Origin of the sequence: Acetobacterium fimetarium (assembly GCF_014284475.1) — a bacterium.
Taxonomy (GTDB): Bacteria; Bacillota; Clostridia; order Eubacteriales; family Eubacteriaceae; genus Acetobacterium; species Acetobacterium fimetarium.
The window spans coordinates 1-45,411 of sequence record NZ_WJBC01000022.1; the positions used below are offsets into that span (position 1 = coordinate 1).

General features: G+C 45.3%; 49 protein-coding genes. 29 read left to right on the forward strand and 20 right to left on the reverse strand.

Annotation, left to right across the window (positions count from 1 at the left end; all coding sequences use genetic code 11):
* Positions 1–179 precede the first annotated feature (179 nt).
* From rlmD to GH808_RS12365, 7 genes are all read left to right on the forward strand, one after another.
* The gene (gene rlmD, locus GH808_RS12345) at positions 180–1,532 is read left to right on the forward strand and encodes a 23S rRNA (uracil(1939)-C(5))-methyltransferase RlmD (RefSeq protein WP_186843097.1); all 1,353 of its coding nucleotides are present in this window, start codon (positions 180–182) and stop codon (positions 1,530–1,532) included.
* A 43-nt stretch (positions 1,533–1,575) separates the two neighbouring features.
* A complete protein-coding gene (locus GH808_RS15440) occupies positions 1,576–1,809 on the forward strand; it encodes a virulence RhuM family protein (RefSeq protein WP_243166209.1) in 234 nt (77 codons plus the stop codon).
* Positions 1,793–2,275: a RhuM family protein gene (gene rhuM, locus GH808_RS12350; protein ID WP_243166210.1), complete on the forward strand. Its 483-nt coding sequence runs from the start codon at positions 1,793–1,795 to the stop codon at positions 2,273–2,275. Before GH808_RS15440 ends, rhuM begins: the two co-directional genes overlap by 17 nt.
* Before the next feature lie 97 nt (positions 2,276–2,372).
* Positions 2,373–2,636, forward strand: a complete 264-nt coding sequence (locus tag GH808_RS12355) for a DUF6429 family protein (protein ID WP_186843098.1) — start codon at positions 2,373–2,375, stop codon at positions 2,634–2,636.
* A gap of 91 nt (positions 2,637–2,727) precedes the next feature.
* Complete coding sequence (locus GH808_RS12360) at positions 2,728–2,883, forward strand: hypothetical protein (RefSeq protein WP_186843099.1); 156 nt, start codon at positions 2,728–2,730, stop codon at positions 2,881–2,883.
* A 72-nt stretch (positions 2,884–2,955) separates the two neighbouring features.
* The gene (locus GH808_RS15570) at positions 2,956–3,078 is read left to right on the forward strand and encodes a hypothetical protein (protein WP_279289685.1); all 123 of its coding nucleotides are present in this window, start codon (positions 2,956–2,958) and stop codon (positions 3,076–3,078) included.
* 45 nt (positions 3,079–3,123) lie between these two features.
* On the forward strand, positions 3,124–3,393 hold the full coding sequence (locus GH808_RS12365) for a hypothetical protein (RefSeq protein WP_186843100.1): 270 nt from the start codon (positions 3,124–3,126) through the stop codon (positions 3,391–3,393).
* On the opposite strand, the gene GH808_RS12370 is transcribed toward GH808_RS12365, so the two are convergent.
* Positions 3,390–3,881, reverse strand: coding sequence for a cysteine hydrolase family protein (locus tag GH808_RS12370; RefSeq protein WP_186843101.1), 492 nt, complete (start codon positions 3,879–3,881; stop codon positions 3,390–3,392). The two genes, GH808_RS12365 and GH808_RS12370, sit on opposite strands and share 4 nt — an antisense overlap.
* A gap of 120 nt (positions 3,882–4,001) precedes the next feature.
* Here GH808_RS12370 and GH808_RS12375 point away from each other — a divergent pair, with 120 nt between their 5' ends.
* On the forward strand, positions 4,002–4,934 hold the full coding sequence (locus GH808_RS12375) for a helix-turn-helix transcriptional regulator (RefSeq protein WP_186843102.1): 933 nt from the start codon (positions 4,002–4,004) through the stop codon (positions 4,932–4,934).
* Positions 4,935–4,969: 35 nt separating this feature from the next.
* Positions 4,970–5,140, forward strand: coding sequence for a hypothetical protein (locus tag GH808_RS12380; RefSeq protein ID WP_243166211.1), 171 nt, complete (start codon positions 4,970–4,972; stop codon positions 5,138–5,140).
* A 64-nt stretch (positions 5,141–5,204) separates the two neighbouring features.
* Here the strand turns inward: GH808_RS12380 and GH808_RS12385 are convergent, their stop codons facing one another.
* The 5 genes from GH808_RS12385 to GH808_RS12405 form a co-directional block, all read right to left on the reverse strand.
* Positions 5,205–5,462, reverse strand: a complete 258-nt coding sequence (locus GH808_RS12385; RefSeq protein ID WP_243166212.1) for a hypothetical protein — start codon at positions 5,460–5,462, stop codon at positions 5,205–5,207.
* Positions 5,463–5,692: 230 nt separating this feature from the next.
* Entirely contained in the window at positions 5,693–7,690 is a 1,998-nt protein-coding gene (locus tag GH808_RS12390) for an ABC transporter permease (protein WP_186843104.1), read from the reverse strand.
* A complete protein-coding gene (locus GH808_RS12395; RefSeq protein ID WP_186843105.1) occupies positions 7,687–8,370 on the reverse strand; it encodes an ABC transporter ATP-binding protein in 684 nt (227 codons plus the stop codon). Before GH808_RS12395 ends, GH808_RS12390 begins: the two co-directional genes overlap by 4 nt.
* A gap of 91 nt (positions 8,371–8,461) precedes the next feature.
* Complete coding sequence (locus GH808_RS12400) at positions 8,462–9,286, reverse strand: sensor histidine kinase (protein ID WP_186843106.1); 825 nt, start codon at positions 9,284–9,286, stop codon at positions 8,462–8,464.
* Entirely contained in the window at positions 9,276–9,944 is a 669-nt protein-coding gene (locus GH808_RS12405) for a response regulator transcription factor (protein WP_311135788.1), read from the reverse strand. Before GH808_RS12405 ends, GH808_RS12400 begins: the two co-directional genes overlap by 11 nt.
* A 438-nt stretch (positions 9,945–10,382) precedes the next feature.
* Here GH808_RS12405 and GH808_RS12410 point away from each other — a divergent pair, with 438 nt between their 5' ends.
* The 3 genes from GH808_RS12410 to GH808_RS12420 all read left to right on the forward strand — a co-directional run bounded on the left by GH808_RS12410 (position 10,383) and on the right by GH808_RS12420 (position 15,777).
* Positions 10,383–11,846, forward strand: coding sequence for a protein adenylyltransferase SelO (locus GH808_RS12410; protein WP_186843107.1), 1,464 nt, complete (start codon positions 10,383–10,385; stop codon positions 11,844–11,846).
* 265 nt (positions 11,847–12,111) lie between these two features.
* Positions 12,112–15,183, forward strand: coding sequence for an EAL domain-containing protein (locus tag GH808_RS12415; RefSeq protein ID WP_186843108.1), 3,072 nt, complete (start codon positions 12,112–12,114; stop codon positions 15,181–15,183).
* A 27-nt stretch (positions 15,184–15,210) separates the two neighbouring features.
* A complete protein-coding gene (locus GH808_RS12420) occupies positions 15,211–15,777 on the forward strand; it encodes a TetR/AcrR family transcriptional regulator (RefSeq protein ID WP_186843109.1) in 567 nt (188 codons plus the stop codon).
* A gap of 82 nt (positions 15,778–15,859) precedes the next feature.
* Here GH808_RS12420 and GH808_RS12425 read toward each other — a convergent pair whose 3' ends face one another.
* Positions 15,860–17,392 (reverse strand): IS3 family transposase, encoded by a 1,533-nt coding sequence (locus GH808_RS12425; protein ID WP_186843110.1) that lies wholly within the window; start codon positions 17,390–17,392, stop codon positions 15,860–15,862.
* Between the two features lie 307 nt (positions 17,393–17,699).
* Here GH808_RS12425 and GH808_RS12430 point away from each other — a divergent pair, with 307 nt between their 5' ends.
* The 11 genes from GH808_RS12430 to GH808_RS12480 all read left to right on the forward strand — a co-directional run bounded on the left by GH808_RS12430 (position 17,700) and on the right by GH808_RS12480 (position 25,725).
* Entirely contained in the window at positions 17,700–19,490 is a 1,791-nt protein-coding gene (locus tag GH808_RS12430; RefSeq protein ID WP_420797530.1) for an oleate hydratase, read from the forward strand.
* A gap of 233 nt (positions 19,491–19,723) precedes the next feature.
* On the forward strand, positions 19,724–19,867 hold the full coding sequence (locus GH808_RS12435; RefSeq protein ID WP_186843112.1) for a hypothetical protein: 144 nt from the start codon (positions 19,724–19,726) through the stop codon (positions 19,865–19,867).
* 353 nt (positions 19,868–20,220) lie between these two features.
* Positions 20,221–20,634 carry a DUF1810 domain-containing protein gene (locus GH808_RS12440; RefSeq protein WP_186843113.1) on the forward strand — a complete coding sequence of 138 codons (414 nt, stop codon included), beginning with the start codon at positions 20,221–20,223 and terminating at the stop codon, positions 20,632–20,634.
* Positions 20,635–20,923: 289 nt separating this feature from the next.
* Positions 20,924–21,628, forward strand: coding sequence for a lantibiotic protection ABC transporter ATP-binding protein (locus GH808_RS12445; RefSeq protein ID WP_186843114.1), 705 nt, complete (start codon positions 20,924–20,926; stop codon positions 21,626–21,628).
* Positions 21,621–22,280 (forward strand): lantibiotic immunity ABC transporter MutE/EpiE family permease subunit, encoded by a 660-nt coding sequence (locus tag GH808_RS12450; protein WP_186843115.1) that lies wholly within the window; start codon positions 21,621–21,623, stop codon positions 22,278–22,280. The genes GH808_RS12445 and GH808_RS12450 overlap by 8 nt, the downstream gene beginning before the upstream one ends.
* Positions 22,281–22,312: 32 nt before the next feature.
* Positions 22,313–23,074 carry an REP-associated tyrosine transposase gene (locus GH808_RS12455; RefSeq protein ID WP_186843116.1) on the forward strand — a complete coding sequence of 254 codons (762 nt, stop codon included), beginning with the start codon at positions 22,313–22,315 and terminating at the stop codon, positions 23,072–23,074.
* Between the two features lie 69 nt (positions 23,075–23,143).
* The gene (locus tag GH808_RS12460; RefSeq protein ID WP_186843140.1) at positions 23,144–23,896 is read left to right on the forward strand and encodes a GNAT family N-acetyltransferase; all 753 of its coding nucleotides are present in this window, start codon (positions 23,144–23,146) and stop codon (positions 23,894–23,896) included.
* Positions 23,897–23,899: 3 nt separating this feature from the next.
* The gene (locus GH808_RS12465) at positions 23,900–24,439 is read left to right on the forward strand and encodes a GNAT family N-acetyltransferase (protein ID WP_186843117.1); all 540 of its coding nucleotides are present in this window, start codon (positions 23,900–23,902) and stop codon (positions 24,437–24,439) included.
* Positions 24,440–24,501: 62 nt separating this feature from the next.
* A complete protein-coding gene (locus GH808_RS12470; protein ID WP_186843118.1) occupies positions 24,502–24,969 on the forward strand; it encodes a GNAT family N-acetyltransferase in 468 nt (155 codons plus the stop codon).
* Positions 24,970–25,028: 59 nt separating this feature from the next.
* A complete protein-coding gene (locus GH808_RS12475; RefSeq protein ID WP_186843119.1) occupies positions 25,029–25,442 on the forward strand; it encodes an SAM-dependent methyltransferase in 414 nt (137 codons plus the stop codon).
* Positions 25,443–25,473: 31 nt separating this feature from the next.
* The gene (locus GH808_RS12480; protein ID WP_186843120.1) at positions 25,474–25,725 is read left to right on the forward strand and encodes a hypothetical protein; all 252 of its coding nucleotides are present in this window, start codon (positions 25,474–25,476) and stop codon (positions 25,723–25,725) included.
* A gap of 40 nt (positions 25,726–25,765) precedes the next feature.
* Here GH808_RS12480 and GH808_RS12485 read toward each other — a convergent pair whose 3' ends face one another.
* The 8 genes from GH808_RS12485 to GH808_RS12520 form a co-directional block, all read right to left on the reverse strand.
* Entirely contained in the window at positions 25,766–26,359 is a 594-nt protein-coding gene (locus GH808_RS12485) for a uracil-DNA glycosylase family protein (protein ID WP_186843121.1), read from the reverse strand.
* A 91-nt stretch (positions 26,360–26,450) separates the two neighbouring features.
* Entirely contained in the window at positions 26,451–27,386 is a 936-nt protein-coding gene (locus GH808_RS12490) for an alpha/beta fold hydrolase (RefSeq protein WP_186843122.1), read from the reverse strand.
* 5 nt (positions 27,387–27,391) lie between these two features.
* Entirely contained in the window at positions 27,392–28,066 is a 675-nt protein-coding gene (locus GH808_RS12495) for a TetR/AcrR family transcriptional regulator (protein ID WP_186843123.1), read from the reverse strand.
* Positions 28,067–28,317: 251 nt separating this feature from the next.
* Positions 28,318–30,912, reverse strand: a complete 2,595-nt coding sequence (locus tag GH808_RS12500; RefSeq protein WP_186843124.1) for an ABC transporter permease — start codon at positions 30,910–30,912, stop codon at positions 28,318–28,320.
* Positions 30,909–31,592, reverse strand: coding sequence for an ABC transporter ATP-binding protein (locus GH808_RS12505; RefSeq protein ID WP_186843125.1), 684 nt, complete (start codon positions 31,590–31,592; stop codon positions 30,909–30,911). Before GH808_RS12505 ends, GH808_RS12500 begins: the two co-directional genes overlap by 4 nt.
* Before the next feature lie 82 nt (positions 31,593–31,674).
* The gene (locus GH808_RS12510; RefSeq protein WP_186843126.1) at positions 31,675–32,682 is read right to left on the reverse strand and encodes a sensor histidine kinase; all 1,008 of its coding nucleotides are present in this window, start codon (positions 32,680–32,682) and stop codon (positions 31,675–31,677) included.
* Complete coding sequence (locus GH808_RS12515) at positions 32,669–33,355, reverse strand: response regulator transcription factor (RefSeq protein ID WP_186843127.1); 687 nt, start codon at positions 33,353–33,355, stop codon at positions 32,669–32,671. Before GH808_RS12515 ends, GH808_RS12510 begins: the two co-directional genes overlap by 14 nt.
* 110 nt (positions 33,356–33,465) lie before the next feature.
* Complete coding sequence (locus GH808_RS12520; RefSeq protein WP_186843128.1) at positions 33,466–34,023, reverse strand: flavodoxin family protein; 558 nt, start codon at positions 34,021–34,023, stop codon at positions 33,466–33,468.
* A gap of 119 nt (positions 34,024–34,142) precedes the next feature.
* Between GH808_RS12520 and GH808_RS12525 the strand changes: the two genes are divergently transcribed.
* From GH808_RS12525 to GH808_RS15575, 4 genes are all read left to right on the forward strand, one after another.
* On the forward strand, positions 34,143–34,973 hold the full coding sequence (locus tag GH808_RS12525) for a helix-turn-helix transcriptional regulator (protein ID WP_186843129.1): 831 nt from the start codon (positions 34,143–34,145) through the stop codon (positions 34,971–34,973).
* Positions 34,974–35,298: 325 nt separating this feature from the next.
* Complete coding sequence (locus GH808_RS12530) at positions 35,299–36,852, forward strand: ASKHA domain-containing protein (RefSeq protein WP_186843130.1); 1,554 nt, start codon at positions 35,299–35,301, stop codon at positions 36,850–36,852.
* A 179-nt stretch (positions 36,853–37,031) separates the two neighbouring features.
* The gene (locus GH808_RS12535) at positions 37,032–37,889 is read left to right on the forward strand and encodes an AraC family transcriptional regulator (RefSeq protein WP_186843131.1); all 858 of its coding nucleotides are present in this window, start codon (positions 37,032–37,034) and stop codon (positions 37,887–37,889) included.
* Between the two features lie 231 nt (positions 37,890–38,120).
* Positions 38,121–38,252: a hypothetical protein gene (locus tag GH808_RS15575; protein ID WP_279289686.1), complete on the forward strand. Its 132-nt coding sequence runs from the start codon at positions 38,121–38,123 to the stop codon at positions 38,250–38,252.
* On the opposite strand, the gene GH808_RS12540 is transcribed toward GH808_RS15575, so the two are convergent.
* The gene (locus tag GH808_RS12540; RefSeq protein WP_186843132.1) at positions 38,249–39,907 is read right to left on the reverse strand and encodes an ABC transporter ATP-binding protein; all 1,659 of its coding nucleotides are present in this window, start codon (positions 39,905–39,907) and stop codon (positions 38,249–38,251) included. The genes GH808_RS15575 and GH808_RS12540 overlap by 4 nt on opposite strands.
* Positions 39,900–41,660, reverse strand: coding sequence for an ABC transporter ATP-binding protein (locus GH808_RS12545; RefSeq protein WP_186843133.1), 1,761 nt, complete (start codon positions 41,658–41,660; stop codon positions 39,900–39,902). The genes GH808_RS12540 and GH808_RS12545 overlap by 8 nt, the downstream gene beginning before the upstream one ends.
* 342 nt (positions 41,661–42,002) lie before the next feature.
* On the opposite strand from GH808_RS12545, the gene GH808_RS12550 reads away from it, so the two are divergent.
* The gene (locus tag GH808_RS12550) at positions 42,003–42,398 is read left to right on the forward strand and encodes a hypothetical protein (RefSeq protein ID WP_420797529.1); all 396 of its coding nucleotides are present in this window, start codon (positions 42,003–42,005) and stop codon (positions 42,396–42,398) included.
* 113 nt (positions 42,399–42,511) lie between these two features.
* Here the strand turns inward: GH808_RS12550 and GH808_RS12555 are convergent, their stop codons facing one another.
* Together GH808_RS12555 and GH808_RS12560 are read right to left on the reverse strand one after the other, a co-directional pair.
* On the reverse strand, positions 42,512–42,712 hold the full coding sequence (locus GH808_RS12555) for a type II toxin-antitoxin system antitoxin (protein WP_186843135.1): 201 nt from the start codon (positions 42,710–42,712) through the stop codon (positions 42,512–42,514).
* Positions 42,713–42,716: 4 nt separating this feature from the next.
* Entirely contained in the window at positions 42,717–43,697 is a 981-nt protein-coding gene (locus GH808_RS12560) for an SPFH domain-containing protein (protein ID WP_186843136.1), read from the reverse strand.
* 512 nt (positions 43,698–44,209) lie between these two features.
* Between GH808_RS12560 and GH808_RS12565 the strand changes: the two genes are divergently transcribed.
* Complete coding sequence (locus tag GH808_RS12565; RefSeq protein ID WP_186843137.1) at positions 44,210–44,944, forward strand: methionine biosynthesis protein MetW; 735 nt, start codon at positions 44,210–44,212, stop codon at positions 44,942–44,944.
* Between the two features lie 101 nt (positions 44,945–45,045).
* Here the strand turns inward: GH808_RS12565 and GH808_RS12570 are convergent, their stop codons facing one another.
* The gene (locus tag GH808_RS12570; RefSeq protein ID WP_186843138.1) at positions 45,046–45,282 is read right to left on the reverse strand and encodes a hypothetical protein; all 237 of its coding nucleotides are present in this window, start codon (positions 45,280–45,282) and stop codon (positions 45,046–45,048) included.
* Between the last annotated feature and the right edge of the window lie 129 nt (positions 45,283–45,411).

Below are 45,411 nucleotides of genomic sequence, written 5' to 3' on the forward strand. Positions count from 1 at the left end.
ATATACAATCGCTTCTTAATTGCATTGTATATGTGTACCGATGGCTAGTCGGGATTTTAAGACTGCGGAGTGTTATATCAAATGTTAGTAGTGTGACAAGTCGCACGAGGACAGATACCGTGAAACAGTAAATTTCTGGATTTAGACACATTTGTCTATATTTACAGTAGCAGAGTTGAATGAAAAAGAATGAAGTTGCAGAATTAAAGATAGAAGGGATTAGTTTTCCCGGCAAATCATGGGGAATGCACGGCGAAAAAAAAGTCGTCATGAAAAACGGCCTGCTAGGTCAGCGGGTGCTGGTGAACATTGCCAAAAAACGCAAGAAATTTGAAGGCCGGATCCTGGAAGTACTGGAAAAAGCCCCCAACGAAATTGACGCCGCCTGCGATGTGTTTGCCAAATGCGGCGGCTGTACCTACCAGAACCTGCCCTATGACGAACAGCTCAAGCTCAAAGAAAGCTATGTCTTAAACCTGCTGGAGCAGGCCGGGATAGCGGGCTTTACCTATGAGGGGATTGTCCCCAGTCCCGAGGTTTTTGGTTACCGCAACAAGATGGAGTATTCCTTCGGCGATAACGAGAAAGACGGTCCCCTGATGCTGGGGCTTCATGAACAGGGCAGCTTCTATAATATCGTCAAAACCGATGGCTGCCAGATTACCGACGAGGATTTCAATACGATTCAAACGGCGGTGCTGGAATTTTTTGCCCAAACCGGAGACAGTTATTTTCATAAACGCAGTCATGAAGGATTTTTGCGCCATCTGGTAGTGCGCAAGGGCAAACACACCGGCGATCTGCTGATTAATTTGGCGACGACCACCCAGGGAACTCTGGACGAAGTGGCCTTTGTCAAAGGCCTGTTGGATCTCAAACTGAAAGGCCAGATCCGGGGAATTCTCCATACCCAAAACGATGGCGTCGCCGATGTGGTCAAGGCTGAAATCGCCAAAACACTGTATGGCGAAGACAAAATTGAAGACCAGATTTTGGGGCTGACCTTTGAAATTACCAGCTTTTCCTTTTTTCAGACCAATACCTTAGGGGCGGAAAAGCTCTACTCCGTCGTCCGGGATTTTGTCGGCCGGGAACAGAATGAAGTGATTTATGACCTGTACTGCGGTACCGGCACCATTGCTCAGGTGCTGGCTCCCGTTTCTAAAAAAGTGGTCGGGATTGAGCTGGTCGCCGAAGCAGTCGAAGCGGCCAAAGTCAATGCCACCAAGAACGGCCTGGACAACTGCCAGTTTATCGCCGGCGATGTGATGGTGGAGGTGGCCAACCTCCATGATCCGGCCGATGTGATCATTCTGGATCCGCCCCGGGACGGCATCCACCCCAAAGCGATCTTTAAGATTCTGGATTTCAAACCAAAAACCTTTGTGTATGTGTCCTGCAAGGCGACATCGCTGGCTCGGGATCTGCCGTTTTTTGTGGCAGCCGGGTATGCGATTAAGAAGGTAAAGTGCGTGGATATGTTTCCGCATACCGGGCACGTGGAGACGGTCGTGTTGATGACGAGGGTTTAGAGATTAAAATGTGCTGGAATTAACTTTGAAAAAGGGGAAAGCGATGGAGAGCAAAAATGAATTGCTAATTTACCAGACAGAAGATGGAAAAACCAAGATTGAGGTAAGACTAGAAAATGAGACTGTATGGATGACACAGAAGTTGATTGCTGAGCTTTATCAAAAAGGTGTTAATACCATCAATGAACATATAAAAAACATTTACGCAGAAGGGGAATTAGAAGAAAATCGAACTATTCGGGAAAACCGAATAGTTCAAGTTGAAGGATATAGCTAAGACCTTCTTTGCAACAGTACAGAATAAGCTTCACTTTGCTATTCACGGTCATACTGCGGCTGAGTTGATAGAGCTAAGATCAGATGCATCAAAGGATAATATGGGGCTTACCACTTGGAAAGGTGTAAAGGTTCGCAAAGCCGATGTAACTGTTGCTGAAAATTATTTAACAGAGAAAGAACTTAAAGCATTGAATCGGATTGTGACCATGTATTTGGATTATGCAGAAGATCAGGCAGAAAGAAGAAATCCAATGTACATGAAGGACTGGGAAGAAAAACTGAATGCCTTCTTGAAGTTTAATGACAGAGAGATTCTTACCGATGCAGGAACGGTATCACATGAAGTGGGGAAAGAGCTTGCCCTAAAAGAATATGAGAAATTCAATCAGCGTCGATTAGAAAAACCTGAAAAAGATGATTTTGATGTGTATTTAGAAGAACAGGAATGGATAGATAAAAAGTAAATAATGGGAGTGCTTTCAGTAATGAATATGACAGGTGAAACGCCCCCCCTTGTCGGGACAAATTAATAAAAGGACATGGGTAAAGGAGAAATTTGAGATGAATAAGACAAATCCTAAGAAAGCGGTTAAAGAATTGACAATGATGTTGATGTATCTGACAAGATTCAATGAAAGTGACCGCTTTGGCACGAATCCGGATATAACCTGGAAAGGCTATGATTTTAATGTTATCAATGAGTTAGACGAAGAAGATTATATAAGGCAGGGAAGTCATCGGTCCAAATCGGTAGCAATCACTGAAGAGGGGATTAAATTATCGCAAAGCTTATTGAACAAATATAATATTTCGGATTGGGAGTAGCATGATAAACCGAACGTCCCCCAAGTCATAAGTTTCTGGACAGGATAGGTTAGCGGCAACAAGATACACAATGTAAAGAGGTGCGAACTATATGACAGAATTAAATGTAAAAAATTATTTTAAATTCATGGAAGAAGTGGAAAAATTCTTTTATGAGCAATTAAGCCAGTCAACTGCGAAGCATTATAAGCAGATAGCAGAACATTTTTTTGAATGGCTACTAGGCACCTGTGAAAAAATTGCATGACGCGGGGACGTTTCGATCGTCATGCCCATCAACCTGTGATATGCTGAAAAAATCTCAGGAAGTAATAACGGCATGGCAAGACAAGCCCGGGTTAAAAGCACAACCGGAATTTACCATGTGATGATGAAGGGTCTGGATGGGCGTAATATTTTCTGGATGATGCCGATGCTCGATCTTTATGGAAAAACTGGATAATAAAGCGAGGGAAACCGGAGGGGTTCAATTGTATGCCTTTGTCTGATGGATAACCACGTTCATCTGCTGCTCAAAGAAGGGGAAGAACTGGGCACCAGCATCAAACGGATTACTGTTGGCAATGTGCAATTGCATAATATAAAATACGGTCGAACTGACCACTTGTTTCAGAATCGTTTTAACAGTGAAGCAGTGGAAGCAGAACAGTATCTGATGACGGTGGAGCTAGCTATTGAAGCGATTCCTATGACGGGAAAAACGTCCCCTCGTCATATGACGGGAAAAACGTCCCCTCGTCATATGGAAAGAGCTTAAATTAATAGGTCATTTAAACAAATAATTTTACTGCCTTTACTTTCATAATAACGTAGCATTTCATCAATTTTCCTCTTATCATAACTGGTAACGCAATCTGATAGGACATTAACGCCATAATTTGCTTTGCGTAAGTTGTAACAGGTTGATTTAAAACAAGCAACAGCATCTGCTCCTGCGATATAGAAATCACATATTTCATTTTTACCAATAAAGTCTGTAAATTCTTCACAGCTTAATGCGTTTCCTTTGTATTTTGTAAAAACATTTTTTGATGCTATTTTCAAGTCTGAAGCTAATTCTGACCCATGTGTATTGGGTTTAAAAGTCCTCGTGCCGGCTGACAAATTTTCATGCCTGATATAAATAACATGAATATTAGTATTGACTGCCCAATCAATAGCTTTATTGATATTGCCAATAACATCCTTGTAATTCTTTGTGATGTCATTTTGAATATCGATTATTACTAAGGCTTTTTTCTGCATCGTGTTTCCTCCTGATGGATAGATTGATTTGTTTACTCTTTTATTATACCTTGCAATTGTTGACAACAGTATGGCAATAATCTATAATAATATCAAGAAATTTTGGAAGGTGGCTATCCGATGAAAGTTGACAGGCTTATTAGCATTATTATGATACTCCTTGATAAAAAGCGTATCGGCGCCCAGGAGTTAGCAGAGTTGTTTGAAGTTTCACCCCGCACAATCTACCGCGACATCGACACGATCAACATGGCAGGTATTCCTGTTCGATCAATATCGGGAGTGGGCGGCGGCTTTGAAATCATGCAGAATTACAAGATTGATCGAAAGGTTTTTTCGACTGCCGACCTTTCCGCTATCTTGATGGGGCTTTCCAGTCTTTCCAACATGATACGAGGTGATGAACTGATAAACGCCCTTGCGAAAGTCAAGAGTTTTATCCCCGCCGACAGAGTGAAAGATATTGAATTAAAAGCAAATCAAATAGTTGTTGATTTAAGTCCGTGGATGGGCAACAGGAACATACAACCCTATTTAGAAATTATCAAAACAGCTTTACAGGAAAGCAAGCTGCTTTCGTTTGAATATGCAGACCGCTACGGAAATAAAACCGTACGAACAGCCGAGCCGTATCAGCTTGTGTTGAAAAGCAGTCATTGGTATTGGCAAGGGTATTGCCATAAAAGAAATGATTTTCGCTTATTTAGACTATCCCGCACATCAAACCTACAAATACAAGAGGAATTTTTCACGCCGCGAGATTATCAAAAACCGCAGTTGGATTTTACTGATATTTTAGCAACGATGCAAACAAAAATCAAAATTCGTATTCATAAATCTGTCATGGACAGGGTACTTGATTTTTGCACTTATGAACAATTTTCGCCAGACGGTGATGAGCATTTCATTGTGAGTATTCCTTTCATAGAGAACGAATACCATTACAATATTCTTTTCAGTTTTGGGGATAAATGCGAGTGTTTAGAGCCGTTACATATCCGCACAGAAATGAAGCGTAGAATACATGATATAGCTACCATATACGAAAGATAACATGACATAGTTCTTCAGCTCAGCATTGTATCGGTTTGGCTTTTTATGGGGCACTGGCAGTCGCTTACGATCAGCTCGGGACAGCGGCAAACTGGGAAGAAATTGAACAATGCGCCGCCGAAGAATGTGGTCGGATCGAAGCCGCTTTGCGCATGATGGCAGTGGAAAATGAACCGAACCCGGCGAAAATCAACTGGAACTGTTAAACCGGACAGAAAAGTGCAGATTGGCCATTCAGGTTCGATGCTTTTTTTAGATCATCCGGCATCGTTATACTTTCTTTTTACTATCGTCTATAATTTCGATTTCTAAATAATCAAACCAAATGGGCTCAATAAACTGGTCTTCGCGAAAAGATGTTTTGGAAATCTGGTTAAGTTCTTTTGTGTTTTTGTCAAACCACATTGGTTTTTCCAAATCAAAGTCATAGCAGATCGTCTCTAAAGCAGCTTGGATTTTATCATTTATATTCAAGGATTTGTTATCAATTTCGACAACTTTTTCTACCCGAAATTTATTGTTTTTCATGAGTTTTCCCCAAATTCGAACCATGTTTTTTACCTCTCGATCATCAATGTGTTATTACATCCGGATAACATTTTATAAATGCCAGTAAAATGGACATATGTTGAGTATAAGGGGTGGCGAGGGAAATGTAAAGAAAATTGGACTTTTCATTCTGACTACAGGACATACTGTTTTTCGGGAAACCGGAATTAGCATCCAAAATACTGGCATCATTAGATATGTCCGATGATTTATTTCCCGCTTTCCGACCGGATTGTTTCAATGATATTCTGCTTTTCCAGCCGATGGGCGGCATAGCGGGTAGTGCTCCAGGTGACCAGAAATACGGCGAGCACACACAGCACGATGGCAAGCCACGGCAACGCATACGGAATGGGAAACATCGATCGAATCGGTAAATTTATAAAAATGCTCACGATAATCCCAACGGGCAGGCCGTATATGAGTGCTTTCATCGAACATAAAACGCTCTCGAGGTTCAGCATCTGCTTCAATCCTGCCGTTGTCATGCCCACGCTCTGTAAAACGGCAAATTCACGGGAGCGCATCCGTACATTGGTGGACATGGTACTGATCACATTGGTAAACCCGATTAGCATGAGAAGTACGACAAAGCTGTACATAAAGATTGAGGCTAGAACAATGGCGATGTTCATAACCTTCATGTAGTCGTCCACTTGATAGACCCGTGTATTAAAGCCGGACTCCATATAAGAGGCATCCGTATTTTCAGGGAATGTCTGTGCCATCACGTCGTTTGCGTACGTGATAAAACCCGGCACATCCGAGGGGGCGGAATACCAAGAGTAGCCACGAACCTCGGCCTGCGGCACAATCAAACGAACCGGATTCGTGTTGGGGTAAAAAAGCTCCTTAGGCATTTCGGCCTGCGTCAAGACGCCCTGTATCGACATTTCAGAGCTGCTTCCATCCGCTTTCACAAGCGTAAGGGCTTTCATTTTAGGCGAAAACGGCACCAGGTCAACCTTTGTTCCGTTGTCGTTATAGCTGTAGTGGTTGAGCAAAATGGTGGAGCCGAGAGGGGCACCGGCCTTTTCACAAAGTGCGGCATAATGCGTATCATCCAAAACGATGATCTCTACAGGAAGTTCCGGTTTGTTCTGCTGGTCAGAAGCTTCTAATACGCTCTGCATCGGTGCAGAAATAAGTTCTTCTGGCAAAACAGTTTCATAGGTGTCAAAATCGTTTCCGATACCGAAGATCTTTGTGTGGTCGAATTCTTCCAGCTTTTGAGCAATGTTGTTCCCCAGTTCACTACTGATGGGATGGATATAAACAGTTTCCTCCTTACCGGTCGCTTCGTTGATACGATTGTCGTAAGCAGAGGTGTACTCTGTCAAAACGGTTTGATCAATATCGAGCCGGATATAGGCTTGGATGGCGTTTGCCTGACCGCTCAGTTCTCCGAGGCTGATAAACAATATGACACCGGCGGCCAGCGCAATCACTGTCGAACGAAAATTTCGGCGGTTGCGTTTGATGTTTTTGGCGGCCAGCGTTCCCTCAATGCCAAAAAGCCGTTCGACCAAAGGACTGGTGCGTACCTGTTTACGGTCAATTTTTACTTCTCCGGTGCCGCGGATACAATCTATGGCGGAAGCTTTCGCCGCCTTATGTGCCGGCAGCCATGCGGAAAGCAGCACTGTCAAAAAGCAAACCGCCGCCGACAGCAGCAGGGCTTTCCAGGATACTACAAACGAAAGCGACAGCGTAATCTCGTTTATCATGATGTGAACCAAACTGTTCAGATCATCCAGGAAATGATTTGCGACACCGATTCCAACAAAGGTCAGGAGCAATCCCGCAAGGATGCCCAGCGGAATGCCGATTGCTGAAAGCAGGATACTTTCGTACATAACGGTGTCTATAATTTGTTTTTTGGTGGCACCAACGCATTTTAAAACGCCAAACTGCGTCACGCGCTCACCGGCGCTGACACGGAAAACATTGGAGATCACGATGATCGCCAGGGAAAGGATGATTAGGCCAAAAATAATTGCCGGAATAAACAGCAGAGCCACATAGCTGTTGCCGTATTCGCCATAATTCACGCCTAAAAAGCTAACCAGCATGGCATTGCCGCTGGCCACAAAACTGCATACGGCGGTAATCAGCGCGGTGGCAAGGGTGATGGCGATCAAGGCACCGATGGTGCGGGAACGATTGATTTTCAGCTGGCTGTATGCCAGCTTTGCCGTGATTCTCATGCCTTCATCACCTCGTCCGAAAGAATTTGACCGTCACCGAGGGTGATGATTCGGTCTGCCTGCAAGGCTATTTTTTCATCATGGGTAATGACCAGCAGCGTCTGATTGCTGCGCTTGTTCGCAAGCTTCAAAAGGTCAATAATCTCGCGGCTTGCTTTGCTGTCCAGATTGCCCGTAGGCTCATCGGCAAGAATAAAAGCCGGGTCGTTAATCAGGGCTCTGCCCACCGACACTCGCTGCTGCTGGCCCCCGGATAATTCGCTGGGCAGATGCATTGCGCGCTCCGAAAGGCCAATCGTTTCGAGAATCAAAGAAAGCTTATCCGGATCCGGCTTGCGGTGATCCAGCAGGCGCGGCAGCATAATGTTTTCCGCTGTCGTCAGGGTGGGGATCAGGTTGTAGAACTGATAGATCATCCCGATGTTTCGGCGCCGGAAGATCGCAAGTTCGCTTTCATTCAGGTTGTAGATTTCGTTGCCGTCGATTTTCACGCTTCCGGAGGTGGGATGGTCAATTCCGCCGATCAAATTCATGAGCGTGGATTTGCCCGAACCGGATGCCCCAATGATTGCAACAAATTCTCCCTTGTTCATGCTGAAACTTACATGATCCAAGGCGGTCACGCTGGTGTCGCCCTTGCCGTATGTTTTTGTAAGGCTGTTGATCTCTAATATTGCCATTTTTGTGTCCTCCTGTAATTTTCATACCCACATTGTAGCAGACAAAAGTGACTGCAGCGTGACTACGGGACATTTTAAAATGACAATCTATTCACTTAAAAAACTTTATGGTGAAGGTGGCACCGGTTTCCTTGCCGCCGTCGTCAATTTCAATATCTCCGTTTTGACCGCGCACAATGGAAAGCGCAAGCGGCAGCCCAATGCCATACCCGTTCTCACTTTGGGAATAGTCAAACCGCTTAAAAAGGGCGGGATACTTCTGTTTCGAGATTCCTTTGCCACAGTCCGTCACGGAAATCCATCGGTAAATGGGATTGATACCGCTGTTCACGGTGATCTTACTGTTCAACGGCGAATATTCCGAGGCGTTTTTTAGCAGGTTTGTCAGAGCCTCCGCGGTCCAGCGGCTATCGCAAAACAGAGTGGTATCATTGACCAGTTCGACTGTTTGGTTTTTCACATCGAGCAAGACTTCCAATGGTTGTTTAGCTTTCTTTAACAGGTCGCCTGCCGAAATTTCCGCCATCGTAAATTCGACTGCGCCGGAATCCAGTCGCGCCATTTTCAGTAGTGTTGCAACAAGCCATTCCATGCGGGTGAGGCTAATTTTGATATTGGCGATAAATTCCTCCTGCTTATCGGCAGGTGCATTTTTTAGTAAATCTACCATAATCAGCATGGACGTAAGGGGTGTTTTCAACTGGTGCGAAATATCGGCAAGATAGTCCGCCAGTAAATCGCGATCACGCTGTGCCGTGTTCCGCTGTTCGTTGTTGATGCGCACAAGGGTGCTGATGTCGTTTTTCAAGATGCTCCATAGGCCCTCACGGTTGTCTCGAAAATCGACTTCTTTTCCATCGATGGCTTTGCGAATATTGTCCGATAATTCTGTGATCTCCTGCTTTTTAATCAGCACGATACCCAACCCCCCTGACTGTTTCGATGGAAACGGCGTCTCCCAGCTTTTGGCGCAACCGCTTAATGTAGACAGTCAGCGTGTTGTCCTCGACGAAATTACCACCATTGTCCCAGATGCTTTCCAAAATCTGCGTCCGCGTAAGAAGCTGCGATTTATTTGCAGCAAAGGTCAAAAGCAAGCGATATTCCAGCGCAGTCAACTCGACCGGCACCGTTCCGATAAACACTTTTCCGGCCGCTGTGTCAATGTTTGCTTTTCCAAGGGTCACCAACTGCGATTGATTTGCCCCGGAGCCGCTATTGAGGGTTCTTTTCACCCGGGCCAGCAGCTCACGCAGCCGGAAAGGTTTTGTGATATAATCCGCAGCTCCGTTTTCAAAGGCCTGCACAATTTTGTTTTCGTCGTCCACAATGGTCAGAAAAATAATTGCCGTATTGGTATTTTTTAGCTTTTGACTAATCTCGAAGCCTGTTCCGTCCGGCAATTGCAGATCCAGTATTGCTAATTCAAATCGCTCTGTTTCAATCGCGCGGCAGGCGGTATTGACATCCTTGCAGTGGAACGGTGCATACTGCTCCTGTTCCAAAGCATAAACCAGCCCCGACGCAATCATCAGATCGTCTTCAACCAATAAAATTCGTTGTATCGGAATCACCTTCTTTCTGTCTTTCTGCTTGTTACCTCATACCGCTAGGAGATGAGGACACGCTGAAAAATTATACTATAGTAATGAAAGTATATCATACTCAAGAATGATGATATAGCACAATGTTTAAGAGATCTTTCTGTTTTCATGAATGCAAATACCCTGCCAAAATTTGAAATAGAACCGTTGCTATGGGTATGACAGTATCATTTTTTGGCAGTGTTTAGGTCTAAAATTGGTTGTTTAATGCGGCTATGCCTGTTCTTCAAATTGCCGCGCATTGCCTGTAGGTTGTTGCTATGTCATGGGTACGACATAAGCTGTTTCGTTTGTCATGCCATCACAAATGTGGTAGACTGAAAAAAACAACACGAGGCGAAATCAGAATTAGCATGACATTTCAGGGCGCTTGGGGCCTTGAGTGAAACGAAAGGAATGGTTATAACGATGGAAAAAAATGATAGCGGTTGGAATTTGGAAAATAGTTATGCAAAATTGCCGGGATTATTCTATACCCCGCTTAAATTAGAGACGGTCAGCGATCCGAAACTGGTTATTTTGAATCAGCTTTTAGCAGAAAATCTTGGTTTGGATGCTGAGGCGCTGAGGAGTCAGGCCGGGATCGATATCTTAGCCGGTCAGGCTTTACCGGCTAATGCCAAACCCATCGCCCAGGCTTATGCCGGTCATCAATTTGGCTATTTCACGATGCTTGGTGATGGCCGGGCGATGCTGATTGGCGAACAGCTCACCCCAGCTGGCGAGCGCTTTGATATCCAACTCAAAGGATCAGGGAAAACGCCTTATTCCCGCAGTGGCGATGGTAAGGCGGCGCTGGGCCCGATGCTGAGAGAATATCTGATCAGTGAAGCAATGCATTATCTGGGCATTCCGACTTCACGCAGTTTGGCAGTGGTGACAACCGGTGATCCGGTCTATCGTGAAAAAATCCTCCCCGGGGCGGTTTTAACCCGGGTGGCAGCCAGTCATATTCGGGTCGGAACCTTCGAATATGCCGCGCAGTGGGGCACCACCGCCGATGTTAAGGCTCTGGCCGATTATACCATTAACCGCCATTTCCCCGGGCTTTTATCGGAACCAAATCCTTATCTGGGTTTACTGGATGCCGTCATCAAAGCCCAGGCGGCGCTGATTGCCAAATGGCAGCTGGTTGGCTTTATTCACGGGGTTATGAATACTGATAATGTGGCCATCAGTGGCGAAACCATCGATTATGGGCCCTGTGCTTTTATGGATCACTATGATCCGACCACGGTATTCAGTTCCATTGATCTGCAGGGACGGTATGCCTATCGCAATCAACCCAATATTGGCTTATGGAATCTGGCCCGCCTGGCCGAAACGCTGATTCCTTTAGTCGATGACAATCAGCAACAGGCGCTTAAATTAGTCGAAGACTCATTGCGCAACTTTCCGTCATTATACCAGGCCGACTGGCTCCAGGGAATGCGCTTAAAACTGGGCATTGCCGATCAAGAACCAGAAGACGAGCGGTTGATCGCCGACTTATTGGGGTTAATGAAGCAGTATCAGGCCGATTACACCAATACCTTTGTTGATTTAACCCTTGACCGAACCCAGTCATCCGAATTATATGAAAGTGATGCCTTTAAAGATTGGCTGGACAGGTGGCAAGCTCGTCGGGAAAGACAGGAGCAAACCGATCACGACAGCAAGCAGCTCATGAAACAGGCGAATCCGGTGGTCATCCCCAGAAATCATCAGGTTGAAAAAGTCTTGCAGGCGGCGACCGATCAGGATGATCTTAAGCCCCTGCAGCAGTTAGTAGCAGTGCTGCAAGCACCATATGATTACAATGCGCTTAATCAGGAATTTATGACCCCACCGGAACCGTCAAATAGTCCTTATAAGACCTATTGCGGGACGTAATATTTTAATTGAGAAGCTAATATAATGAAAGCAAGGGCCTGGCGAAGGATATATTTCTACGGCAGGCCTTTTCGATGAGCTTAAGATTTCTGATTTTGCTAAAAATGGCAAACGTTTCTGAAGTCGCCAAAAATTTACTGTCAAGAAACATCCTTTTTAGTCGATGTTTAGAAATGGACATTAACCTGGCCAAAGCCAATCTGCATTGGGATGACGGGCATGGTTATAACAAGAGAAGAAAGGTTAGCTTCATCAGGGAGGGCTTATGGATCAGGCATTATCAATTTCATTTATTTATTTTCCGACAACCGCATTTTGTTTTTTTACGGGACTTTTGGTCCTGGGTAATGATCACCGCTCCCGGCTGTTGCAGATTTTCTTCATCAGTTGCCTGAGTCTGGCGCTCTGGTCTTTTACCATGGGCTTGTCGATCGCCGCTCCGGATTTGAGTACCTGTATGTTCTGGCGCCGCCTGGGAGCCTTTGGCTGGGGGCCTTATTTTGCATTGATACTGCACCTCTTTATTTTAATGACCAATAACGGCCACTGGCTGAAGCGAAAATTCAGTCTGTTGCTGTTGTATCTGCCGGCTATTTATTCGGTTCTGGTCTACGGGGTTTTGACAGATTTGGCCGAGTCTACCTTTGATCTCGTTCAGACTCCGATGGGCTGGATCAATATTGCCGGCAGTACCTTCTGGGATTATCTATACACCGCCTATTATTTAAGCTACTCGCTGTTGGCCATCGTGATTGTCTATCGTTGGGGCCGTCAGGCCGTCCGTCAGGAAGATCGCAAATCAGCGCAAATCCTGATCCCTGCCTTTGTGGGGGTATTGTTGCTGGGTTCACTGACTGAGATAGTGCTCAATAATTTGCTCGAGGTAAAAGTCCTGCAATTGGCGCCAATTCTAATGACCATTCCAATCGGCTTGAGTTTTTACTGCCTCAAACGCTATGGGTTCATGAAACCTATTCAGAACGAGGGTCTTAGCGATGCCCAGGGAAACATCAGTGTTGCCACCAGGATGCGGCTTTACCAGTATCTGGCCCTGGGTTTTTTCTTCAGCGGATTTGTCAGCTTTGTGATGACCTATTTTACGGGCCGAAAATCCCTCGAAGAGATTTTTGTGTTTGGCGGTTTCTTATTTCTATGCGGCGTGCTGCTTTTGAGTTTTCAATACCTGAAACTGACAAGCAATGTCCGGGACTGGTTGTCGGGAGGGGTGATGGGGAGCGCCATTTTGGTGACTAATCTTAGCTATTCTACAGCTGATCCGTTGACGGGTTGGATGCTGCCGGTGGCCCTGATTCTGATCACGGTTCTATTTGGGCAGAAACGCCTCCTGGCCTCAGTCGGAGTAGCGACGTTAATAAGTCTGGTGGTGGTGGCTGTCCGGGCGACGACAGTGGTTGTTTATTTTAACTGGGTCGATCACCTGATTCGGTTGATCGTCCTGGCAGTGGTGTTGTTTTTTGCTTTCTATATCAATCGGACCTTCAATCGGGTGATCCAGGAAAATCAGGAAAAAACCGGACAACAAAAACTGCTGTCGGAGATTAACGCCCTGTTTCTGAAAGTCAGCGAACAGAACGTCGAAAAGAAAATGGAAACCATGCTAGGCCTTTGTGGCGACCAGTTTGCAGCCCAGCATGTGCTGTTGTTGATCGTGCATGAAGATGGCCCCCATGAAGGCTATCAATGGTTTTTAGAGCCACAGCGGGAAGCGCTGTTAAAACCGCTAGTCTACCGGTATTTTGAATTGATGCCAGTATCAGAATTGTTTGCCATGATGCCCGAGCAATTTCGAGTGATCAAAAATTTGCCGTCGTCGGAGTCTGCTGGTACCGCCGCCTTGCCCACACAATGGGGGATCACCGCTCAGATGATTCAACCCCTGGGCGACGCCCAAGAGGGCTTTCGGGGCTTTTTGTGGTTCGCCCGATTTGACCGGGAAGCGGTTTGGAAAAATGACTATCAGGAATTTATGACCATTCTCAATCACAGCATCATAGAAATTGACAGAAAACTGATGGTTGAAAAAGCAATCACTTACCAGGCTAATTACGATGGTATCACCGGGTTGATGAATCGTGCCTATTTTACTGATCGTCTCAATCAGGCGGTGTCAGCCGATCTTGACATTGCGGTGATATTCATCGATGTGGATGGCTTTAAAACCATCAATGATACCTTTGGTCATGATGTCGGTGATCAGATCCTGATGGTGATTGGCCAGCGCATTACCAATGTCCTTGACAAAGCGGATTTTTCAGCGCGCTTCGGTGGCGATGAATTTGCAGTCGCGGTTCATCAAGGAAAGCGTCTTACGACGACTATTGACAAAATTCAGCAGGAGTTTCTGGAGCCAATCCGACTTAATAGTCGGAAATTATTTTTGACCTTAAGTATTGGCATTGCCCAGGCGCCGGAGGATGGGGAACGGGCTGAAGAATTGATGAAACACGCTGATCTGGCGATGTATCATGCCAAAGAAAACGGAAAAAACAAGGCGGTATTCTGTTCATCGGAACTGAAAGCCGCCCAAAATCGCGAAACGGCTCTGTCCAATGATCTTTACCAGGCCATCGAACAGGGACAGTTGAGTCTCCACTATCAACCGCAGGTGGATGGCCGCACAGGTGAAATTGTTGGTCTTGAGGCGCTGGCTCGTTGGGACCATCCTCAATTGGGGCTGATATCACCAGGTGTTTTTATCCCGATTGCCGAAAAAAACGGTCTGATTAATGAACTGGGAGACTGGGTACTGCGGGAAGCCTGTCGCCAGAACAAGGCCTGGGAAATGATGGGACTGGGTCCGATGCGGATATCGGTGAATTTTTCGATGGTTCAGTTTATGGCGGCGGGGATTGTCCCGCGGATTGCTGCGGTAATTCAGGAATTTGATCTGAAACCCAAAACGCTGGTAGTTGAAATAACGGAAAGTATCAACGTTTATGATTTTACCCAGATTGACCAGACCGTTCAGGACTTAAAAAAGCTGGGTGTTGCCATTTCGATTGATGATTTTGGGACTGAGTACTCATCGCTGGATCGGCTGAAAAATTTACCGGTGGATGAGATTAAGATCGACAAACGCTTTATCGATGGGCTGCCCAAAGATGTCAGCAGTATCGGTATTATCCGGGCGATTATTGCCCTGGCCGAGATTTTTGATCTGGAACTGGTGGCCGAAGGGGTTGAGACAGAAGAACAGCTTGAATTCCTGCTGGCGGCAGGTTGTCGGGTCATTCAGGGTTATTATTTTTATCCGCCGCTTTCGGCGGAAGCGGTGGGGGACCTGCTAAGAACGATACATGAACAAAGAAGAGTTTAAAAAATTACAGAACAGAAGGGACCGATTATGTCACATTCTACAAAAGCAGATTTGGAAGCGTCTTTAAAAAAACTATTACTCATAAAACCATTTGACAAGATTACAATTAGTGATCTGGCAACGGATTGCGGAATTAGCCGAATGACATTCTACTACCATTTTAAAGACATCTACGATTTAGTAGAATGGAGCTGTGAAGAAGATGGAAAAAGAGCTTTGCAGGGGAAAAAAACATATCAAACCTGGCAGGAAGGTCTGCTGCAGCTGTTTGAAGCAGTTTTAGAGAACAAACCCTTTATTTTGAATGTTTATCGCTCGGTGAGCAGAGAGCAAATAGAAAATTATTTATATCAGTTGACCTATGGACTTCTGGAAGAGGTGGTTAAAGAACAGGCCCGGGATAGGTCAATTACCGAGGCAGAGATGAATTTTATCGCCGAGTTCTACAAATACGGTTTTGTGGGAATGATGCTGGATTGGATTAAAAAAGGTATGAGCGAGGATCCGAATGCCATTGTTGACAAAATGAGCACAACCCTCAGCGGCAATATTGCCAATTCAATTCAAAATTTCGCAGTCAAACATCATGAATAAGTATCTTTTTATCAAAACAGGCAGAGTGATCAATTTTTTATCATTCTGCCTGTGGGGATGCGGATGTTTTCTTGGACTTCTCTCATGCTGCAAATCCTAAACTGCGACGATAAAGGATTGGACTCATACCGCCAAGTGACATCTTAATTCTCGAATGATTATACCATTTTAGATAATCATCCAACTCATTCATAAAGGTTTCAATTGTAATACCTTTCCATGATCGGCCATAAAACATTTCATTTTTTAAACGACCGAAAAAACCTTCACAAGCGGAATTGTCGGGGGAACATCCTTTTTTTGACATCGATCTTATCAATTCTGCGTTTTCCATTGCTGAAATCCAGCCATCCCAGCGGTAATGACAGCCTCTATCCGAATGTACTACGGGATGTTCTTTTTTTGACAAAACGGCTATGGCATCAGCAAGCATGGTATTGACCAGCTCTGCATTTGGGCTGGTTCCGATCGTCCAGCTGACAACCATTCCGTCGAAACAGTCTATGATCGGAGAGAGATAGACTTTCCCCGCAGGAATATGAAATTCTGTGATGTCAGTAAGCCATTTTTTGTTTGGCGATTCCGCATGAAAATCCCGTGCAATCACGTTTTCTACCGCTGGAGTAATTTCACCTCTATAGGAATTGTATTTTCGCTTTTTCTTTACGGAAACGATGATCTGTTCTTCCTTCATGATTCGACGTATAACTTTTTCTGAGATAACCTGCCCCATATTTATGATTGCAGAATAAATTCGCCGATAACCGTAACATTTCCTGTTTGTGTCAAAAACTGATTTTACAGTCTTTCGCAGGTCGCTGTATTTTTCTGGTTGTTCCCGGACTTTTTTTTGATAAAAATAGCTGCTTTTCGGTATGCCTGTCATTTTAAGAAGTTCGTTCAAGGGGTATTTTATTCTTAGGGCATCAATCAATTCAGTTTTTTCACAATTAGTCATTTTTTGCAGATTGATGCCCTGGTCTTTTTTTATTATTTCAGCTGCCTTATTGAGGATATCTATCTCTAGCTGTTTTTTATGGATTTCCTTCTTCAGTGCTTCAACCTCCGTCAAAAGGTCATCCCTGTCATCAGAAAGTTTTGTTTGATTGGAATGATTCATTGTAATTAACGTCTCCTGTCCAAGCAGTTCATTTTTCCATTTATACAGGCTGCAGCGGCTTACTGCATGCTTATTCGCAACAGCTTCAGCTGTATCTTCTCGTACACACAATTCGATGACGGCCTCATTTTTCTGCTTTTGAGATAATTGTAACATGCCACTGCGTTTAATACGAACTTTTCGTTCATTTGGCGCGAGTTCATCGATCCACTTTGTAAGTGTTTCTCGCGTCGGATATCCAAGTGCTCTTATCGTTCGGGAAAGACTGCGACCATGTTCGAGATAATAATCCACTGCAATTTTCATCTGGTCTCTTGAATATTTTTTGCACCTGTCTTCGTTTTTAGTTATTACACCCAACTGAACATATTCTTCATACCATTGTTTAAGTGCGTTCCGACTCGGATATCCCAATTCCCGGATCGTATCTGCCATACATTGATCATATTTTATATAAAGTTCTACTGCTTCAATTCGTTCTTTATATGAATACATGGTTTATCTCCTTTTTTAAGTCCAGGTTATTGTCCGCACCCCCTGTTTTGTAAATTGATAAGTCATTAAAAAAGCCTTACCATAAAGAAAAAACCTATTAGCGTTGAAGCGTGATGAAAGGCAGGATCATTTAATGGCAAATAAAAAAGTGAAAGTCGGATTGGCAACAGTGGCAGTGGCTGGCGCCGGGGCCACCGCAATGGTGGTAAAAAACAAGCTGAAAAAAAATAATGAGAAAAAGCAAATACCCCAGGATTCCAATTACCGGAACACCGAACGTGGGAAACATCAAAAAAACAGCAAGGGGATCTATTATACCAATGGTAATTACGAAGCTTTTGCAACCCCCAGAAAACCAGAAGGAGTCGATGACAAAAACGCCTACATTGTCGGTAGTGGCTTAGCGGCACTGGCAACGGCTTGTTTTCTGGTTCGGGATGGACAAATGCCGGGCTCGCACATTCATATTCTGGAGGCGATGGATGTCGCCGGTGGGGCCTGTGATGGAATTGAAGATCCGACCAGAGGATATGTGATGCGGGGCGGCCGGGAAATGGAAAACCATTTCGAGTGTCTGTGGGACTTGTTTCGCAGTATTCCGTCCCTTGAAATCCCGGGCGCCTCAGTTTTGGATGAATTTTATTGGTTAAACAAAGAAGATCCCAATTATTCATTGTGTCGTGCCACTAGAAATCAGGGCGTTGATGCCCAGACAGATGGGAAATTTAACTTAAGTCAGAAGGGCTGTATGGAAATCATGAAACTCTTCATGACAAAGGATGAAGATTTATATGACAAAACCATTGAGGATGTATTTGATGAAGAGGTGTTCGATTCCACGTTCTGGCTTTATTGGCGAACGATGTTTGCCTTTGAGAACTGGCACAGTGCGCTGGAGATGAAACTGTATTTTCAACGATTTATTCATCACATTGGTGGATTGCCGGATTTTAGCGCTTTGAAATTCACAAAATTTAACCAATATGAATCATTAATTCTACCGATGCAGAAGTATCTGGAAGCAGCCGGTGTAAAATTTGAATTTAATACCGAAGTAACCAATGTCATCTTTGAGATCGCTGAAAATAAAAAGGTCGCCAAAGCAATTGAATATAACGTAAACGGAGTTGAGAAAGGGCTGGTGCTGACAGAAAATGATCTGGTATTTGTGACAAACGGAAGCTGTACCGAAGGAACAATTTACGGCGACCAGAATCATGCGCCAAACGGGGATGCCGAAGTGAGAACCAGTGGCAGCTGGAGCTTGTGGAAAAACATCGCCCAGCAGGATCCGGCATTTGGACATCCGGAAAAGTTCTGCTCTGATATCAAGAAAACAAATTGGGAATCAGCAACGATCACAACCTTAGATGATAAAATAATGCCATATCTCACAAATATTTGTAAAAGAGATCCGAAAAGTGGAAAAGTCGTAACCGGTGGGATTGTCAGCTGTGTGGATTCGTCATGGCTGCTCAGCTGGACCATTAACAGACAGGGGCAGTTTAAGGAACAGGATAAAGACAAAGTGTGTGTATGGGTCTATGGCCTATTCTCAGATGTACCGGGAGATTATGTAAAAAAACCAATGAAAGATTGTACCGGCAAAGAAATTACCAAAGAATGGTTGTATCATTTGGGTGTACCGGTCAATCAAATTGATGAACTGGCTGAAAACAGTGCCATCGGTGTACCAACCATGATGCCTTATATTACCGCCTTTTTCATGCCACGAACCAAAGGGGACCGACCCGATGTCATTCCGGATGGCTGCGTTAATTTTGCTTTTCTGGGTCAGTTTGCCGAAACTCCCAGAGATACCGTCTTTACAACCGAGTATTCAGTCAGAACCGCAATGGAATCGGTTTATGGGCTGCTTGGTGTTGACAGAGGTGTGCCGGAAGTGTGGGGGAGTGTCTACGATATCAGAGAGCTGCTTGATAGCAGTGTAAAACTGATGGATGGAAAATCACCATTGGAAATTGAACTGCCAGGCCCTCTGAATCTGATAAAAAAACCAATCATTCATTTTACAAAAGGAACCGTGATTGAAAAAATACTAAAAGACCATGATGTTTTAAAAGATGAGATGCTTTAAGTTCCTGCAAGAATAAAAATTAAAAGATGGTATAAAAAAAGAAAAATAGTCGGGAAAGACCCTGTGACGTGAAGGCGCAGGGTCTTTATTAAGTTAGGGATGACAAAGGTAGCCGGAGGCAGACGTTTTTATTTATTGTCAAATGACAATAAGTAAAAAAACAGATATTTGTATGAGCTGTTTTATGGTAAAATCATCGCAGTGAATAAAGAACAAGAAGCTGGCCTGAAGAGGTGCACCTTTTTTGTCAAGTTGGCGTTAATGATGCCTATTCTTATCTGGACTTCTACCCGGCCCAGCAGGCGGACGGAACGATTTCGGCCCCGGTACTGTTTAAGAATATTCAGCGCACCTGGGCGATGGGCAATATTACCTGAACACCGGCACCTGGGTTGATCATAATACCGATTCTCCCGAGGCCGCCCGCACCTTTGCGGTGATTACCACCGGCAAAAAAGATACCACCGCCCTTTACAGCTATGGCGAAGATGGCACGATTAAGGATGTTAGTGCCTTATTCAGCAAGAAAGCCGAATAAGGGCGGCGGGAGCCGCAATATGATTTAAATTAAAGAATTACCCGGTTAGCAAGAAAAAGGGCCTGATCTTTGCATCGCAATGCGCAAGGATCAGGTCACTTTTATTTGAGAAGCCAATGGTAAATACGTTAGGATATGTTATGATAAAATCAGCTTAAAAGTTGGCAAATTAAAAGAAGGAGTGGAAGACTGATGGACACTGTTGAACGTTTTATCAAAGCCCAGGAAGAAAGCTATGGGCAGGCACTAGAGGAAATAAAAAATGGCCACAAGCGCAGCCATTGGATGTGGTATGTTTTTCCCCAGCTTAAAGGATTGGGCCGGAGTGAAACCGCACGGTATTACGGCATCGCCAATCGGACCGAAGCTGAGGCCTATCTGGCCGATCCACTGCTGGGTTCGCGTTTGCTGGAGATTTCCGGAGAATTGTTAAAGCTTGAGTCTTGTGATGCCAGGGAGGTATTTGGCCGGCCCGATGATGTGAAGCTCAAATCGTCAATGACCCTGTTTTATCTGGTTGATGGTAATCCGATCTTTAAAGCGGTTCTGGATAAATTTTTTGCTGGTGAGCTGGATGAAGTTACCGCTGATCAACTTGACAAGTGAGCATAGCAGTATCAAAAATATGTGTCATTTAGGTTTTATTGATGGGCGTAACCTCAGTTTTATAGCTCTCTTTTCAAATAAATCATTAACACATTTATCGCGACACGCAATTAAACAGTTCCTGATATTACATAGATGAAAAAAAGACACGATAAAGGAAACGGCGACTTTGTCATGCCTGCTTGATATGCGAATTGGTTTATAAGCAAATCAAATTAATAGTTCAGTCTTTATACTTTCTTTATAACTGTCGCTTAGCCTAGTTATATCAAGAGAAAAGAGGCTATTTATGGAAGAACTATTGATTACAAAGGATTTGTGCAAAAACTACCGGCATCAGAAAGCGAACGACAGGATTTCAATCACGGTCAGAAAAAACAGTATTTACGGTCTGCTCGGTCCGAATGGCGCGGGGAAATCGACCTTACTCAAAATAATAACCGGCATGATACAGCCATCGTCAGGGGAGATTTTTTTTGACGGCAGGAAATGGGAACGAAAAGATCTGCTGAAGATCGGTGCCTTGATTGAAGAACCACCGGTTTATGAGAATTTAACCGCCGTTGAAAACCTGAAGGTCAGGGCCCTCTTATACAATTTGCCAAACAGCAGGATTGAAGAGGTGCTTAAACTTGTCGGACTGACAAATACCGGCAAGAAAAAAGCCGGACAATTTTCAATGGGGATGAAACAACGGCTGGGAATTGCGCTGGCGCTTTTAAATAATCCGACACTTTTAATTCTGGATGAGCCCACAAACGGCCTTGATCCGATTGGGGTACAGGATTTAAGAAAACTGATTTTATCATTTCCCCGAAAAGGCATAACGGTGATTCTGTCAAGCCATCTCTTATCGGAGGTGGAACAAATTGCTGATGATATTGGCATCATTGCCAATGGCAAACTCTGGTATCAAGAGGCGGTTCATGCCCATGAAAACCTGGAGAGTCTGTTTATGGATGTGGTCAGAAAGTCGGTGACTGCCAATGATTAATTGTCTGAAATCCGAATGGTTAAAACAAAAACACCGGTTTTCGTTAAAACTCGTCTGGATCAGTCCGCTTGTTCCCCTTGTCCTGGCGCTTATTCTGATGGGGGGGCGTTATTTTTTTGAAGCCGCTTTCAACTGGTGGTATACACTGCTGCTGCCGGGCACCCTGGCGATGATGGTCGCCTTTACTGTCGCAGCCGAAAAAAGACATAACCGGCACGGCCTTTTTGCTGTTTATATCAATAAAAAAGATTTATGGTTGGCGCAGCTTTTTATGAATACCCTTCAGCTGCTGCTGCTTAATCTGATTTTTTGTATTGATCTGATCCTATTGGGCGCACTTTTGGGCATTACGGTTCCCTTTAGCAAGGCGCTGATCGGGAGTCTGGTGTTATTTGTAAGCCTGGCCTGGCAAATCCCCTTCTTTTTATTTATCAGCGAGAAGATGGGCACTTTTTTTACGATTATGCTTAGTTTAATTGGCAACATGGGTTTTGGGATCTTCTTTTCGCCAACAAAACTTTGGATGGTTCCTTTTGCCATTCCTGCTAGACTGATGTGTCCGATCAAACGACATAGGGACGTTTCGTTTGTCATGCCTTTTAATCCGAAACGACATAGGGACGTTTCGTTTGTCATGCCTTTTAATCCGTGATATACTAAAAAAAACGGGAGGTGAAATTAAAAATGGCAAGACAAGCGCGAAAAAAAAGCACTACCGGCATTTACCATGTGATGCTGAAAGGTCTGGATGGGCGTAACATTTTTCTGGATGATGCGGATCGATCAGTCTTTATGGAAAAGCTGAATAAGGCCAGAGAAACCGGCGGTTTTCAGTTGTATGCCTATTGTCTGATGGATAACCACGTTCATCTGCTGCTCAAAGAAGGAGAAGACCTGGGCACCAGCATCAAACGGATTACCGTTGGCTATGTGCAATTGCACAACAACAAATACGGTCGAACCGGCCATCTCTTTCAGAATCGTTTTAATAGTGAAGCCGTCGAAGATGACCAATATCTGATGATGGTGATTCGGTATATTCACCGCAATCCCTTAAAAGCCGGTATGGTTTCTCGACTGAAGGAATATTCATGGAGCAGTTATCAACAAATTATTCAGGCTTATCAGGGAAACTCGTCGATCATCGATATGGGGATCATCAAAGAGTATTTTCCGACCGCAGCAGATTTTATTCGATTTTCTGAGGAAGAAAACGAGGATGAATGTCTGGAAATAAACCTGAAAACCAGGTGCAGTGATGAACAGCTTACTGTCCTGCTGAGTAAAAATCCCGAATACCGGAATCTGGGGGAACTGTCGGTTGACAAGCGAAATCAGCTGATCCGTCAGATTCAGCAGGAAACTGGCGGCAGCATCCGTCAATTGAGTCGAGTGTTGGGGCTGGGCAAGATGATGGTGGAGCTGGCGTTGAAGAGAAGAGCATGACGAACAAAACGTCCCCAAGTCATATCGAGTTTGTGGATTGGATAACAAGGCGAAAGGAGGCCTGACTGGATAATGGAGGAGTTTATCAACTTAACGGCAGATAATATAGATGACGAGCATTTGTGTTGTATCATTAGGAGCATGAAGCCTCATCCCGGTGTTGAAGCCAAAAGAAAATGGCTTGCAGAACGATTAAGGGAAGGTCATGTATTCAGAAAATTGAATGCTAAAGGCTGCTGTTTTATTGAATATGCGCCATTGGAAACAGCGTGGGTTCCGGTCATCGGTGACAATTTTTATTATATATATTGTCTGTGGGTTTCTGGAGACTTCAAGGGTAAAGGCTACGGAAAATCCCTGATGGAGTATTGCATTCAAGACGCAAAAGCAAAAGGAATGTCAGGTGTTTGTATGCTTGGCGCAAAAAAGCAGAAGAACTGGATTTCCAATCAGGCCTTTGCAAAAAAATACGGATTTGAGTCAATTGATGCAACAGTAGATGGCTATGAATTGTTGGCTTTTTCGTTTGATGGAAAAATACCGCAGTTTACTGATAAAGCGAGACAACAGCAGATAGAGAATCAGGAGCTGACGATTTTTTACAGTATGCAGTGCCCTTTTATTGTGCAGAAGATTGAAGAAATAAAACAGTACTGTGATGATAACAAGGTTGCAGCATCAATGAGACCCGTTGATTCTTTAGAAAAGGCAAAAGACCTGCCATGCGTTTTTAATAACTGGGGTTCATTTTATAAAGGTAAATTTGAAACAGTGAATTTATTGGATAAGACGGCACTCGGAAAAATATTGAAAAGGAAGTAGAAAATGGAATTTCAAACAGAAAGATTAATACTTCGACCGTGGGAAGAAGCGGACGCAGAAAGTTTATATAAATATGCCCAAGATCCGTTAGTTGGGCCAATTGCCGGGTGGCCAATACACACAAGTGTTGAGAACAGTCGTGAGATTATCAAGAGTGTTTTGTCGGCACCTGAAACCTATGCGGTATGCCTTAAGAATGACAATATAGCCATTGGCAGTATAGGGCTGATTCCACCGATGCAGTCGCATACAAATGCATCTGATAATGAAATTGAAGTCGGTTATTGGATTGGCGTTCCATTCTGGGGAAAAGGTTATATCCCGGAAGCTGTATGCAGATTACAAAAGTATGCCTTTGAAGAATTAGGGTGTACAGCAATGTGGTGCGGATACTATGAAGGTAATGAGAAATCAAAGCGGGCACAGGAAAAGTGTGGTTTTATATATCATCATACAGAAAAAGATAAACCTTGTCCGTTGATGGGAGATGTGAGAACAGAGCATTTTACTTATCTGACAAAGGAGCAGTGGATGGCAAAATGAGTAAATACGACGTTGTCAGGCGGGAAACAATCTACCTGGTTGACAAACGAAAGGAGAAAAATATGAAAATCATAAAAGCTGGAAAAGCAGATCTTGAGAATATTTTAGCACTTCAGTATTTAGCATACCAGAGCGAAGCCAGACTGTTAAATAATTATGAAATTCAACCATTGACCCAAAAACTGGAAGAGGTATTTAGGGAGTTTGAAAAAGGAACGTTCTATCAGGCCGTGAATGAAAAGAATAAACTGATTGGATCGGTCAGAGGTTTTGTTGACAAAGATACGCTCTATATTGGCAAACTGATTGTACATCCGGATTATCAGGGAAATGGTATTGGCACAGCATTGCTGAAAGAAATTGAAAAAGACAACTTCGGACTGCGGCAAGAACTGTTTACCAGTGATAAAAGCCTCAAAAATTTAAAACTTTATGAACGCACCGGTTTTGTTCAATTTAAAACCAAACCGCTGACAGACGATCTGAATCTGGTATTTATGGAGAAACAACCGAGACCGCTCGGTCAATAGTCTACATGTCATGCAGGTTGTTTTGTGCCTTAAGTGAAGTGAAGGGAATGATTATAATAATGGATAACTATCAGCGGACAGAAAAGTATGATAAGTGTTTTCTATCACAAAATTTTATGGGTCCAAACGCAATCCTTATGATTGACGAGATCACCCAAAGTGTTGAACTCACGAAGGAAATGCGTGTTTTAGATCTGGGCTGCGGCATGGGGTTAACATCGATTTTTCTGGCTAAAGAATACGGTGTACAAACATTTGCAGTTGATTTATGGATTACGGCTACCGATAACTATAAGCGTTTTCTGCAGATGGGTGTAGATGACTTTTCGATTATGGAAATGGACTGTACCGACACAGCGTGGAGTGATTGGCTTGCTGCCGATAATCCAATTGCAAAGCAGGATATAGATATGATAAAAGCTGACAATGGCAAGTATCTGAATCTTATCTCGATAACAGGAAAAAGAAAATAGCTGTGACACAGGTCCCGAAACGTCCCCTTTTATGGAAAAGCTGAATAAGGCCAGAGAAACCGGCGGTTTTCAGTCTTATGCCTATTGTCTGATGGATAACCACGTTCATCTGCTGATCAAAGAAGGGGAAGCGTTGGGTATCAGTATCAAACAGAAAACGAGAAAGATGCTAAGTGACTGGAAAGTGCATGACAAACGAAATATTGGCCATTCAGGTTCGATACCTTTTTTAGATAAAGGAGAGATTTATGATGAACAAGACAAACCCAGAGAACGTAATTAAAGAATTGACAATATACCCGCGTCATACAGTTCCCAGGACGTTATTTAATGATGCGAGCCATTGCGGCAATATCCTCAGAAGCCATTGCAAACTTTGACTTCTCGATTAGAATATTTTTGCCCGTCATAATATAAGATGGCATCACCCGAATATCCCCATAATAGATTTCGCTATTTCGGAGTTTGTAGGTTGCAACAGCCGGAACGACATTTTTCCTGGTTGCCTTCTTTGTTAACATGTTAAATGCTTTTTTGGCAACGTCGCCCATGAGCATAATTACTTTGACATTGGGAAACAATGCAAGCTCTTTTTCCAAGTAGGGTAAGCTATTCTCAATACTGCTTTTTTCAATCGTGTAATTTGATTTAGGTGTTTTGACGGCGTTGGTAATATAGACACCCATATGTAAGATGTCTTGTATATCATTGACTTGTAATCCGGATTTTTGAAAAAGCGGTATCGTTGTTGTTAAATAATCCGCATCAAGCTGACCGTAGAAATCTTGAGAGGGGTCGGCCGGAACGACCTCGTTTATCATGATTGCCTTGATTTTCAAGGGGTCAAGCGCTAAATCATTTAACTGGATGTTTTTTGCAATTCCAAGTGCTTTTTCTAATTCTGCTCTGATATTCATTTTTTATACTCCTTAGTAACGATTTAATGGCGGCTTTGTATTTTTCTGTTTGAACATATGAGCTTTTTTGAATAAGAACGTGGAGATTTGTTTATTGGTGTGTTTTATCGAGAAACGCTTTTACCGCCGCATTTGTCTGTTCAGGTCGTTCAAGAGGCAGTATATGCCCTGCGTTCTGAATGACTTCCAACTCGGCTTTTGTTCCACTGTCGATAACCAGTTTTACCGCTCTGTCAATCTCAAACTGCTTCACCAGAACACTGTCCGCTCCTCTTAGCCACAGAGTCGGACATTTAATCAACGGAAGCCTATCAAGAAGGGTCCACTTTAATCTGAAAGGTCCGATGCAGCTCAACTGCCAGTCGTCCATGTCATTTTCTCCATATTTATATTTACCCTTTATCTCATCCTCGAGAATTGAAGTCAACCGATCCGGATCCGTTGGTTTTGAACCGCCCACATAAATAGATTCCAGCAATTTTCTCATTGCCGCATGGTCTTTCTTAATATATTTCCGGTTGAGCATCTTAAGCATGCCCGGTATCTTTATGTAAAGCCATACTATAAGCTGTGAATCGACCTTTTCGCTCAATCCGCCTGGCTCGAACAGAACCAGTGATTTGACCTTGTCCGGATGTAGAGATGCATATTCGATGCTGAGGCTGCCACCCATGGAAAGTCCGACAAGATTGAAGTTTTCAAGTCCCAACTGGTTAAATGTATGGTGAAGAATATCCATCAGTCTGGTGCGATCCAGATAACCTTCCCACGGCCTTGATTTTCCGTGTCGCGGCGAATCCAGTGCGAATACGTGATAATCCCTGCTTAAAAATGGAAACAGCTGATCCCAGATAAACCTTGATTCATCGTACATTGCACCATGCAACAGCACGACTATAGGTCTGCTCTTTTCGCCCGCTTCATAGACTGACATTGGCCCGCCACAGACATTTAGATTATGATGCTTCAACCCCGAAACATTCTCAATACCGTTCGATATTTTTCTCGTTTCAATCGTATCATTCATTCTGTTTACCAGCCTTTCTGTTCTTTGCAATCACAGCTTCTGTTACTACCTTTAAGAAGTATCTCCAGAATGTCAATCCATGACTCAAAGCCTTTTTCAAGTTCGTCTGGATCAATCTCATCTTTAAATAGTTTTTCTTCCAGATATCCCTGAGAAACCCAGAGGATCAGTTGCTTTGCGATTGTCGGGGAAATATCAGCTCTTAAGCCCTTATAAACATCAATACCGTCCGTTATGGGATTATGTCCTGATTTTATTTCACTCGTATTAAAGCGTGGCTTTCGATAATTTTCAAGCTCCATTCGGACGTGTTCCTTGACAAAGCAATCGTTATCGAAGGCTGCTGTATAAGAGAACTTGTAAATCCACGGATATTCTTTGAATAGGGAAAGTCGGGTCTTCGCGTTTCGCCGCATCAACGAAAACATATCAGAGTCGCTCCCTTCCTCGGCGTAGGAAATTTCGTCCGCTTCGATAATGCTGTCTGATGCTAGTCTGAAAATTTTCATATAGAGATTTTCTTTATTGGAGACATACTTGAACAGCACGCTTTTCGATATTCCGGCCGCCTCAGCGATATCCTTCATGGATGCTTTTTTATAACCGTGTTTTGCGAATATTTCGCAGGCAGCGTTGATGATTTTATTCTGTTTTTCCTTTTCTAGTTTTTCAAATGTCATATTAATCCTAATTCCTTTAAATAGAATGCTATAATAGCCATGACCGATTCGGTCACGGTTATTATAGCATTGCTCATCCTAATTGTAAATATTTATTGTATAATGTTTACAATTAGGATGAGCAATTTTGAAAAAGAAAAACGGCAGTTTTGATTGTTATTTCAAAACCGCCGCATGGCCACATTTTGGTCTCAAAACATCATTTACTTAGATATTTTTTGATTTTATATCAAGTCAATATCGGTTTTTAATCAAGTCATATCATCCCGCAGTGCGTCAATAATATTTTCTTTTTTGATCTTGCTAATAGCATACAGCATTGTAATGAACACCACAAAGAGCACGCTGAATACGCTGATTGCCATACTGCCCCAAGGGAACACAAAATCGATATTGTCGGTTCCGCCGAGAACCATTCCTTTGTAGATCAACCAGGAAGTGATTGCCGCGATGGGAAGTCCGAAGAGTAACGCCCTCAGGCCATAAAAGGCACACTCAAAATTCATCATCTTCTGGAAATCGCGGTCGGACATCCCCACCGAACGGAGCATCGCAAGCTCTCGTCGACGCAGTTTGATATTGGTGGAAATCGTGTTGAACACATTGGCCACTGCAATCAGCGAAATCATAATGATAAACGTATAAGCAAACACATTGGCAATGAAGATGTAATTGCGGCTCTCATCGAGCATTTTATAGGTATTGTAGAGGTTGTAATCGGCGGTAATTCCGGCACCCTGAATCATCGTTTCCATTTCAGCCGTCGACTGGGTGGGATTCGTTGAGCGAAAGGTCAAACCCTTAACAGCCACATTCATATTAGAATCGGGGTCAGGGATTTCAAATTGCTCTTTGAGCGAATAGGGAGCCATCACCCGAAAAAAGAACAAATCCTCCGATCCGGAGTTTCCCGGGATAGGGAGGGTATCTGGTGGTACGATCTCGACAAAGGTGAGGCTGACATTTTTGCCCGGTTCCGTCGTTGGTTCTCCATTTGTTGCGGGAGCAAAGGTAAAATCAATGGCAGAACGCGCAAACAGATCCCGAAGCTGGTCAACCTCCGCCATCTGATTGGCCCGGTCTGGCATTTTGGCAACGGCGATCATTTTCGCATTTGGCCCGGTATAGTCCGCGACCGGTAAGCCCAAGCTACTTAGCATATTCAGATAGGTGTTGTCATCAAGAAACTGGATATCCATAGGCAGATTAACCGTTTTGTCCGGCGCAGGTGAACCCGCGGTTACCCAGTAATCGTTGGAAAGATCGCTGGCTTTGGCAGCGCATGAATACGTCATCAGCGTTTGATACGAGCTTTCGTAAACACCGTCGGCAGTTTTTAGTTTGTCGTAAAGCGACAACATTTCGCTATCGTCCATGTCCTGGGTGGCAAAACCGATGTCATAGGTCGTAAACGCGACTGAACGCTCCGCCGCCTGTTTCATATCTGTTACAAAAGCACTGGCCGAGATAAACAGCACAACGCTTAATACAAGTGATAGCACAATGCTACGATAGCCTTTCTTGTTGCGCTTAAAATTTTTAAGCGCCAGGGTTCCCTCCAAACCGTAAAGTCGCAGGGCCAGTTTTGATGTTTTCACGGCTTGGGATTCTACCTTGATCTCGTTGGTCTGGCGAATACTCTCCATCACGGGTGTGTTTGCAGCTTTCCTGGCCGGGATATAGGCTGAAATCAGAATTGTCACCATGCTAACCGCCGCCGCAACAACAATGACGGGGATGGACACGGTCAAGGTTAACGGGACGCTGCTGTACATGACATTCCCAAAATTTCCAGCGACAACAGAAATCACCAGGCTGATACTGCCGATGCCGACCATAACGCCAATCGGGATGCCGACCGCACCGATACAAAGCCCCTCAAACAGCACCGAATTTCGCAGTTGCTTTGCGGTGGCGCCCACCGAAGAAAGAATTCCGAACTGCCGGGTGCGTTCGTTCAGCGAGATGTTGAAGGCGTTATAAATCAGAAAAATTGAGCCGATCATGATGATGGCGACCAAAATGCCGCCAACCGCATACAAAAAATTGTTGAACACGTTATCGTCCGAAAGACCCATGAAGCGCAACACGTTATCGTTTAAGACGTAAGTTTTGTTTCCGGCGGTGCTGCTGGCGTAAGCCTGGACACGGCGGGGGTTTGTCAGCGTGACAAAGAGACTGAAGCTGTCCGCTTGTTCTTGGGCAGCTGCTTTCGTGATCAAGGTATATCCCGGTGCCGTCGCTTCCTCAAAGCCAGGCCTTTGGTAGATCCCGACAACCGTGTAAATTCGCTCGTCTTGGGGCACCAGCGTTTCGCCCCCGGCAGTGTATGGATCGTGTTGACCGAGATTTTCGTTGCCACTGATGCGGTTGCCGACAGCCAGTGAAAGCGTGTCACCGACCGCTAATTTAACGCCGCCGTTGGCGGCGACGCTCCCCGAAACAAGAATCTCGCTGCTGTTTTCAGGCAGCCGGCCGGAAATCAGATTGATGGCCAAGGTATCAAAGGCTTCCTCACTGAATCCGGCGATAAAAAGATACGGTTTGTCGGGGTTCTTACCGCCGTCAAGCCTTGCGTAGCCGATATTTTCAAATGTCACGGTGTTAGCGACGCCCTCGTCGTGGCTTCGTTCCTGGACGAAAGCAGCCGGGACGTCCACAAACTCAACGTGCCAATCGCCATATTTCTGCGCCGCGCCGTTGGCCAGATAGTTCAGTAGTGAAACGCCAAAGGTCGCAACGCCGGTGATCATGGCGGCGGACAGAATAACGCCGATAATCGTGACAATCGTTCGGGTGCGACTTTTTATCATGCTTTGCAGGGTGATTTTGTTGAAAATGTTCATGGCCGTACCCGTTCGTCGCGGATGACTTGGCCGTCTGAGATGCCGATAATGCGGTCTGCTTGCAGGGCGATATTTTCGTCATGGGTGACGAGGAGCAGGGTCTGATGATATTTTTGATTGCTCAATTTCAGCAGTTTGATAATTTCATGGCCATTCCGGCTGTTCAAACTGCCTGTGGGTTCGTCGGCCAGCATCAGTGCCGGGGCGTTCATCAAAGCCCGCCCGATCGAAACCCGCTGTTGCTGACCGCCCGAAAGCTGATTGGGTAAATGGGTTTGGCGGTCTTTAAGCCCCAGCAATTCCAGTAGGTCATTCAGCCGTTCGGCATTGACTTTGCGCTTGTCCATCAGGATCGGCAGGGTGATGTTTTCCACCACATTCAACGTCGGAATGAGGTTGTGAAACTGGTAAATCAGCCCAACCTGTCGTCGCCGGAAAATGGCCAGTTTTTCATTGTTTTGGGCATAGACATCCTGGCCGTCTAAAAACACCTTTCCACTTGTTGGCACGTCGACACCGCCGATGATGTGCAGCAATGTGGATTTGCCCGACCCAGAGGAGCCGATGATTGCGGTAAATTCTCCCTTTTCAATTGTCAGCGAAACATGATCCAGGGCAGCCACCTGGTTTTCGTCTTTGCCGTAGACCTTGCATAAATTTTCAATTTTTAAAAACTCCATTATGTGAGTCTCCTTTCTCATGGTTTACCCATATAATAGCAGCTTCAACTTACATCGTTGTGACTTTCCGGTGAGAGATCCGTCACTTTGGGAAACGAAGGGCAAAGAGTGCACCGCCCAGAGGGTGATTTTTGGCGGTAATCGTCCCGCCCTGCCGGGTGATAATCATCTTGCAGAGCGCCAGGCCAATCCCGTATCCGGTGGCGTTTTTGTTTTTACCACGATAAAAGCGGTCAAACAGGTGGGGTAAATCTTCGGTTTCAAAGCCGGCGCCGCTGTCATGGATGGTCATCTCGGTAAATAGGGGGTTGTCCGTGCAGATAATCTCTACTTTCCCGTTTTCACCGGTGCTTTCAATTCGATCAATGCTCTCAATGCAATTTTTGAGGATGTTTTGAATGGCTTCTGAAAGCCAACCGGAATCACCCTGGATCATCAGCCCTTGCGGGGCATCCACTTGCACATTAATATCATGCAGTTCGATTGGGATTAGAAGCGGGCGCAGCGCGGCGCCGATCAAGCTGCTTAAATAGATCGGCTCGCTTTGGAACACCACAATGCCGGCATCGAGGCGGGATAATTTTAGTAGCGAAGTAAGTAGCCAATCCATCTGTACCAGCAATTCCTCTGTTTCCCGCACCAAGGCTTTCCGTTCGTTTTCATCGGGGTTATTCGCTAACAATGACAGAATCAGATTTACGGATGTGAGCGGGGTGCGAAGTTGATGGGCGATGTCGGCCAGCGAATCGGCAAGGTGTGTTTTTTCTTTTTTCAGGGCGTCGTTTTGTTCCCGAATGCGCAACGTCATTTTTGTTATCTCGCTGTGCAAAATGGAAAGTTCGCCCTCGTCCGCTTCACCAATATACAGGTTGTCAGCATTATGAAGCACCTGATCGATTTGATCGGAAATCTGCGCGAGGCTTTGGTAGCGGGCTTTGGTGAAGGCAACAAACGCGGTGCCAAAGGCGGCGGCAGAAGCGGTGACAAGGATTCCCGCCGCCGCATTGATGGCAAATCCCAGCAGCACAACGACGGCAGCTATAAAAGCGAACAAAATGGAAAACTGCCGAAACTCTCTATTTCGCGGCATTCTCGCCCCCCAGTCGATACCCCGTCCCGCGAACAGTCAGAATGATTTGTGGGCTTGCCGGATCAGTCTCGATCTTCTCCCGCAAGCGTTTGATGTAAACGGTCAAGGTGTTGTCATTGACAAACTCGCCTGCTGCATCCCACAATTCATCAAGGAGCCGGCTCCGCGTGATAATATTTTTAGGGTTGTTGATAAATACTAAAAGCAAGCGGTATTCAAGTGCTGACAGAAAAACATCGTGGCCGTTTTTTTTCACCAGGCCGCTGGCCGTATCAACATGAAGACCGCGAATTTCAAAAGCCGCTGGTGAACGCCCGCTTTTTCGCAGGGCGGTGTCAATTCGTGCAATTAGTTCCCGCGGCCGAAACGGTTTGGTGATATAGTCGTCGGCGCCCATGTTCAGCCCTGTAACAACACTTGCCTCATCGCCGGAAGCGGTCAGAAAGATGACTGGGACATCCCCCGTTGCTTTGATTTCGGTGCAAACCGTAAAGCCATTTCCGTCAGGCAAAGAAATGTCAACCAGCGCCAGGTCGAATTTATTCCCGCCAAGGGCAGCAAGAGCGTCACCCCGGGTCGGAGCGTGGGTGACGTTAAACCCTTCGGAACGGAGCAACAGGATCAGGTTTTTAGCGATCGCCTGATCGTCTTCAACTAAAAATATCCGTTTCATTTATTTTCACCATCCTTAACTTTAATGCTCCTATATTGTATTTCTTTTGTTGGAAATATTCAAGTTTATGACAAACGAAGAAACGTCCCCAAGTCACTCCTACACGAGCATCATAATAAAAATTCTCTGCCAATCAAAGATTTGATTTTATTTGGTATATCCGGAAATTTCTCATAGTCGGTAGGCATACGTAATCCGGGTACGACGATAATGTCAATTACATCGAAACCTAAAAAGATCATGGAAGCTTTTACATGTTCAAAATAAGAATTGAACATATTTTCATCAGGAGCCGCTTGGGTGAAGATTAGGATTAATTTTTTGCCGCTAAGCTCTGACGGCTTATCAAAATGATAGAGTGGATAAAGCCGTTCCATAAATATTTTTGTAAGTGCTGAAATTTGCCACATATAAATAGGGGAACTAATAATCAAAAGATCAGATTCCAGTATTTTGTTATTAACCGTTGAAATGTCGTCTTGAATCACACATGGATTACCGGGGCTTTTACAGCTATAACAAGATGTACAACTCTTTATTTGCAATTCACTAAGTTGTACTAGTTCTGTCATGTTGTTATTTTTGTCAAAGGAATTCAGACAACTGTTTAAAATGTTATAGCTATTTCCAAAATCTCTGGCGCTGCCGTTTACTGCTAGTATTTTCATAATTGATGATACCTCCTTTTGTTTGAACTTCATTATAATTAAAAAATAATGATTCAGATAGTTTATCAGTTATAATAGTATAAATAGTAATAGGTTATATATTTGGTTTAGGAAGGGAGTTGGTTAATACGGAAAACGAATATCGATATAAGGAATTGGGGCGATTTTTAAAGATAAAAAGGGAGAAAATATCACCAACGCAAGTAGGTCTGTCTTATGGTAATCGCAGAAGAACACCAGGGCTTAAGAGAGAAGAAGTTGCACAATTGGCAAATGTTAGCTTGACATGGTATACGTGGTTGGAACAAGGCCGTGACATCAAAGTATCAGACCAAGTTTTAGAAAGTGTTGGACATGCTTTAATACTTAATGAAACAGAAATGCTCTATATTTTCTCGCTTGCACAAATGGCGATGCCGGAGTCTGAATTAAAGTCGAATAAATTGAGCTTTATCAGCAAACCTATTCAAATTATATTAGATAAATTAGAGCCCTATCCCTCATTTGCGTCAGACCAATATTGGAATGTTATTGGTTGGAATAATTCGGCCAAAATGATTTTTGGGGATTTTGATAAAATGAATGCCAGGGAAAGAAATACTATCTGGCGGATGTTCAGAAATCCCAAGTACAAAACGCTATTCTCTGAATGGGAAAAAGTCGGACAATGGATAGTTGCTCAATTCAGACTTTCATGTGGTAATTATGTGAACGACAAGTGGTTTAAAATCTTTGTGGAAGAATTGATGGCGGAGAGTAGTGACTTTAAAAAATGGTGGTTAGATTACAATGTTGTTTTTGATGAGAATTTTCAGAAAAGACTGATGGTAGACCGGTTAGGAGATTTGATGTTTGATTTTACAAGTTTTGATGTGTCTGGCAATCCTCAAATTAAAATAGCGATACATACACCCGCAGATCAGGAGACATTGGATATGCTTAGGGGTTAAGAAAATTTGAGCGAGAAATTGTTTTGTTGAGAATTAAAAAAAGATGTCCATCTGACAGGCAATGAAAAGATGAACATGACAAACGAAAAGTCCCCTTTGCCATAGAAGCCGACGCCGTTCTGATCTAAAAAATTCACGGTAAAAAAGACATAAATTTATCGGTGTAAATCATATCAACCGAGGTTTGATTATGTTATACTGATAAAAAAGGCAGGTAGGCTTTGTTACTGTTTAAGCGGTGGCAAATCGCAGCAGGCCGCCAGCCAGCTGAACAGATAAAACCGTCGGAGATGGAAAGAATAAATGAGACAAAGATGAGGTGCTTATGGATACGATACGACCACTTAGTGTCAAAAGATTTTTGAAAATAGGGCCGCCAGGTTACGGTGATATTCGTGGTGATCAGGAGCGGATTTTGGCGGAGCTCAGCGAGGAATTTGGGACAGTGTGTTTTCTTCCGGAAATACGGGAAAAAATTTATCCGCTGTGCCGAGCGGCCAACTGGGAAATAACGATTACCCTGATAAAAAACAAAAACGGCTGGGATCTGGTTGAGCTTGAGAGCGGGGATCAGAGACACCGGCACGTCGGGATAGCGGTAGATCTGGGAAGTACCTCGGTTGCCATGCAGATGGTGGATCTGAACACCAGTGCGATTCTGGGTGAGGAGAAGATGCTTAATCAGCAGATTCGCTTTGGTGATGATATTCTCAGTCGAATCTTTTATGGCAAGGATCATCGGTCACACTTGAAAGAGATACAGGAAACGACCCTGGCGACCCTGAACCAGCTGCTTAGTCAGCTCGAAGAAAAGACCGGCATAAAAACGAAGACGGCCACGGTGACGGTGATATCCGGCAATACAACCATGATTCACTTTTTATTGGGAATCGATGCGTGGCCGATTTTTGAATATCCCTTTGCCCCGGTTTTTAACCACACCGGGTATTTGAATGCCCGGGAGCTGGGTCTGGGCACCAGCGGCTATGTCTATTGTATGCCGTCGGTAGCCAACTACCTGGGCGGCGATACGGTAAGTGGTTTGCTGATGGCCGGGCTTCACAAAAAAGATGAACTGGGACTTTTTATTGATATTGGAACCAATGGGGAGATGGTTCTGGGAAATCGGGACTTTCTGATTGCCGGAGCTGGAGCTGCAGGACCGGCACTGGAAGGCGGGATCAGCAAAAATGGCATGAAAGCCTCAAACGGGGCCGTAGATCGGGTTGTCATTGAAGACAATGTCTTGCGGGTTAGGACTATCGGCGGGGTTAAACCGCTGGGGATCTGTGGCTCGGGGATTGTGGATCTGATTGCCCAGATGCTGTTGAACGGCTGGATCGATTTTTCCGGGCGGTTTAACAGCGGTAAATCCGCGCGCATTGTCAAGCGGGATGGCGAATATGGGGTACTGTATGCAGACCGCAACGAGTCGGGAAGTCATGAAGAACTGTTGTTTACCCAAACGGATATGAGTCAGTTCATCGACACCAAAGCGGCAGCCAGCACCATGGTTGAATATCTACTCGAACGAGTGGGGGTGGAAGCTGCGGAAGTGGAACGGCTGTATGTGTCTGGCGCTTTCGGCACCTACATCAATCTGGAATCGGCTATTACCATCGGTCTTTATCCGGATTTGCCCCGGGAACGATTTGTTTTCCTGGGTAACAGTTCGCTGGATGGGGCCGTTTCCCTGCTGACTGATTCAGAAAAAATGGAAGAGGCAATAAGGCTGCAGAAGCGAATTGAGTATCTGGAGTTTGGTGCCGCCGATGATTTTCTTTCCCGGATGTTTGCCTCCCGTTTTTTACCGCACACGGATTTTAATCGTTATCCGACGGTTAGGGATGAACTGAAAAAGCGCGGACGATTGCGCTGAGTGATGCTAAGCCTGACAAGGGGGCGTTTCGCTTGTCATAGGGATTCTGGTAAAATGATAATAGCGAACGAAACGTCCCCACGTCATATATATATAAAATCCGACAAAACAAAGCAAGCATTGTCGGGAAACGGTAGCGGCCAAAGACTATACTGTTATTACAGCAGGAGGTGATAGGTATGGAATGGATGAAAGCAATTAGTGAAGCGGTCGATTATATCGAAAGCCACATTTCTGATGAGATTACGGCTGATGATGTGGCAAACTCAGTCTGCATCTCGACGTTCTATTTTCAAAAGGGATTCAGCATGTTATGTGGCTACACGATTATGGAATATATCCGCAATCGCCGACTGGCACTCGCTGGCGTCGCCCTGGCAGACAGCGAGGCGAAAGTCATCGATGTGGCCATGCAATATGGCTACGATTCGCCGGACAGCTTCACTAAAGCATTTACCCGCTTTCACGGCATCACCCCTTCGCAGGTGCGCAAGGACAAAACCATGATCAAATCCTTTGCACCGCTGAAATTAACAATATCCTTGAAAGGTGGTTATCTGATGGATTACAGAATTACAAAAAAGGACAGTTTTACGGTGATTGGTTCAGCCAAGGAGTTTTCCTACGAACAGGCCAAACAGGAAATTCCCGCGTTCTGGCAGGAGCATTATGCAACCGGGAAGGGGCAGCATGTTTGCGGTATGTTTGGCATTAACATCGATGAGCAGATGGGACATGAAAAATTCGAGTATGTGATCGCCGATGTTTACAATCCGGTGACGGATATTCCGGAAGGCTTCGTGACCAAAACGATTCCGGCATTCACCTGGGCAGTATTTCCCTGTAAAGGTGCGATGCCAAATTCGCTGCAGGATGTGAATACGAAAATATTCTCTGAATGGCTGCCAGCCCTGAAGGAGTATGAATTTGCCGCCGGTTACTGCATTGAAATGTACGATGCACCCGATAAATACCCCAAGGGCATCCAGGATGAAAATTATTATGCCGAGATCTGGATTCCGGTAAAACGAAAATAGCGAACGAAGCCCCTGCAACCGTGATGGAAGCAGGGGCTTTTTGCGGCAAACGGATGCAATTGCAAATTGCCGCTTGATAAGATACCATCCGGAAACTATAATGGAGTTACCAGATGGTAAAAAGGAGGAACTCATGAAAGCAATTGTATACACGTCCAATACCGGAACGACGGCGGAATATGCGAAACTCATTGGAGAAAAGACCGGTTTGCCGGTCTATTCATTTGAAGAATGAAGGAGGATGCTCAGTTCGCCTTTCTGGCGGGCTGCAATATGGCCGTTTTCGATTATCCGGGGTATGGCAGAAGCACCGGAAAGTCTGGGAAAAGGCGCGGCGCTCTGCCGGGTGGCGCGGTTGACTAGCGGTGGTCTCCAATTTCGATCATCCGATGGTTTTGGGTATATTCCTGCAAGCGGTGCGAAATGGAAATCACGGTGCGGCCCTGGGAGGCACGCTTGAGCGCTTCGAGCACCCGACGTTCGGTTGCGCTGTCGAGATTGGCGGTGATTTCATCGAGCAGCAGGATTTGGGGCGCGGCGACGACGGCGCGGGCAATGGCGAGCAACTGAAACTGCCCCTGTGAAAAAGCGGCCTTTTCGCCAGGTGTGTCATAGCCGTCGGGAAATGCCACAATGCTCTCGTGCAGGCCCACCAGCCGGGCGGCAGTCTCCACCTGCTGGCGGCTGATATCAGGGTCGAACAGCGAAATCTGCTCGGCAACGGTGCCGGCGACCAGATGAAAGGACTGTTCCACATAACCGAACAACGCCCGTTTCTTAGCCGCCGGGATGATCGCGGCCGCCACGCCGTTGATCAGCACGCGGCCGGCATCGGGGTGGTACAGGCCGAGTGCCAAACGGAAGATCGTGCTTTTGCCGGCACCGGTCCGGCCGATGAAGGTCACGGCTTCGCCACTTGCTACTGTAAAGGACAGGTCGGAAAAGACCGGCGTGTCGTCATCATAGCGAAAACTGACTTGTTCAAAGCAAAGCGCCGGCTGAGCGTTTACCGTGGGTTCTGGATGGGTGTGGACTGAATCCGGATGCTGGCTTGGTGTTTCCTGCAGAAATTCATTGATGCGCCGGATCCCGGCCACCGCCGCCTGGATATTTTGAATTTCCATCCCGATGCTCTCGAGCGGCTCAAAGATCTTGCCCACATAGGCAATGATGGCGACGGCCGTTCCCACGCTCAGGCCGAAGAACTGCTGCATCGATCCGCCCATGGCAGCGAGGACCATCATCAGTGCAATGATCGCGGCGCTGAAAAAGATGACAATCGGCGAATAAATGGAATCGTAGAGATTGGACTTGTCGGTGGCCCGATAGCTTTCGTCGATATAAGCATCGTATTGCTGCTCCATGTATTGCTGGCGAAACAGGGTGTGGATCATGCGGATGTTGCGGATGGTCTCCGGAACATGGTTGTTCACCTTGCTGATGGCGACGCGATTGGCCAGTTGTGACGTGAGCATCCGTTGCTGAAACAGGCGCGTCAGCGCAAACATCAGCGGGATGATCAACAGCATCAGCAGGCCCAGGCCGGTGCTTTTGTAAAAGATGACTGCCAGAATGCTGAGCACCTTGAAAGCGTCGGCAAACATACTGATGATGCCGTTGGTGAACATCGCATCGACGGCATCAACATCGTTGACAAACCGCGACGTGATTTTGCCGGGTTCATTGGCGGTAAAATAGGCTGCCGGCAGATTCTGAAGCTTGGTGCACATTTCACCGCGCAGACCGTGCGTGATCTTCTGGCCAAACTTGGTGATCATGATGTTCTGCCCGGACTCCAGCAAGCCTGACAGTGCCAGCAGGCCCAAGTAGGATAACGCGAGCAAAAACGCGATGGGCTGTCCGGCAGTCAGGTTGTTGACGATGCGCTCCAGAATCAGTGGGGGAAAAAGCGCGGCGACAATGGCACCAATAATCGTGATGACCGTCAGCACCGTCATCGGCCGGAACGCCGTAATTGTTTTAAGAACCACCGTGTGGAGACTGCTTTTTTTAGTCATGCTGCTCACCTCCGGCCATCTGGGCGCGATACAGCCTGGCATAGGCGTTGTTTTCCTTCAGCAATGCTGCATGGGTGGAAAAGATGCCGCTGCCGTTGTCCAAAAACAGCACCCGGTCTAGATCCGGAAACAGGTACAGACGATGCGAAATAAGCAGCACAATCTTGCCTTTGGCCAGCCGGCGCAGGTTTCTGAAGATGGCCTGCTCGGTGCGGCGATCGACGGCTGAAAAGGGATCGTCCAGAATCAGAATCGGCCCGGCGTTATACAGGGTGCGGGCCAGAGCCGTGCGGGCTTGCTGTCCGCCCGAAAGCCGGATGCCGCCGCTGCCGACGGACGTGGCAGCGCCCTGGGGCATCTGGGCGATTTCCTGATCCAGGCAGACGGTTTCAAGAACGGCGGCAATGCTTTCCTGTTTTCCCAGCCGGATATTTTCTGCGATGCTGCAGCTCATCAGTTCGGGCTCATGGCCGAGGTAGGCGATCAGCCGGCTGCGTTCGTAGGCGCTCAGTTCGGACAATTCACGGTCACCCACGCGGATGCTGCCCTGATAGGGCACTTCGCCGATAAAGGCCTTGCCCAGCGTGGATTTGCCGCCGGCAACTGCTCCGGTGACCCCGATGATCTGTCCCGGAGCGGCCGAAAAAGAAATGGCGTTGAGGCTCCAGGTACTGCCCGGCCAGCGCAGCGACACATCAGTGACCTCAAGTTGGGGCGGTCTTGAAAAGTCAAGGGTGGTGTTCGTGTTCGGGACCACATAGGCTTTCATCAGCGGCTTGATCCGCTGCCAGGATACCTGGGCCTTCTGCACGGCGTTAAACAGCTTGGCCGCCTTTGAGGATTTAAGTGCCATTTTGGTAAAGGCGGAAAGAAAGGTCGTGAAGGCGGCGATATCCCAGCTGGTCCAGCCGCTCCCTTGCACGTTGCGGGCGCCAAAATAAATGACCAGCACCGCCCCGCACATCGAGATGATGTTGTAAAGCGGCTGCATGGTGTTTTCCCAGAGATTGGCCAGCACCGCCCGCTGCTCGTAATCCTGCAGGTGAGCTTCATAGGCCTGGTCGCGGTTTTGTTCGCGGCCATAAATCCGGTAGGTCACGGCATTGCTGATCCGGTCCATGGTGGCATTGTTGAGTCGGCCGGCGCTTTTTTTGTATTCGGCATTGTAGCGGGTGATGCGGGTTTTAAGTCCGCCGGCAATCAGATAGGCAAGCGGCGTAAAGAGCGAAGCCAGCATCGCCAGACGCCAGTCATAAAAGAACAGCAGGCCGAGATAGGCCACCAGCACAACGCCGGTATCGAAGATCTCGGTGGTGAATTTGCGCATGCCTTCCACACAGGCATCGACATCGGCGATGGCTTTGGTCATCACGGCGCCGAGATCCTCCTGTTCCAATTCCACCTTGCTCATGTTCACCAGGCTGTTGTACAGCATATGGCGCATATTGCGGCTGGTATTATTGGCAAAGCGCCGCACGTAAAAGCGCTTGATGGCGCGCATCACCTGGACAATCAGGATCACGGCGAGGTAAGTCAGGGCCAGGGTGACCATCGAGGCGAAGGTTTTGTTGCCGTTGATGATGTCGAACAGCCGCTGGACCAACTGCCCCTCAAAGTAGGGGCCGGCCAGCATGCCGAGATTATAAAGGAGACCGGAAACCGTGACCAGCAGCAGCGGTCCGGCTTCCAATCGGAAATACGACCCGATGCGGTCGGGATTCGTGACATTTTTAATCGGTCGACCCTGGCTCATTTTTGACCACCACCTGTCATAAAGCGGCTGGTGCGATTGGAAAAGCCCTGATTATTATAATTTGGCGTTTTGGTCTGTTTCACGTGCTTGACTCCTTCTAACAAATAGCGGTAAGATCAATTTTGATAACATGATACTACAGCTGTTTGCAGGCGTCAATTGTCAATGGGCAATGGTTGTTTTCAAGTGAAACGTTGATCAGTATCTGTTGTGCGAACTGATGATGAATTTAATGTTTACAAACGTTCTTTATAAAATTAAAATTGCAGTACAAATGTAAAAAGAATGTGTGTATGAGCAGCGACGGCATTTATTATGCAGGCTAGATCAGCCAAAGGAGAAATGATTATGAAAGATAATTTTAATTCTGAATTCTGTCAGGTGGACTATGTAAAAAGCGACAACGTCGTGCTGTTGTCGTGGAAGAAATTTGCCCGGCTGGATGATTACCGGGAGCCGATTCTGTTTGCCCTGAACTTGTTGCGACAACATCCGCAGAGCAACTTTGTCGTCGATGCCAGAAATGGATTTGAGGACGATCCCGCGGATGTAGCATGGGGGTTTTCCGAGCTGCTCCCTCAGATGGGCCAAACCGACTGCCAATATGTCGCCTTCATCATGGCCGAAGTGCCGGCAATCGAAGCGGAAATGGATATGTGGACGAAGGAATTCGGTAAATACTTTGCCATCGTCAAAGTGGAAGATTACGAGCAGGCTATTCACAAAATGAAGGCCTAGATCTTTGTCAACGTCAGATACACGGTCGCGCTTGAAAAATTCAGCATCACGAAAGTCTGAAACATGACAAACGAAACGTTAAAAAAAAAGGAACTGAGTTCCTTTTTTAATCTTTAAATATCCAATTCCGGGGGCATATCTAGTTCATCCGACACATATTTCCCGTTTTTCTTCCGTTGACGCACGCATTCGCTTAACAGGTATTCGATTTGGCCATTGACTGACCGAAAGTCATCGTCTGCCCAGGCGGCGATGGCATCATAGAGTTTTTGGGAAAGTCGCAGCGGAAGCTGCTTTTTTTTGTTATCGGCCATAACCTTAGTATAGACTGCCTGAATTCACAATCGGCTGAACATCATGATTGCCGCATAAAACCACTAGCAGGTTGGAAACCATGGCGGCTTTCCTTTCTTCATCAAGAACCACTACTTCATTTTCATTCAGACGTGTCAAAGCCATTTCCACCATTCCCACCGCACCTTCAACAATCATTTTCCGGGCATCAATAATGGCTGAGGCCTGCTGTCTCTGAAGCATAACGGCGGCGATTTCGGGAGCATAGGCCAGGAAGGTGATCCGTGCGTCCACCACTTCAATGCCGGCTTCATTGACCCGGGTCTGGATTTCCTCTTTGATTCTTTTGGCGACTGTTTCACTGGAACCGCGAAGACTTCCTTCGTCGGCAATTCCATCGCCGGTAGTATCAACATTCGTCGTCACATCGTAAGGATAAAGTCGCACAATGTTTCGGAGGGAACTATCGCACTGAAGGGACAAGAACTCTTTAAAATTGTCGACATTAAAGACCGCCTTGGCTGTATCAGTAATTCGCCAGGTGACCGCAATGCCGATTTCAATCGGATTGCCCAGACAATCATTGATTTTCTGACGATTGTTATTGAGCGTCATAATTTTTAAAGAGATTTTTCGTGATGCGGGTTCCGCCGCAAGGGTGTCTTTATTTCCTTTTACATCGCCGCTTTGGACTAACTGGGTTTTGGCAGCAGGGTTTACTGCCGTACAGAATGGATTGACAAAATAAAATCCTGGTTCGCGGATGGTCCCGATATAATTACCGAAAAGTGTCAGAACCAGCGCTTCTTGAGGCTTGAGTACTTTCAATCCCGGCCATAGCAACCAGGTGGTACAAAGCAGAATAATACAAACGACAATCAGGATGGTGCTTCCGTCAGTGGCAATGGTCAGGATCAGCCCGGTGGCAGCAACTGCATAAATGAGCAACGAAAGCAGTAATACCAGCATGCCGTTCTTTTTGCCGTGGAGAATTTTTTCGTCCATAAAAAATACCTTCTTTCCAAATGATATCAAAATGGTATCACATTGATATTTATTAAGCAAATGTTTTTTATAAAAGGTTCGGGATTACTAAACACCGGTTCCATCTGATGACAGTGTCATAGAAGCCGACATCGTTCTGACCTAAACAAGGTCACCGTAAAAAAGACTTAAATTTACAGGTGCAAATCATATCAACGGAGGTTTGATTATGTTAAACTGATAAAAAAGGCAGGTAGGTTTTGCTACTGTTTAAGCGGTGGCGCCTGCAAAATCCTGGGCCAGAGTGGAAGTCAGACCATTGACGATGTCCTTGTTTTGCGTGATGATCCCCACATTCCGATCGGCATTGGTACTGCCGATATAGACCGTATCAGTATAATGACTTCGCGCTTAAACTCAAGCTCAATTAATGCGAAACGTCCCCTTGTTACGGAAAACAATGAGTTGTTTGAAAATATGAATTGGGACTGACAAATAAAAGTAGGATTGAAGAGGTTGGAATAAGTAAAGTCATGATAAACGATGAATTTAGTAAAAAAATTGGCCGCTTGACAAGAAGCAGTGCTTATCTGAACTTTTGTGAAGAGGTATATGGATACAGAGAATATTTCTTCAACATGATGGATAAACAGCAGATCGATTATATTTTAAATGCTATTCCGATATCGGCAGAAGATACCCTTATGGATTTAGGGTGCGGTTCAGGAAGTATTCTAAAACTGTTAGTTGAAAAATATGGATGCCAAGGAATTGGAATTGATCAACTGGATGTTGCTGTCATGGAAAGAACCAGCACGGCAATTACTTATATCAATGGCGACATTGACAGAATATCCGATTATCAGATAAAACCGACAATCACACTAGCTATTGATAGTCTCTATTTTAGCAATGATTTGGACAAACTGGTACGTCAATTAAATAATATCGAGAATAATAAGATGTATTTCTTCTATTCACAATACCTGTTTGATGATGCTGTCGAAGATAAGAGTATTTTGCAGAGTCGAAATACGAGAATTGCTGATGTTCTTGATAAAAACGGAATTGCTTTCAAGACGATTGACTTTAGTGAAAATGAACGCTTATTATATGAAAACTCTTTGAGCGCGCTAAAAAAGTATAAAAGGGCATTTGAGGGCGAAGGTAATGAAGATTTATATCAGCAAAAACTTAAGGAAGACATGTTGGGAAGGGAACTGTATAACAAAAGTCGCGCCAGTCGCTATCTGTACATAATCGCATGAATGATGGTCGAAATAATTTGGGGACATAGCTGATATTCAAACAAAGCCAGGCCCGCGGCGCCATGATTCGCAGCGGGCCTGGCTTAACCGTACCGCGCCTCTTAAATATGTTGAAGATAAGCGGCAGAGCGATTAAGGTAAAGCAATGCAAGATCGAGTTTTAGCTCGATACTTTTTAGCAGTTCGGCAAATTCGTCGGATTTTTTCTGTGCTTTAGGAGCTCCTGAATTTATTTGAATGGATCGGTTGCTCTGCTTGCTGTTTTCAGTAAGAATTAAAGAGAGATCGCTTGATTCCGGGTGCGTTTCACAATATGTTGAAAATCGTTGATTAACCATTTTAATTTCCTCTCATTTTTAAAAGAATATTTACTCAACTTTCCCAGCCTAATTGACCAAACAAAGCCTTAATAAAAGAGGCCTGAGAGTCAATCCATAGCTGGAGTTGATTTTTTAACAGTGTAGACT

Bases quoted from the DNA above. Each gene is read 5' to 3' on its own strand.
- GH808_RS12485 (WP_186843121.1), bottom strand. From the start codon at position 26,359: ATGAATATCAGAGCAGAATTAGAAAAAGCACTTGGAATTGCAAAAAAC.
- GH808_RS12375 (WP_186843102.1), top strand. From the start codon at position 4,002: ATGAAAGTTGACAGGCTTATTAGCATTATTATGATACTCCTTGATAAA.
- GH808_RS12385 (WP_243166212.1), bottom strand. From the start codon at position 5,462: ATGAAAAACAATAAATTTCGGGTAGAAAAAGTTGTCGAAATTGATAAC.
- GH808_RS12390 (WP_186843104.1), bottom strand. From the start codon at position 7,690: ATGAGAATCACGGCAAAGCTGGCATACAGCCAGCTGAAAATCAATCGT.
- GH808_RS12420 (WP_186843109.1), top strand. From the start codon at position 15,211: ATGTCACATTCTACAAAAGCAGATTTGGAAGCGTCTTTAAAAAAACTA.
- GH808_RS12410 (WP_186843107.1), top strand. From the start codon at position 10,383: ATGGAAAAAAATGATAGCGGTTGGAATTTGGAAAATAGTTATGCAAAA.
- GH808_RS12470 (WP_186843118.1), top strand. From the start codon at position 24,502: ATGAAAATCATAAAAGCTGGAAAAGCAGATCTTGAGAATATTTTAGCA.
- GH808_RS12480 (WP_186843120.1), top strand. From the start codon at position 25,474: ATGGAAAAGCTGAATAAGGCCAGAGAAACCGGCGGTTTTCAGTCTTAT.
- GH808_RS12555 (WP_186843135.1), bottom strand. From the start codon at position 42,712: ATGGCCGATAACAAAAAAAAGCAGCTTCCGCTGCGACTTTCCCAAAAA.
- GH808_RS12365 (WP_186843100.1), top strand. From the start codon at position 3,124: ATGGATAACCACGTTCATCTGCTGCTCAAAGAAGGGGAAGAACTGGGC.
- GH808_RS12570 (WP_186843138.1), bottom strand. From the start codon at position 45,282: ATGGTTAATCAACGATTTTCAACATATTGTGAAACGCACCCGGAATCA.
- rlmD (WP_186843097.1), top strand. From the start codon at position 180: ATGAAAAAGAATGAAGTTGCAGAATTAAAGATAGAAGGGATTAGTTTT.
- GH808_RS12440 (WP_186843113.1), top strand. From the start codon at position 20,221: ATGGACACTGTTGAACGTTTTATCAAAGCCCAGGAAGAAAGCTATGGG.
- GH808_RS15570 (WP_279289685.1), top strand. From the start codon at position 2,956: ATGGCAAGACAAGCCCGGGTTAAAAGCACAACCGGAATTTACCATGTG.
- GH808_RS12565 (WP_186843137.1), top strand. From the start codon at position 44,210: ATGATAAACGATGAATTTAGTAAAAAAATTGGCCGCTTGACAAGAAGC.
- GH808_RS12520 (WP_186843128.1), bottom strand. From the start codon at position 34,023: ATGAAAATACTAGCAGTAAACGGCAGCGCCAGAGATTTTGGAAATAGC.
- GH808_RS12505 (WP_186843125.1), bottom strand. From the start codon at position 31,592: ATGGAGTTTTTAAAAATTGAAAATTTATGCAAGGTCTACGGCAAAGAC.
- GH808_RS12445 (WP_186843114.1), top strand. From the start codon at position 20,924: ATGGAAGAACTATTGATTACAAAGGATTTGTGCAAAAACTACCGGCAT.
- GH808_RS12495 (WP_186843123.1), bottom strand. From the start codon at position 28,066: ATGACATTTGAAAAACTAGAAAAGGAAAAACAGAATAAAATCATCAAC.
- GH808_RS12395 (WP_186843105.1), bottom strand. From the start codon at position 8,370: ATGGCAATATTAGAGATCAACAGCCTTACAAAAACATACGGCAAGGGC.
- GH808_RS12530 (WP_186843130.1), top strand. From the start codon at position 35,299: ATGGATACGATACGACCACTTAGTGTCAAAAGATTTTTGAAAATAGGG.
- GH808_RS12490 (WP_186843122.1), bottom strand. From the start codon at position 27,386: ATGAATGATACGATTGAAACGAGAAAAATATCGAACGGTATTGAGAAT.
- GH808_RS12500 (WP_186843124.1), bottom strand. From the start codon at position 30,912: ATGAACATTTTCAACAAAATCACCCTGCAAAGCATGATAAAAAGTCGC.
- GH808_RS15440 (WP_243166209.1), top strand. From the start codon at position 1,576: ATGGAGAGCAAAAATGAATTGCTAATTTACCAGACAGAAGATGGAAAA.
- GH808_RS12515 (WP_186843127.1), bottom strand. From the start codon at position 33,355: ATGAAACGGATATTTTTAGTTGAAGACGATCAGGCGATCGCTAAAAAC.
- GH808_RS12360 (WP_186843099.1), top strand. From the start codon at position 2,728: ATGACAGAATTAAATGTAAAAAATTATTTTAAATTCATGGAAGAAGTG.
- GH808_RS12550 (WP_420797529.1), top strand. From the start codon at position 42,003: ATGATTATGAAAGATAATTTTAATTCTGAATTCTGTCAGGTGGACTAT.
- GH808_RS12560 (WP_186843136.1), bottom strand. From the start codon at position 43,697: ATGGACGAAAAAATTCTCCACGGCAAAAAGAACGGCATGCTGGTATTA.
- GH808_RS12540 (WP_186843132.1), bottom strand. From the start codon at position 39,907: ATGACTAAAAAAAGCAGTCTCCACACGGTGGTTCTTAAAACAATTACG.
- GH808_RS12475 (WP_186843119.1), top strand. From the start codon at position 25,029: ATGGATAACTATCAGCGGACAGAAAAGTATGATAAGTGTTTTCTATCA.
- GH808_RS12355 (WP_186843098.1), top strand. From the start codon at position 2,373: ATGAATAAGACAAATCCTAAGAAAGCGGTTAAAGAATTGACAATGATG.
- GH808_RS12425 (WP_186843110.1), bottom strand. From the start codon at position 17,392: ATGTATTCATATAAAGAACGAATTGAAGCAGTAGAACTTTATATAAAA.
- GH808_RS12465 (WP_186843117.1), top strand. From the start codon at position 23,900: ATGGAATTTCAAACAGAAAGATTAATACTTCGACCGTGGGAAGAAGCG.
- GH808_RS15575 (WP_279289686.1), top strand. From the start codon at position 38,121: ATGAAGGAGGATGCTCAGTTCGCCTTTCTGGCGGGCTGCAATATGGCC.
- GH808_RS12415 (WP_186843108.1), top strand. From the start codon at position 12,112: ATGGATCAGGCATTATCAATTTCATTTATTTATTTTCCGACAACCGCA.
- GH808_RS12455 (WP_186843116.1), top strand. From the start codon at position 22,313: ATGGCAAGACAAGCGCGAAAAAAAAGCACTACCGGCATTTACCATGTG.
- GH808_RS12510 (WP_186843126.1), bottom strand. From the start codon at position 32,682: ATGCCGCGAAATAGAGAGTTTCGGCAGTTTTCCATTTTGTTCGCTTTT.
- GH808_RS12450 (WP_186843115.1), top strand. From the start codon at position 21,621: ATGATTAATTGTCTGAAATCCGAATGGTTAAAACAAAAACACCGGTTT.
- GH808_RS12545 (WP_186843133.1), bottom strand. From the start codon at position 41,660: ATGAGCCAGGGTCGACCGATTAAAAATGTCACGAATCCCGACCGCATC.
- GH808_RS12370 (WP_186843101.1), bottom strand. From the start codon at position 3,881: ATGCAGAAAAAAGCCTTAGTAATAATCGATATTCAAAATGACATCACA.
- GH808_RS12535 (WP_186843131.1), top strand. From the start codon at position 37,032: ATGGAATGGATGAAAGCAATTAGTGAAGCGGTCGATTATATCGAAAGC.